The organism is Terribacillus halophilus (assembly GCF_900162685.1).
In the GTDB taxonomy this organism is placed as follows: domain Bacteria; phylum Bacillota; class Bacilli; order Bacillales; family Amphibacillaceae; genus Terribacillus; species Terribacillus halophilus_A.
The window spans coordinates 1047457-1103696 of sequence record NZ_LT727828.1 but is presented as its reverse complement, the minus strand read 5'-3'; the positions used below and the strand labels follow the sequence as shown (position 1 = coordinate 1103696).

Sequence of the window (56240 nt, the reverse complement as noted above, 5' to 3'; positions counted from 1 at the left end):
TCAAGTGCAAGGTATGCAGCACTATTATTGCGCTGAATGTACAGGTTAGGTGCATTGTCAGCATCAATTAAAGCAGCAACACTTGCCGGCAGCTTGTCCAATGCATCAATTTTGCTTCCTTCTACTTCATGCACATACGTATTAAAATCCCAGTTTTTGATCCCAGTCTTATCGGGCTTTGGCATGTCCAAAGATTCCGATTGAGAAAGAGCTTGCTGACGAAGATCCTTCATCCATTCAGGCTCATTGCGGGAACTGGAAAAACGGCTGATATATTCATCGTTATATGGTTGCTTCGTTTCAACAGTCATAAGATCCCTCCTCCAGTTTACGCGTTAATTGTTTCGTCTTCGATGTTAAGCTCTTGTTTAATCCAGTCATATCCTTCTGCTTCCAAACGTTTAGAAAGCTCAGAACCGCCGGATTTAACGACACGGCCTTGCATCATAACGTGTACGAAGTCAGGCTCGATGTAGTTTAGCAAACGCTGATAATGGGTAATAATTAGGCAGCCGAAGTTTTCGTCGCGCAATCTGTTAATACCTTTTGCAACAACTTTCAGTGCATCGATATCAAGACCGGAATCGATTTCATCTAGAATACCGATTTCTGCTTTCATCATAAGAAGCTGAAGAATTTCATTACGCTTTTTCTCACCGCCGGAGAAACCTTCGTTCAAGTAACGCTGCGCCATATTTTTATCCATTTCAAGGAAATCCATTGCTTCGTCCATTTCTTTGATAAACTTCATCAATGGGATCTCGTCGCCTTCCGCGCGGCGTGCATTAATAGAAGAACGCAAGAAGTCAGAGTTTGTTACACCGCTGATTTCACTTGGGTACTGCATAGCAAGGAATAGACCGGCACGAGCACGCTCGTCCACTTCCATTTCCAATACATCTTCGCCATCAAGCGTGATGCTTCCGCTTGTTACTTCATATTTTGGATGGCCCATGATTGCGGATGCCAATGTGGATTTACCAGTACCGTTTGGTCCCATTACCGCATGGAATTCCCCGCTTTTTATCGTAAGGTTTACACCTTTAAGTATTTCCTTATCTTCAATCGAAACATGTAGGTCTTTAATCTCTAAAACTGAACCTGCCATTATTAACCCTCCGATAGCTGCTATTTTATAGATTTTAATAATGTTTATTTAAAGACATTATTAATTTATTCTCATTATAATCTTAAAGCATTGTACAACCTTTATCAACTTTTTTACTAGATAAAAACACGCTTTTAACATGTTCCTCTTCTATTGTAACACATTTCTAATTTCGACAAAAAATAATGCCCTCGCTGAGAATACCAGCAAGGGCATGAGAATGTTATTCTTCTGTATCTACAGGCAGGATAGCCCCTTTATACTTTTCTTCAATGAATTGCTTGATTTCATCAGAATGAAGCACGTCCATCAATTTTTGCAATGCTTCATTATCTTTGTCTTCCGGGCGCGCCGCAACAATGTTGCCGTAAACAGAATCTGTACCTTCAAGAATCAGCGCATCCTCAGACGGTGTCAAATCAGCTTCTAAAGCATAGTTTGTGTTGATAACAACAAGCTGGTCTTCTTCTCTTTCATATGTTTCAGGAAGAATTGCAGGATCTACCTCCATGCTGAATTTCAAGTTTTTAGGGTTCTCATCAATATCTTCAAAAGTAGCCTGAACAGGTTCGACGCCATCTTTAATTGTGATGAGTCCTTCTTCTGCGAAAATGGATAATACGCGGCCTTGCTCCGCTGGGTTACGTCCCATTAGTACTTCTGTTCCATCTTTAATATCATCAACACTTTTAATGTTTTTAGAATAAACACCCATTGGCTCCAGATGTACAGCACCAAGACTGATTAGATCTTTGTCTTCGCCTTCTGTCTCTTTATTATAGTTATCTAGATATGGAATGTGCTGGTAGTAGTTCGCATCAAGATCACCATTTGCCAAGTCTTGGTTCGGGAAAATATAATCCTGGTATTCTTCAATTTGAAGATCAATACCTTCATCTTCCAACAGCGGTTTTGCTTCTTCAAGAATTTCTGCGTGCGGTGTACTAGAGGCACCGACTTTGATTGTTTTTTCGTCTGAGCTGCTGTCTGAAGAATCAGAAGAACCGCAGGCTGCCAGGAAAATCATAAATACAGCGGATAGAATAACTAATAATGACTTTTTCAAGTAAATCTCTCCTTTAACGTTTATCTAGTTTGTTGGAAATAAAGTCACCTATAAACTGGATGACAAATACCAATATAATAATTAAGACAGTACACAGAATAACAACATCTGTCTGACGTCGCTGGAATCCATAGAAGTAGGCAAAGTCACCTAATCCGCCTGCTCCAATCACGCCTGCTACTGCCGTAGAACCAATAAGTGCAATTGCTGTAACTGTGAGACCGGAAACCAAAGCCGGAGTCGACTCTCTCAACAATACTTTGACCATAATTGTTGAGTTCTTAGCACCCATTGCTTTCGCAGCTTCTACTACACCATGATCAACTTCTTTGAGTGCAATTTCTACTAGTCTTGCATAAAATGGTGCTGAACCAATGATTAAAGCTGGCAGTGCTGCCGAGGGACCGCGAATCGTTCCCATTAGGAAATCGGTAAAAGGCAGCAGCAGCACAATTAAAATAATAAACGGAATCGCTCGGAAAACGTTAACGACCGCTGCTACAATCCCATAAACAACTTTATTCTCCCAAAGCTTTCCTTTACTAGTCAGGTAAAGCAATAATCCAAGGATAATACCAATAATAAACGTACCAATCAAAGAAAGAATGGTCATATAGAATGTCTCATAGATGGCTGTATTCAAGTCTGCAATATCTACATTAGGAAACCATTTCTCAAACAAGCTCCTGCACCTCCGCTTTTACATTTGCACTGCGGATGAAGTTCAGCGCCTTCTCTACTTCTGTTTCACTGCCTACCAGCTGCAAGAATAAACTTCCAACTGCTCCGCTATGTGTCTGAAGCACATTTCCTTGCATAATGTTGATGTCTACGTCACATTGTTTCGCAGTTTGGCTGACAATTGTCTGATTGACATTTTCGCCAGAGAAGGAAAGTTTAATGATTGTTCCTGTTCCCTCATTCAATACTGCTGAGGACAAGGACTCGTATTTTTCACTTCCGTCCAGCTGCTGCACAAAACGCTTCGTGACTGCCTGCTGCGGATTTTGGAATACATGTACGGCGTCCCCTTCTTCTACAACTTTACCTGTATCCATAACAGCTACACGGTGACAGATCTTACTAATTACGTTCATTTCATGTGTAATAAGGATAATCGTCAATCCTAGACGTTTGTTGATGTCTACTAACAGGTCTAAGATGGAATCTGTTGTTTCTGGATCCAATGCAGATGTTGCTTCGTCACAAAGCAATACTTTCGGATCGTTTGCAAGCGCTCGGGCAATACCAACACGCTGCTTTTGACCGCCGCTCAGTTGCGATGGATAAGCACTTTCCCGACCTTTCAATCCTACTAACTCGATTAAATGGTCTACTTTTGCTTTACGTTCCTTCTTCGGTACACCAGCGATTTCCAATGGAAAGGCAATGTTCTGGTGCACGGTTCGGGACCAAAGCAAGTTAAAATGCTGGAAAACCATTCCGATTTCTTGTCTGGCAAGACGGAGTTCATTTTTACGCTGTTTAACAATGTCCTTACCATCAATAATTATTTCACCAGCAGTCGGTTCTTCGAGACGATTCAGCAGGCGTACGAATGTACTTTTCCCAGCACCGCTGTAGCCAATAACACCGAAGATCTCACCTGATTCAATCGTCATATTCAGTTGATCGACTGCTGTAATATTCTGTTTTTTCGTACGATATGTCTTGGAGAGGTTTTTGATTGTGATCAATTCCGCTCCTCCTTTCTATGGTGCTTTTTAAGCATAAAAAAAGCGTCTTTTTGTTTGAGAACAAAAAGACGCTTCCTAAGTGTCAATAATTGTTCTCTCATCTGTACAGGTTTCCCTGCAGGAATTGGCACCATACAGGATTACCTGTGGTTGCCGGGCTTCATCGGGCCAGTCCCTCCGCCACTCTGGATAAGAGTTTCGTATATGATTGCTAAATTGGATTCTAGCATTAGTCAATAATTCTGTCAACATATTTTACAGACTTTTCTCCGCTCCAAGAAGCAGCAGCGCCTCCATTAGCAGAATATGCTGATAATCACCATCGACTGCCTGCTCAGCCCGGAGGCTGCGCAGTTTTACTGCACCTGTAAGCAGTTGCTGTACCGTCTGTTCATCCGTTCGGATATGCAGAAACCCATAAGGCTTTGGTGCAGGTGTTGTGAGGCTGCTTCGATCAATATACAAATCGTAATGGTCATGACCCCAGTCAATGAAGACCTTCAGCCGTTTATCATTGCATAACGGCAGCAAATCTTCCCTCTCCTCAATTTGTCGTTTTAGCTTCGTCAAATTTTCGATGATCATCCAGCATCCCTCCTCCACCTGTATTTGGCTCTTTACGACCCATTTTCCTGCAAGAAAAAACAGCTTTCCGCAATAGAAAGCTGTTTTATTCGCTGATCGTTTTTGCCAGCATATGCTGAACAGACTGAAAGGCATATGTCTTATCTTTTACTTGACCATCTTGGAAAGTAATGAGACAAGGTACACTCTCAATTTGATGCTTCTGCATAAAGTCTGGGAACAGAGAAGCGTTCAGTTTATAATAATATTCCTTTTTCATGACCGCCTCTACTGCCTGCAGCATTCTTTCAGCCAGCTGACAAGTGCCGCAAAACGGCGTATGCACAAAAATCCTTGCCTGTCCTTCTTGGATTATGGACTGGACATCTGTTTCGATAATATTAATAATTCATCCCTTCTTTCTTCAGACGAGGAAGAATGGATGCACCATGATGCTTCTGCTAAGCAGGGCTGTGGCCAATTCAGGGGCCGGGGTAGCCGCTACCTCTCGATAGGTTCTGTCTACGTAAATATGCTGGGCATGCGGCAGCTCTCGGGCTAACTGTTTTCGCAGCTTATGACCGGCACTGTCCTCATCCACCATAATATATACTTCTTTGTGATCCAAGTCATAGTCATACAACAGCTGCTCCAGCCGCTCGATTCCCAACGTGCCATTGGTACAGATGATCGTCACTTCCTCATCGATGATCTTTCTTATCTGCTCTTTATCCGAACGTCCTTCTACGATAATGACTTTTCCCTCATCACCCATTTTGGCATCACCTATTCTGATCGATATTTGATTGCTTCTTTGCCCGTGCTCCGAATAAAGGCAGCTTAGCAATGACGCTTGCCATATTATATGAACAGAAACCGCCGCCCTTGCCAACAGATATCAACAAGGGCTCCAAAAAATTAATCTTCTTTGATTTTTGCCTCATATTCTTCAGTGGAAAGAAGGCGCTCAAAGGCTGCTTCATCGTCTGTTTCTATTACAATCATCCATGCTTTCTCATATGGGGATTCATTTACGAATTCTGGGCTGTCGTCCAAGTCCTCATTGACAGATACGACTTTACCACTGAGCGGAGCATACAGTTCAGAAACTGTTTTGACAGATTCCACGCTGCCAAATGGCTCGTCCGCTTTTAACTCGTCACCAACCGATGGAAGCTCGACGAATACGATGTCGCCTAGTTCATCTTGAGCGAAGTCAGTAATACCAATGCGGTACTGGCTGCCTTCTTCTTTTTTGATCCATTCATGTTCATCTGTATAACGAAGATCTTTCGGTAAGTTGCTCATATTAATTCCTCCACCTATTTTCTACAAGAATAGCTAACATATTTACTATAAAAGCTAATAGCTAAAATTACCACCGTTTCAGCTTAATTTGCTGCTGTCACAGACGTATATACCTCTGGCTTAAAGCCAACAGCTGCTTGATTTTTCCCGATAAGAAGCGGGCGTTTGATTAGCATGCCGTTTTCAGAGAGCCAAGCTTTTAACTGTGCATCATCCGCTTCTTTGATTTTGTCTTTGTAGCCGCCTTCGCGGTACACTTTGCCACTCGTATTAAATAATTTCGTCAATGGCAGGCCGCTTTTGTCCGCTGCTTCCTGCAGCACTTCCGGGCTTGGCGGTGTTTCTACAATATGTATTGCCTCATACGGAACTTGGTGCTCCTCAAGCCACTTTTTCGCGTTTTTGCATGTATTGCAATTTGGGTACCAATAAAATCGGAACATACAGATCTCCTTCCTTTTAATACTGCTATTTTAGCATAGTCCTCTGCAACATGGGTGCAGAATAACCAGCAGAAAATCGGGCACGATAAATAGGAAAAAGGAGGGATTCTCGTGCCATTAGACAATTCGCAAGATGTGATGCTCCAACCGCCGGAAATGATTTCAGGAAAAGATTTGCTTTATTTAAGTGATATGCTCAACTGGAACTTGAATGCAGCCAAGAAAGCCCAGCACGCTGCAGGTGAATTGCAGCTGACAGATGCGCAGGAAGCATTGCACACAGTTGGACAAATGCATCAGCGTCATTACGATATGCTGCTTGAACATTTAAAAACCAAACCGCTCAATTAAGGAGGTAACACGATGCCAGAGAGCCAAAAGATTCAAAACAGCCAAACACCAGTACCAACAACACAAGACATGAACGACCGTGATCATATTACCGATTTGCTTGCCACAGAAAAATATATGACAGCATCTTATAGTACCGCCTTAAACGAAATGAGCAATCAGTCACTATATGAAACAGTTGCCCGCATATTTAAGGAAACCCAAGATGCGCAGCGCAACTTGTATAATTTGATGTTTCAGCATGGCTGGTACAGTTTAGAAGAAGCACCTCAGCAAAAAGTAGAGCAAGCTTACCAGCAGTTTAGCCAAACGCGTCAAGAACTTCCATATACATGAAAAGCGAACGGACAATCTGTCATGGTTGTCCGTTTTTCTGCTTATACATCAAAAGTTTTTTGTTGACGGAATAACTTCCACCTAGTAATATACTTGCATGTGCAACTTTATGGAACTATCTGAAAGGAGCGGACCATGGACACGAGAAATGACGAGTTGGGTCTTCTTTTATCACGAACTTATCTGTCTTTAAAGCGGGAAACATCACGTATGCTTCAGCAATTCGAACTGACGCCCGAACAATTCTCTCTTGTTGCTGAATTGGACAAGCAAGATGATGTCACGCAGAAAGAACTTGCTGATGTCACCGAGAGAGAGCAAACGACTGTTACCAAGATAGTTGATAAATTAGTCAAGAAAGGCCTCGTCAACCGAAGACATGATCCTCACGACCGGAGAGCTATCCGCTTGCAGATTACAGACGCAGGACGGCAATTAGTTTCCGAGATCATACCAAAGGTAGACGAAATTGAAACAAACGCGTATCAAGGTTTCCAACAAGAAGATATAAAAACACTGCATACTCTGATTCGAAAACTGCATCAGAATTTGCAGTGATTTTTTCATTAAATACATGCACATGCAATTAAATTATAGATAGGAGTTTTATTTTTGCGTTTACAACCTTTACGGGAAATGATGAAAATCCCTAATACAAAAGTAGGTATAGCTTTTGCTATTATCGTTCCGTTATTATTTGCTATTATTTGGCTGACTGGCTATCACGATGCTACTAGTCACTTCGACCGCTTGGAAGTCGCTGTGGTCAACGAGGACGGCAGTCAGGCTGATTCAGTTGCAGAACAAATGATGGCGAATTTGCCGTTTGATACGGAAGTTACATCCTATAAAGATGCAAGAGAGCAGTTGGATGCGAATGACATCACAATGATGATTGTTATTCCAGAAGCTTTCACGAAGCATTTAGCTGCACAAGAGGATACTTCTCTGGAATTCCATATGAACAGTGCCAATTCACAGGTTGCTTTATCTGCAGCTGAAAGTGCAGCTCGACAGATGACTGCCTCTATCGGCGGTTCCCATGTACAAGCAGATATTATGAAAGAAAATTCCATTAGTAACTTTGCTACTTCCATGGTACCAATGATGCTAGGTTTCATCGTATTCATCGCATTCATGACAATGAACATCCAATTTAATATTGTCACACAAATCTTGAACCGCAAATTCGGAAAGTGGCAAGTCTTCTGGAATAAACAGCTGCTTCTGGCTATTATCGGTATTATTGTACCAACCATTATTGTTACCATTCACGCTGTGATGAATGATGTTGCAGCTTCTTACATGCAGCTATGGGAATTTGAGCTGCTTGTAGCGTTTGCTTGCATCAGCTTCACACAAATGAGCTTTGCTATCTTTGGCAATGCTGGTGCGTTGTTCAACGTTGCAATGATTCCGTTTATGCTAATGACTGCTGGAAATATTATTCCTGTAGACATGCTTTCTCCTGTGTTCCGTGTTATTGGTAATATTCTTCCTGCATCAAATGGTGTACAAGGATTCGCACAGCTTATCTATAATGGAGAAGGTGCCTCTGCGAATGTTCTTCACCTTGTATTAATCTTAGTTATTACATTTGCATTGAGTTGTGCAGCAGTCATGCTGAAGAAGCAGCAAATACAATATGTGGCAAAAGATAAAAAAACTGCAACAGTGTAAGCGTCATGGAAAAATCCGATCTTTATTCGATTGGATTTTTCTTTTTATTTAGCTAAAAATCCTTCACACATTACCACAACACCAATTGATAGCTATACATAACTTCAAATTCACATAAATCGAAACGATTATGATTTACAAATCGAAATGATTACGATAGAATAGTCTCTTGTGAACGAGTACGGAATTAGAAAGGTGATAGAAGATGGAATCTATCCTTCATATAAACAATATTCATTTCTCTTATGAAAATAAAGCTGCTCTGCGTGATGTTTCGCTTGATGTAAAAAGCGGAGACTTCCTTGGATTAATTGGACCAAACGGCGGCGGGAAAACAACATTGATTAAATTGGCACTTGGACTTTTGCAGCCAAACAAAGGCTCCATCGAGCTTTTCGGCGAGTCTGTATCTTCCTTTAAAGATTGGAATAAAGTAAGTTTTGTTTCCCAAAAGGCGAACTCCTTTAATAAAGCCTTCCCTGCGACAGTATTTGAAGTTGTCGCAATGGGCCTCACGCCAAAAATCGGTTATTTTAAAAGATTTACTACGAAACATCGGACTGCTGTAAAACAAGCAGTTGCGCAAGTAGACATGTCAGATTACTTGCACCAAAACATTAGCAGCTTATCTGGCGGACAGCAGCAGCGTGTATTTATCGCACGAGCACTTGTGAGCCAGCCGGAATTAATCATTCTGGATGAGCCAACGGTCGGGATCGACCATGCCAATGTTAAAGGTTTTTACGAATTGCTGCACCGCTTGAATAAAGAGACTGGGCTTACATTAGTCATGATCACACATGATCTTGCAGGCATTGCGCAGCATGCTTCCAAGCTTGTTTATTTGGATCAGCAAGTGCAATACGAGGGCAGTCCTGAGCATTTCACCCTTCCTGAAACGGAATTCCAAGTATTGCGGGGTATTCGAGCATGATTGCTGATTTTCTCCAATTTGAGTTTCTTCGCAATACGTTATACACAGGCTTGTTAATCGGCTTAATTGCTCCGCTGCTAGGATGTTTTGTCGTCGTCCGCAGGCTTTCACTTATTGCCGATGCTTTATCACATGTCACGTTGGCTGGTATTGCATTTGGTTTGCTGCTCGAAAAGAAAATGGCAACACCCCTGCTGTCACCGTTTTATGCAGGGCTCGGTTTCTCTGTTCTTGCTTCTTTACTTATTGAGAAACTGCGGAATATGTTTCGTAACTTCGAGGAAATTGCCATTCCGATTATTCTATCTGGCGGCGTCGGACTGAGTGTCATATTTATTTCTTTGGCAAATGGCTTCACGACTGATTTATTCTCTTACTTGTTTGGCTCTGTCTCTGCCGTGAGCAGTGAAGATTTGCGTGTCATCTTAGTCATCAGCGTGATTGTACTGCTTGTCATCGGCATCTTGTACAAACAGCTGCTTGTCCTCTCCTTTGACGAAGAGCATGCTCGTGTGAGCGGCTTACATGCGCGCGTGATTCACTTTATCTTCATGCTGCTGACAGCCTTAGTAATTGCTGCCAGCATTCGTATCGTCGGCGTATTACTTGTTTCAGCGATGATGACTATTCCTGTGGCCGCAGCCATTCGATTGGCAAGAGGATTCAAACAGACGATTGTCTTATCTATTCTTTTCGGTGAAACGTCGGTCATTGCCGGTTTGTTTTCTGGTTATTATTTTGAAATCCCGCCTGGAGGAACGATTGTTGTTGTGTCCATCTTAATTCTTCTGTTTAGTTTTCTTGCACAAAAGATAATGTTAGCCACTAAACGGAATCGTGCATTTGAGAAAGGGGTATCTTGATGCTACTGGATGAAGGCATTGCTATTCTAAAGGAAAACGGTCATAAGTACACAGACAAACGTGCAGATATCCTTTCTTACTTTGTCCATGCTAAAGGATATCGAAGTGCAAAAGCGCTGCTTGCATTTATGGAGACAAGCTATCAAGGCATCAGCCTGGATACAATCTACCGAAACCTCCGGTTGTTTGAGCAGCTGGAATTACTGGAGTCACGTGAGAAGAACGGCGAAAAACTGTTTAAAATTGCATGTAAAAGCGGCACCCATCATCATCATTTTGTGTGTGAAAGCTGCGGGCTGACGAAACCGCTCGAAAAATGCCCGCTGCCAGTTTACACAGAAGAACTCGCAGATTATCATATTCATACACACGCTTTCGAGCTATATGGACTATGCCCGACGTGTCACCACTCGTAAGGAGCCGATCAAAATGCCAATTATTACAGTAAAAATGCTGGAAGGCCGTACAGATGAACAAAAGGAACAAATGATTAAGAAAATGACAGAGGTTATGGTTGAAACAACTGGTGCTCGCACAGAAGCAGTAACCGTTGTAATCGAAGAAATGAATAAAGCGAATTATGGTCATGCCGGGAAACGGTTAACTTAAAAAGCAGTATGCCCGGGCATACTGCTTTTTTTAGCTATAAGCATCTATAATACACTTCGCCTCTCTCCATCTTGCTGATTTCCTATAGTTTTTGAATCCAGTATCTCTAATTTCCTCTACATAATGTATAGCTTGAATGGTTCGATTAACCTTTTCCCTTTTATGCTTCCTTAATTACTCCCTATTATGTTCATGAAATAATCCAAAAGTTGGTAGTTATTTGGTAATTTTAAGATTATAATCGATTCATCAACTAAAAGGAGGTCATTATGAAGCGTCTTACAACTTTATTACTAGCAATGTTTTTGACTATCTTCGCTTTGCCAGTATCAACTTCTGCTGCAGTATTATTTCCTAACACTTCTACAAATGGAATAATGGGTTTTGCAGGGAATGCCAAATATGATAATGGTCAATGGAAAGAAAGTACGACTGGGGGTAAAGGTGGAAGAATTGTCTATATTAACGACTTACAAGAATTGAGATCTGAAGTAAAAGGTTTGACCCCAAAAATTTTAGTGATCGAGGATAACATTAAAGGAGATGGGAAACAAAAAGTACAATTAGGAGCCAATAAAACAATTGTCGGTTCGTACAAAAATCGAGTTTTAAAGAATATCTATTTAGAGACAACACCAGAATCAAAGAACATCATTTTTCAAAATATAAACTTTCGTCATAGTAAGTCAATTAATGGCAATAATGATATTCAGCTATATATAACACACGGCTATAATTATTGGATAGATCATGTTTCATTCGACGGTCATGACTACGATCCGAACGGACATGATTTAGATAAATTGCTATACGTTGGCGCGAAAGCAGATTATATAACAGTAAGTAACTCCAAATTTCAAAATCATCGATATGGACTCATCTTAGGTCATCCTGACGACCATTCAAATTCTTACAAAGGCTATCCTCATATGACCATAGCAAATAACTACTTTGAAAACTTATATGTACGAGGACCCGGATTGATGCGGTATGGTTATTTCCATGTTAAAAATAATTATGCGAATAACTTCCACCTAGCATTTACGATTGCAAACCAAGCTACAATCTATTCTGAAAATAACTACTTTGGTGCCGGTTATCAAGGTGGCGGTATTCTTGATGACAAAGGAAACGGATATTTCATAGACGTAGGCAGTTATCCTTCCTATAGTTCAAAATACTATAGACAAATATCACCGTCTACGAATTGGAAACCATCTAAGTACTATAATTACCAAGTAGATAGCCCTATTTATACGAAAGAATTCGTCCAAAAGTATGCCGGATCATCAAACCAAAGATTAGTATTTGGTCATTAACATGAAATGAGACTGGGACAGAACCTAGTTAACGAAAGAAATGAAATCGAAGACCTTTTCCGAGGCATGGAAGAAGGTCTTCGATTTCTCACAGCTAGTTTTTCGTATTAAAAGCTAAGAACGGCGCCGAGGATCTTTTGTTCATAAATTAGCTAGTTATGACCCACCTCTTTTATTACAAAACAACCTCCTCGAGTACTTTTCGTTCTTCCTGTTCAAATAGATTTTTTCCTTCCTTATGCTGGACTTGCTTCTGCATGTAGCTTTCTATCATTCTCGCTTCTTCTTTATTCCCAACAAGGTGAATACTCTTCCATTCTTTTTCTTTCGCTAATTTATCCAGACTTGGTGCCAAGGATTTGTACCAGCGCTTTTGATTTGCTTCGATGCGGTTCTCGATTGTATCCTTCTTTGATCCTTTACCGCCCTTTCCTTTAACCGACAAGGCCCGCTGCGGGCTTGCTTGCACCTTCCATTGCTCTGTGTCGAGATCGATTTCATACAGCTTTGTTTCCTTCACCTTTCCAAGCACAGCATCTATGACTTTCACTTGATTCTTCTGCACGAGAATAACGCCGGATTCCGGGAATTTGTTGTACAGTTGGCGGAACTGATCTAGCTTGGGCTCTGCTTCCCAGAAGAATTCGGTTGTCACTGGCATTTGCAAGCATTCAGCAAACCAAATATCATCTGATGATGCAAAAACAACACAACTCTTTTTCATATTTTGACTATTATCCTCCAAGAAGGTCTTCACTTTATCTTTTACTTCCAGAAACTGCTTCCGTTCATCTTCATCATTTTCTAGATAGGCTTCGAAGTTTTTTAAGCCGTTTTTCACGTGTATCTTCCACTCGCCTCCCGTCTGATCACGATTGGCTGGATCTGTATTGATGTACATACTTAGAACTTTCTGAGGGTGGCGGCTGGCTTTTTGTGCGAGTTGCTCCATTTCCATTGCGTAACACAAACTGCAATCACTCCTCTTCCAAATTTGCTTATGCAAAGCTTATAGCTCTACTTACCACCTGCAAATAAGTTAAAACGTTAAAAAAGAAGCAGATGAGGGAAGAATGATAAAATACAATCACGTTACAATAAGGCTGTGAAAAAATATGTTAAAGCGTACCCGGACACAGATTCTGCAGTTTACGTCAATTGGCGTGCTGAATGCGGCAGTTGATTTAGTTGTACTCAATATTCTGCTACTTATCTGGCCTACCAAAAATAATTTACTTCTTTTACTTTTTAATACGATTAGCTACCTGGCTTGTATCTGGAATAGTTATTACTGGAATTCAAGATTTACTTTCCGACATCAAAAACAATCCAGTACCATGGAGAAAGGGATGTTCCTCGCTCAAGGTCTGGTAGCGTTGGTTATTAGCAATCTTGTCTTCCTAGCTGCTCTCTCTATCCTGCGCAGTCTGACTTTTGTAACGCTTCCCGCTTACGTGGATAATAATATAGCAAAAGTCTTGGCAATGTTTCTCTCTTCCGCAAGCAGCTTTTTGTTTATGAAATATATCGTTTTCAAGCGTAAAAAATAAGAAGGCGCACACCATTTTTGGTATGGGCCTTCTTATTATGTGTTTATATAAGCTGCACGACGATCAACCAATATCTGACTGGCATGGTCCAGATGTTGAATTTCAACTTGGATACCGTATTCCCGGTACTTGAGAACTACCTTATCCCAATGCCCCGACAGCCGTATCATCCCACAATCATTCATATCTCCTATTATAAGCAGGATGTTATACCATATTTCATATATTTGATGCACTTGTGTATACCACTTCTGGAAAGTGGACATATTGTATAAAAAAAGCAGCAGGTGAATTTGGGATGAAACATGTCAAAGCCATACTTCTTAAAGGGATATTTGCGTGCGCGGTTCTTTACCTTTTCGCAGGTTTATTCTATCAATTACCGCTCTCAAAAGTAGCACAGCTCACAGCTATTTTAACAGTGATTGGCTACTTGATTGACATGGCATTGCTGCCAGGCAAGACAAATAAAGTGACCGGATGGCTGGACAGCATTTTTTACAGCTTTGTCTGCTGGATGCTGATTTTTCTCGCAGCTGACAGCACTGTGCATCCTTTGGTCGGTGCCATTCCGGCAGGCTTGTCATTAGCCTGCATGGATGGGATGTTTCTGCATGCCTACGTGCGGAAATATGTGATTAGAAATGGCCGTGATCAGTACTATAATGTTGTTTTTCTAGATCAGTTCCGGACAGGAATCGCTGGCGATCTGCCCATAAGAGGGCCGCAAAAGGACTAAAAATAAGAAGTACTGGTCATAAAGAAAGCCCGTGGAAGAAATTCCACGGGCTCTCTTTTATGCTTCTGGATCCCATTTAATGATAATGCCGCACTCTGTAAGTCCGCCGCCGAATCCATATAATAAGATGGTGTCACCATTTTTCACCTTGTTTTCCTGCAAAGCAAAATCAAATGCCAGCGGAATCGTCGCAGATGAGGTGTTACCTGCATATGCCATACTTGTTAACGTTTTTTCAATTGGGTAATCCAAACGATCACATATGGATTCCACCATCCGCATATTCGCACTATGCGGAATAAACCAATCGATATCATCCATTGTCATGTTTGCTGATTCAACCAACTTTTTAACACCTTTTGGCACTCCGGAAACGGCCCACTTGTAAACTTCGCGTCCATTTTGAACCAACTTACCAGGATTAGCGAGCTCTTCGCCATTCATTGTCGTTGAGATACCGCTTTGATAAAGATGGCGGCCGCCTTTTCCTTTTGTTCCCATATGGTAAGAGAAGAATCCAGGGTTTTCAGCATCGTATTCCACTAATGCCGCACCAGCGCCATCACCAAATAGAATGCAGCTTGTGCGATCCGTATAATCAGTAATCTTAGAAAGCGTTTCAGCACCTAAGACAAGAATCTTCTTATGCAATCCAGCTGTTATCAAGCCGTTAGCCATGTGCAGTCCGTAAACAAATCCAGCACACGCTCCACCTAAGTCGAGAGCTCCAGTATTCTTAAGACCAAGTCTAGCTTGCAGCTGACTGGATACACTCGGAAATTTATATTCACCTGTTACTGTTGCTACGAGAATCAAATCAACATCTTCTAAAGATTTGTTGAAGTTCTTTGCTAAGTTAAGCGCAGCCTGTTCACATAGATCAGTAACGAATTCATCTTCTCTTGCGATTCTTCTTTCTTTAATACCTGTACGCTGAACAATCCATTCATCGGAAGTTTCAACCATTCTTTCGAAATCAGCATTTGTCAAAACCTTTTCTGGGATATATGTTCCAATCGCAGTTACGCGAGCTTTAGATTCCATTATATCTGCCTCCTTCACATCTGCCTACATTATACCATCTAGTTTTAATACCTGGTACTAAAATGATGTATTTTCTTTACTTTTTTCGAAATCTGCAGCTTGCGAAGCGAGCAGTTCTATTACCGCATCATCCATGGGCGGGTTATGCAAACCTGCCCGAACATCACGATAATGCTGCTCAAATGGCTGGTTCTTCGCCAAACCTCTTCCGCCGGCAACCCGCATCGCCAGATCGACCACTTTAACAGCTGCCTTTGTTGCATTTACTTTTACCGCAGCTAGTTCTCCTGCCATTAGATGCCGTTTTTCAGGATAGCTATCCCACAAGCTTGCAACATGATACATAAAATGTCTTGCCTGCATTAATTCTAAATCCATTTCTCCGATTTTTTCTCTAATATGCGGCACATGAATTATCGGCTTATCCAGTGTGTTTGGCTGAAATTCCCTAGCAAACTGAAGCGCTTCGTCACGAGCACTTTTTGCGATGCCAAGATAACAAGCAGGAATGTGCAAAAGTGACCCTTTTGGACCAGATTTTGTCTTTGTTTTTTCCACAAAATATTCTGCTGGAACATGCACGTTTTCCAAGATTAGATCATCACTGCCTGTTGCCCGCATTCCCAATGGATTCCATGTTTTTTCGACAGAAAGGCCATTTATTTCCCTGGCAATTAAAAAGCTTCCAACAACATCCTCTTCTTCTGCATAAGCAGTCACAAGGTAATAATCTAAATCTGCTGCCATCGATGTAAATGTTTTACGTCCATTCAAGACATATTCATCTCCGACTCTTTTCGCTCGCGTCTCCGGAATGCCTCCACGAGTAGGACTTCCTGTTGCTGGTTCGGATGCTGCTCGGTTAACAATTTTCCTCTCCTGCACTACTTCTTGTAGAAATTGCGCAAACATATCTGCAGGCCAGTTTGCTTTTTCGCATAAGTCCTGCATTGTACTTAGATGCCAGCCGATAGACAGAGCAGCAGCGCCATCACCAGCTGCTAGCGTTTCCTGAGCCAGCAGAAAATCGTGGAGATTCGCACCGTCCCCTCCTTGTTCTCTAGGAACTGTCAGCAATGTATACGCTGTAGAACGGAAAGTATCAATCACTTTTTCTGCTAATCTCGCTTGTTCATCACCAATACTTTTATACGTCTTAGCTACGTCAGCTACTTTGCTCGCTTTTTCTATAATATGTACATCACTTGGAAAAATCATACCGCAACCTCCTCTTCTATCTGTTTCTATTTTAGATAAAGACGCGAGAAAACACAAAAAAACCCGCTCAAAGAGCGGGTTTGATTCACATGCTCATATGCATGTGGCCAGAAGTCATCAGCCAGTAAGTACCAACAATGATAACTACTGCAATAAAGAATCCGAATAGGGTGTTACCGGAAATCAGTCCACCGTCTTCTCCTTCTGTCATGTGCATGAACATAACTAACTGCAAAGCAGCCTGGATCACAGCGAAAATCAAGATGATGATGAAAATCGTTGATGATGACCAGTCAGTCCATAGCGCTGTTGCGAAGGCGACGAGTGTCAACGCGATTGAGATCAAAAAGCCGATGATATGCTTCCAAGGGAAATGTCCCTTTTTCGTTTGTTGACTCATATTAATTCACCATCCCCATCAAGTAAACGCATGTGAAGATAAAGATCCACACAACATCTAAGAAGTGCCAATAGAGACTAGAAATGAAGACTTTTGAAGCTGTCTTTGGCGTAAGTCCTCTTCTTGCAAGTTGGATCAACAGCAAGATGATCCAGCCAATACCGATTGAAACGTGCAGTCCATGTGTTCCGAGCAAAATAAAGAACATAGACCAATGTGCACTAGTGCTAAGTGTAACACCTTCGTGTACATAATGTACAAACTCATAAAGCTCATAGCCTATGAAGCCTGCACCTAGGATGAGTGTAATAATCATCCAGATTATGACGCCTTTTTTGTTGTTCGCACGCATTTCGTGGATGGCAATACCGCACGTGAAACTACTTGTGAGCAGCAGCATTGTCATAATCATAACAAGTCCTGCTTCGAACATCTCGTTTGAGGTTGGTCCGTCACCTACACGTGCTTGCAACGCGAAATAGGATGCGAATAATGTCGAGAACAAGGCGATCTCTGCACCAAGGAAAGTCCAGAAACCGGTAATGTTCAACCGGCCGGTTTCTGACTGATATTCCAATGGAGCGTTGGGGTTCACATTGTGATCATGTGCCATTTCTTCACAACCTCCTTATTTATTCGCTTTCGCTTCTGTTTCTTTTATTTCTTCAACACTAACATAGTAACCGTCATTGTAATCAAATGAACGAGCAATCATCGTGATGAAGATACCGATTCCGCCTACAATACCGATCCAGTACCAGTGGAATACAAGGCCAAAGGCTGCAGCTCCCATGATGACGGACATAATAATTGGTGTAGCTGCGTTGTTCGGCATATGAATAGGTTTGTAATCCACATTCTTCTGCTGATCAAGGCCTTTTTCTTTCATATCCCAGTAAGGATCAAGTCCTGTTACTTCTGGAAGTACAGCAAAGTTGTAGTGCGGCGGGATAGAAGAGCTTGTTGCCCATTCCAGGTTACGTCCAAGACCCCAAGCATCGCCTGTTTTCTCTCTTGGAGAAAATCTCCAGCTGTATACGATGTTTACAACGAAGATTAGGAATGCAAGACCCATCATGAAAGCACCAATAGTTGAGATAAAGTTCAAACCTGTCCAGCCATCTGCCTCCGTATACGTAGAAATACGTCTTGGCATACCGTCCAACCCTAAGAAGTACTGCGGGAAGAAACATACGTTAAAGCCGATAATGAAGATCCAGAATGCCCATTTACCAATTTTTTCGTTCAGTTTATGGCCAAACATTTTCGGATACCAGTAAATCAAACCTGCGAAGCAAGCAAATACAGTACCTGAGATCAACACATAGTGGAAGTGAGATACCAAGAAGTACGTATTATGATATTGATAATCGGCTGCTGCCATCGCAAGCATAACCCCTGTTACCCCACCGATAACGAAGTTCGGGATAAATGCAAGTGCCCAAAGCATCGGTGTCGTAAAGCTTATACGCCCTCGATACATCGTAAATAGCCAGTTAAAGATCTTAACCCCGGTCGGGATTGAGATAGCCATCGTTGTAATAGAGAAGAAACTATTTGCTTCTGCACTGTTACCCATTGTGAAGAAGTGGTGAACCCATACAAGGAAGCTCAATACAGAAATTGTCACAATGGACACAACCATCGCTTTGTAAGCGAAAAGCTGTTTTCTTGCGAATGTCGAGATAATTTCAGAGAAGATCCCGAACGCAGGAAGAATAACGATATATACCTCAGGGTGACCCCATACCCAGAACAAGTTAACCCAAAGCATCGGGTTACCATCACCTTGCAAGGTAAAGATTACAGAACCGAATAGTCGGTCAAATGTTTGCAATGCAAGTGCTACTGTAAGCACTGGGAAAGCAAAGATAATGATAAGCATTGTGATCAATGTTGTCCAAGTGAACATGGACATTTTCATCAATGTCATACCTTTCGTACGCATCTTAAGGATGGTTACGAAGAAGTTGATACCTGTCATCAATGTACCGATACCAGCAATCTGGATAGCTAGCAGGTAGTAGTTCTGACCTGGGCCAGGACTGAATTCATTCGTCGCAAGCGGCGTGTATGCTGTCCAGCCTGCATCCGGTGAACCACCGATGATGAAAGAAATGTTAAATAGAGCCATACCGACAAAGAATGTCCAGAAGCTCAAGTTATTCAAATAAGGAAACGCTACGTCACGTGCACCAATTTGAAGCGGTACAATATAGTTAATTAAACCAATCAAGAATGGCATCGCCATGAATAGAATCATGATTACACCATGTGTTGAGAATACCTCGTTATAGTGCTGTGGATCTAGGAATTCCATACCTGGTTTTGCTAACTGAGTACGGATCATTAAACCATCGATTCCACCGCGGAAAAGCATTAAAAGGGCACTAAGGATATACATGATACCCAATTTCTTATGGTCAACAGAAGTCAGCCATTCTTTCCATAGCCATGTCCATTTCTTAAAATAAGTAAGGGCAGCTACAACGGCGATTGATCCGAGCAAGATACTAATCTGTGCGCCAAGGATCAACGGGTCGCCGGTAATGATAAACTCATTCCATTTTAAGTCCAAAACATTTCCCCCTCTCTCTGTTACTCGTGACTCGCATGTTCTTCATTTCCCATGTTTTCATGGTCCATGTTTTCATCCGAGTAATCTACAGTATTGTCTTGCTGATAATATGGAATCTCATCTTCTGGCAAGATGTTTTGAGATTTGTCTTTCGCATGCGGGTTCTTCGGCTCATAGCCTAGACGCTCCCATGCTTCCAATGTGTATTCAGCATCTTTAGAATGGTCAATCCATTGTAAATGCGTACCATTGAATTCAGCTGTTCCTTCTTCATAAACTCCAGGAATCAGAAGTTCGTCATACTCATATTGTGTCAGTTCTGGAGCAGAATCTTGAACTTCCTCTACCCACTGGCCGTAGTCTTCTTCTTCTTCTGCATAAACGACAAAGCGCTGTTCATTAAAGCCTTCACCAGTGAAGTTTGCGTTCCGGCCGTTATACTCACCAGCTTCATCTGCTTGAAGGAAAAGTGTTGTCTGCATGCCGGACATTGCATATTTCTGTCCGCCAAGGCTTGGAATCCACAAAGCAGCCATATTATCGGCAGATGTTAGTTTGAATTCCACTGGACGATGAATCGGGATGTGCAGATAATTCACTGTTTCAATATCCTCTTCAGGATAAGTGAATACCCATTTCCAGTTGATGGATGTTGCTTCAATAACCAATGGATCTTCATTTGCCGCTTCAGCTGTTTTAGCTTCAGGCGCTTCCTCCAGGTTATAGATCGTTCTGACAGTAGGAATAGCCAAGATAACAACGATGATGATCGGGATGATCGTCCAAATCGTTTCCAGCAGCATGCTGCCATGAAGTTCTGGGCTGTACTTGTCATGATCCTTTCTTTCTCTGTACTTGACAAGGATAATCGTCAAAAGTACGAATACAACCGCTACGATTGTAAGCATGAAAATGATTGATAGAATAATAAGGTCACTCTGCTGACTTGCCACTGGTCCTTTCGGATCGAGTACTTCCGGTGTAGAACAACCGGCTAGCATTAGCGGCAGGGCAAGGAACAGTAGAAGACTTAAGGGTTTCAATTTTTTAAGCATGCGCCTGCTTCCCTTCCTTTCTTTACCTGAATCTGCGAAAACACGCTGCTTCCTCTCTGCATAAGAAAACAACCCGTTCGCTGTAATAGGGTTTTGATAAGTATTTCACATTAGAACTTCTGCGTCCGGCAGGAGTAACAGAAATTCAACCTGAAACATACAAGCATACTGCCATTTAGGCAGCCTCTGACAACAATCCAGAAACTAGTGTAATACAAAGCAGCAAAAAACACCAGACTTGCCTAGTAAGTAAACAGTTCAATTATCATTCTAACACCAGTCAAATGAGAGAATAAGAACAAGTAGTGAACAAAATTTGAACGTTTAAATTAAAAATGCATCCAGTTATTGGATAACGAACCGCTATCTGGTCTTGCTGTAGTACACCGTATTACGTACCATCTTACGATCGGCACTTAAACTGTCGCAGTAATGGATTCCTTCCAACTGATAACCAACACGTTCGGGCACTGCCCTGCTTGCTTTATTATCTTCATCACAAAGTATTTGCACACGCTTCACACCAAGCTCCTTAAAAGCGTAAGCCGTGAGCGCATCAACAACTTCTGTCATATAGCCTTGACCGGTATAGCGAGTGTCCATCCAATAGCCAATCTCAACTTTTGGTATGTCCCAGTTGATTGCATGAAAGCCGCTGGAGGCAATAAACTCCCCTGTATCTTTGTGAAAGACAAGCATACGCAGGTTTGTCCGGTTGATCCAATTGGCAACAGATTCCCGAATATTTTCTTCGGTATCCTCTGGTGTAGGTACCTCTTGCACCCATGGCATCCAGGCTTTGAGTTCTGGCAATGATGCTTTAATTGCATCGTTGACTGCTTTTCCGTCGCCTACTTCCGGCTTCCGAATAAGCAGCCGATCTGTTTCAATAGTTGGTTTAAAATCTCGTAAGATTGGATTCAACCTCTTCTTACCTCCTCTAGTAATTTATACTAGTATGAAGGAAGAATTTAGGGTGCGCAATACACTTCAAGCCAACTTCTGTTCCTTTTTCTCTTCTCGGTAAGAAAGTGCAGATAGCAGTATACCAATGACTGAGATGGCTGCACCGCATATAGCCAGCCACGAGTATCCTAGATTTGCATCTAGTATGATACCGCCTAAATAGGCTCCAGCCGCATTCGCTAGATTAAATGCTGATACACTTGCTGCTGCTGCAATTGTCGGCCCTTCCTTGGCAGCCATTACAATCTTTGACTGTAAAAGTGGCGTTGTACCGAACGCTCCAGCGCCAAAAAGACCGATGATGAACACAGCTGTAACAGCATAAGGTGTAGCCAGCGGAAACAGTAATAAAATCACTGTCAATATGGAGAATACATAGATGAGCGTTCGTGTCACATTGCCGCCAGCAAGACGTGGTGTAGAGAAATTACCAATTACACTTCCCATTCCGAAGAAGAAAAGACTGATCATGATACCTACACCGCCAAATCCTGTAACAGATCGGAGCAATGGCTCAATGAATGTATAAGCGGTAAATACACCTGAATAACCAAATATGATGATTGCGATCGTTAAAAGTACCTGCTTATGCTTAAAGACGCTGAGTTCCTGCTTAATGCGAGGTGTTTCTGCTGGTTTCGTGTTCGGTGCACAGATTAACAGTCCTATTAGCCCTAGCAGACCTAGAAGTGCAATCAGCCAAAATACGAGACGCCATTCGATTAAGGATCCAAGGTAAGCTCCAAACGGCACTCCGATCATGATAGCAATCGTAAGTCCGCCATTTACAGCAGCAATTGCTTGGACGCGCTTACGCGGCTCCACCAATTCACTTGCCATAACAAAAGCGAGCGCAAAAAATGGGCCATGCATAAAAGCAGAAGCAACACGTGAAACGAGCAGCACGGAAAAGTTAGGGGCTGTTGCACTAATAATGTTACTAACAATAAACAGCACCATAAACACCAGCAGCATCGGCTTACGAGGTAATTTTACAGACAGGGTCGTCATAAGCGGCCCAAAAACTGCTACTCCAAGAGCATACATGCTGACAACCAAACCTGCTGATGCAATTGTCACATTTAAGTCGTTGGCAATATGGGTTAACACACCAGTTACAACATATTCTGTCGTTCCTATCGAAAAGGCACAAATCATCAAGACTGCAATGACCGTCCGCGATGAGAATTGCCTGCTTGTCAAAGACATGTTGATTTCCTCCTTCTTTTTCTGACTTAACATTGGCAACAATACAATAGAAAAACAGACGGTTCAAACCATATCTGGAATTATTAACAGAAAATAAAGGAATTGTAACTAAATAAATTAATAGGTTTTGAGGTTAATAGCCTGGGGTATTTCCTTAGAAGATATGGCAGCGATTAGTCGCTGTGTGAGTACTTAAGGAGGAAAATTGTATGCTTTATACTTTTATTGTCATTTCATTTATACTCGTTACAGTCGGGATTGCCTATTATTCCTGGCGAAAGACGCGAGGAATTGACCTTGCTACATCAGATGGTTATTTCTTAGGAGGACGCAGCCTTACTGGCGTCGCAATCGGGAGCTCTATGCTTCTGACAAATTTATCTACGGAACAGCTTGTCGGACAGAATGGCCAGACATTCGCCGGCAACTTTACAGCTATGGGTTGGGAAGTGACGTCACCACTCGCTTTGTTCGTCCTCGCATTCCTGTTCCTGCCTCGATACTTACGAGCAGGAATCACCACCATACCTGATTTTCTCGAACAGCGCTTCGACATGCGTACGCGCCAATTCGTTTCTATTTTATTCATTATCGGTTATATGACTTCCTTCTTGCCGACGGTTCTTTACTCCGGGGCACTTGTGCTTGATTCCATTTTCAATATTACTGGCGGACTAAATATAAGCACTTTTTGGGCGGTAGCAATTATTGCAGGTATCATTGGATTAGTTAGTATGGGGTATATTGTTTTCGGCGGACTGCGCGCCATTACAGCAGCCGATACATTGTATGGTATCGCCCTAATTATTAGTGGTATCGGTATTGTGCTGCTTGGTTTGTGGACTTTAGGAGACAGCAGTATCACTGGCGGAGTTGATAAACTCATTAATAATCATCCAGAAAAATTAAATGCTATTGACAGCAGCAATGATGCCAATGTACCTTGGCCGACAATCTTTACCGGTTTGCTCGTAAATAACTTGTTCTATTGGGCTGCTAACCAAGCCATTGTTCAGAAATCACTTGGTGCAAAGAATTTGGCCGAGGGTCAGAAAGGTGTCTTACTGACAGGATTCTTCAAGCTGTTTGGGGTATTGTATCTATTAATACCAGGAACAATCGCTTTCCATTTATACGGAGACAGCTTAAAAACAGCAGATGACGCCTATCCGACATTAATCGTTAATTTGCTTCCGACGGCAATTACTGGTGTATTTGCTGCCATCTTGTTCGGAGCCATTCTCAGCTCGTTCAACGGTGCATTAAGCAGTACGATGACATTGTTTACATTAGATTTGTATAAACCTATTTTCCGAAAAAATGCAACCGACTCTGAGCTTGTAAAAGCAGGGCGAACATTTGCAATTGTAGTTGGCGTTATCTCTATCGTCATTGCTCCGTTCATCATCATGTTCCCAAGCGGACTGTATAATTATCTGCAAGAAATGTTCGGATTCATCAACGTTCCGATAGTAGCAGCGATTTTTATCGGATTCTTTACAAAGCGTGTTCCTGCATTTGCAGTGAAAACAGCAATCGTGACACACTTGATTCTTTATGGGCTGTCTAAGGTCTTCTTCGGTGAGGTACACTTCCTTTATGTACTAGCCGTTCTCTTCCCGTTCAGTCTGTTGTTCATGATAGCACTTGGAAAATGGAAACCGCGGAACGAGCCGTATGTACTTGGAGATGCAGAAGTTGTTGATATGACACCTTGGAAATACGCAAAACCATTCGCCATTTTCATTACCATTTGCATGATTGGCTTGTATATTCTCTTCTCTCCATGGGGAATTGCAGCATAAAGAAAGAGAGCGGGACAAAACAGTTTAAGCTATATAAAAATCCAAACAATACTGCAATTAACTGCAGAATTGTTTGGATTTTTTGCATTGGAAACGAAGATGAGAGCATCGCTTCGGAAATACCCTCCGCTTTCCTGCGGGCGGCTGGTGAGCCTTCTCATGCTGTAGCACTCGGGGTCTCACCGAGGTCTTTTTCCCGCGGGAGTCTCCGTGTATTTCCTACGCTGATTTGTGTGATGGGAAACCTTCACTCGTGTAGGCAGAATACGTAGACTCCTCGAAAAAGATAGCGATTTTCTTGTCGGTGTCTACTTCAAAAGCCATTCTTGTCCGACTATAACAGCTAATGTTGGAGAGGCAGCAGCCGTTAGAGAAATTAAGTAAAAGTATGATGTATTAAACGTTCGCTTTTATTCTAAATTAATCTCGTTTTGTCCCAGTCTCTTATATTACTTATAAAACTTCTGCTGTATATCTTGAGTTATTGCAGTAACTTCTTGCATACTGGCAGCATTCTGTTCAGCGACAGATACGATACTGTTAATGCTGTCTGTTATACCACGCGTATTATCAAGTACGTCGTACATTGCCGCAGCTATCTCCTCAACCTGCTCACTTGTGATAAGAATCTCTTTTTGCAGCTCCGCAAATGTTCGTTGTGTTGTTACTATTTTTTCAGATCCAGCTGCTGCTGCGTTATTACCTTCCCCCAGCGCATCGACTGCAGCTTTGGATTCTGTCTGAATGGCTTGAAACACACTAGTAATATCAGCCACAGCAACCCGAACTTGATCAGATAACTTACGCACTTCATCCGCCACTACAGCGAATCCGCGTCCTTGGTCCCCTGCACGCGCTGCTTCGATAGCGGCATTCAAAGCTAATAAATTCGTCTGTTCTGCAATTTCCTTAATTGATTTTAGTAACGTGCTAATTTGATCTGTTTTGCCATTCAATCCTCTCACCCTTTCAAAAGAAAAGGTAATCTTATCAGCTATCGTATTCATATGAAGAACAGAGTCTTCCATATGGGAAGCTCCTTCTTTTGTTAATACATGCATTTCAGCAGCAACTCGTTTTGCATCTTCCCCTTTTAACGCTACCATCATAATATTCTCAGCAAACTTCTGCATCGCTGCTGCCAGTTCAGCAGAGGAATGAGACTGGTTCTCTGATCCGATTGTAACCTCCTCTAAAGCAGTTACAATTTGATGCAATGAATCTTTCGTTTTCTCTAATAGAGAAGCTTCCGTATTGTCTGCCGTTTCGATAACAGGTTCGAGTGCCGATGCTATCTCATCCTGTATTGGCTCATCAGCAATAACTGTTGGTAGTTCTTCTGGCGAGTTCCTTCTATGTAAAAGTAAAATTGCAGCACTTCCCCCTGCTAAGAGAAGACCAATAATCAGATTCACCCACAAACCCAACAAGAAAACCCTTTCATTTTGTAAAAACAAAAAAACAGCATATAGATATCCTGCACTTAACATACTTACTAAAAGTCGTTTATTCATAATCGCTCCCCTTTCCCCTCTTATATACTATCGGCTGAAAACATCAATCTATGAACCTTTTTCTACAATTTTCTCCAAAAAGCATCTATTTACCAGTCTCATGCTATACTACTTGCTGAATAAGGAGGCAGCAGCCTATGCAGACATTATTTGAAGAAGCAGCAGCTTTTATCCAAGAGAGCTACGAAGAACTCGGCAAATCAAGTCAGGCAATACACATGCGTTTGTCAGAAATTAAACAAGAGATACAAGCAACCTCTACCTATTCCCATACAATAGAAGAACTGGAACATGGAGCGAGAATGGCTTGGCGAAATTCAAATCGTTGTATCGGCCGGTTGTTCTGGAATGGTCTTCATGTTCAAGATGCTCGTCATATAACGGATACAAACCAAATCATAGAACAGCTGTTTCAGCACATTGAACAAGCAACGAATAATGGAAAAGTTCAGCCGATGATCACCATATTCTCTCCAAATGCAAACATTCGGATATGGAATCATCAATTACTCCGCTATGCCGGATATGAAACAGAAAATGGAATTGTCGGAGATCCAGCTTCTATACGATTTACCTCTATATGCAGAAATCTCGGCTGGGAAGGAAAAGGAACGGCTTTTGACATGCTCCCGCTCGTTGTACAAGTTGGTGATCAAAAGCCTGTATTAAAGGAAATACCAGTTTCGATTGTAAAAGAAGTTAAAATCGAACATGAAGCTTATCCAGCTTTTAAAGAGCTTGATATGCGTTGGTATGCAGTTCCGATTGTGTCAGATATGAAACTGGAAATTGGAGGCATCACCTATAACGCAGCACCTTTCAACGGCTGGTATATGGGAACAGAGATTGGGGCACGAAATTTAGCAGATGAAGACCGGTATAATATGCTTCCAAAAGTAGCGGAACTTCTCCATCTTGATCAAGCACGAGCTTCTTCGCTATGGAAAGACCGTGCTTTAGTTGAATTGAATATTGCTGTTCTGCAATCCTTTCAATATGCAGGTGTCACGATTGTTGATCACCATACAGCTGCAAAGCAATTTGCCCACTTTGAGAAACAAGAACAAAAAGCCGGACGTGATGTGACAGGAATGTGGAGTTGGCTTATTCCGCCAATGTCGCCAGCCGCGACTCATATTTTCCACAAACCTTATTCAAATAAAATTGTTAAACCAAATTATTTCTATCAAGACGATGCTTATTGAAAAAAGAGCGCAAATGCGATTGCATTTGCGCTCTTTTGCTTGTCTTATTTCAAAGCATCGGAGATTTCTTTTACTTTTTCCATTTCAGATTCCAAACCACCGCCTGATAGATACCAGTATCCTGGATCTAAGTACGTAATTTGGTTTTCTTTCGCTGCTGTTGTACCATTAACCAACTCATTATCCAATACTTTTTCAGCAGATGATGCACCTTTACCTACAACTGCTCCGCGGTCTACAACAAATAGGTAATCTGGATTCTTCTCAGAAATATACTCAAAACCTACAGACTGACCATGCGTAGAAGATTCAATTGTTTCGTCTACTGTCGGCACACCATAAACATCGTGAATCACACCGAAACGAGATTCCTTGCCGTACGCACTGACACTACCGTCATTAACAAGCGTAATTAACGCTTTACCATCTGTGCTTTCCGCTTTCGCCTTTAGGTCCGCAATCGCATCATCCACTTCAGTTAGTGCAGTTTCAGCTTCTTCTTCTTTCCCGACAATTTGTGCAATCGTTTCTGTATTCTTCTTAAATGAATTCATGTAATCTGTTGTATCAATTCCGATAAATATTGTCGGAGCCAGCTCACTAAGCTGCTCGTAGTAATCACTTTGACGACCAGAGATGAAGATAACATCTGGGTTAATTTCTGCTATTTTTTCTAAGTCTGGTTCTTTTAAGCCACCAACATTCTCATAGTCACTGCCGCTGTATTTAGATAGATAATCCGGCAGATTTTGCTGTGGAACACCCGTTACATCCACACCTAGCTGATCCAATGTATCCAATGCTCCCATATCGAATGTTACAATCTTTTCTGGATTTTTCGCAACTTCTGTTGTACCGAGTTCATGCTCGATTGTCAGCTTTTCTTCTTTATTATCTGCACCGCTTGCAGTATCCGAGTTACTTCCGCATGCTGCAAGCAGCAAGACAAACAATAGACCAGTCATTAACAATGTTAGTTTCTTCATTATATATCTTCTCCTTTTTGTATGTAGTGGATGCATTTCTGGTTAAGTAAGACTGCTAGCTTCATAACGGCATCACCCCTTTACCTATCAATTGATTAGAAATAAACACAAATTCGATTACAGCTTATATTGTGCACGTCTATATCCAAATCATAGATAGACTTCAAAACATCTGACTGAATAATGTCGTCGGTTGGACCCTCCGCTACAATACTGCCATCTTTCATCGCCACGATCCGATCTGAATAAACAGAAGCAAAATTGATGTCATGAATAACAAGCAGGATTGTCTTACCGAAATCTTCGACTAATTTCCGGAGCAGTTTCATCATTTGGACTGCATGCTTCATATCCAAATTATTAAGTGGTTCATCCAGCAGAATATAATCTGTATCCTGCGCCAGGACCATCGCGATGAATGCGCGCTGCCTCTGACCGCCACTCAGCTCATTTAGATACTTATCTTCCAATTCTTCAAGATTCACATAAGCGATTGCTTCACTAATCTTCTGTTCATCTTCCTCTGTCAACTTTCCGCTTGAATAAGGAAATCGGCCGAAGCTGACTAACTCCCGGACGGACAGTTTCATTTGTACTACATTTGATTGTCGGAGAATAGCAATCGTCTTGGCTAAATCCTTGCTCTTTTGTTTATGTACGTTCTTACCATCTAGGTAGACAATACCATCATCTTGCTTCAACAGACGACTGACCATAGAAAGCAACGTACTTTTCCCCGCTCCATTCGGTCCAATAAAAGAAGTGATTGCACCACGCTGCACCTCTACAGATACATCTTGTATTACTTTTTTAGAACCAAAATATTTGGAAAGCTTTTCTGCTACGATCATATCTTTTTACTCTCCTTTATTAGTAGATAAATGAAGTATACTCCGCCGACAAAATTGATAATGACGCTAATCGGTGTTGAAAAGGAGAACACCCTTTCCACAATCAGCTGTCCGCCGAGTAAAGCAATGATACTGAGTAAACTTGCTGCTGCCAGCAGATACGTGTGCCGGAATGTCTGCAGAAACTCACGGGCTAAGTTCGCCGTCAGCAGACCGAGGAATGTAATCGGCCCCACTAAAGCTGTCGAAACAGCTACCAGCACAGCAATAACAAGAAACATTCGTTTGACAATCTTTTCATACGGTACACCTAAGTTCACTGCATGATCTCTGCCGATTGACATGACATCAAAATAGTGACGATAACGGAATATGTATACACATAACACTGCAATGATAACGGTTGAAAGAAGCAGTAAATCGGTATTCACGTTCGTAAAGCTGGCAAACATCTTATCTTGTATTAATAGAAATTCATTCGGGTCGATAATCATCTGCATGAATGAGGATAAACTGCCGAAAAATGTACCTAGCACAAGACCGACGAGCAAGAGCAAGAATAAATTATTGTGCCCTTTGCGGAACAACAGCTGATAAAGCCCAAAAGCAAACCCGACCATAAGCAGAATAGTAAGGAAGAAATACGCATCACTCTGCATAATGACAAATGTTCCTGTTCCAAATAGGAACACTACGATTGTCTGGATAAACATATAAACACTATCAAGTCCCATAATACTAGGTGTTAAAATCCGATTATGCGTTAACGTCTGGAAGACAACGGTTGAAAGACCGATAGAGACTGCGCATAAAACCATAGCCAAAATTTTCTCAAGTCGTGTTCGCAGCAGATATTCCATTGCTTGGAAGTTCATATGGATAAATAAGTACAGACCGGCCAATAACAAAGCGACAAGGGTTAGAATAATAATCTTACGCTTAAGCATAGGTGTTCCTCCTCAGCAGCATATAAAGGAAGATACCTGTTCCGATAACCCCTACCATTAACCCAACAGAGATTTCGTATGGATAGATAATGATGCGCCCTGCGATATCACATACGAGCAAGAATAAAGCCCCGAGAACCCCGGTATGCCAAATGCTCTTTTTCAAATGATCACCGCGGTACATGCTGACGATATTCGGTACAATCAATCCGAGAAACGGAATCGTGCCCACAGTCAGGATGACTACTGATGTAATGATTGCCACGATAATTAATCCTACATTCACCACATACTTGTAAGGCAGCCCTAAATTGGTAGCAAAGTCTTCTCCCATACCAGCGACAGTGAACATATTGGCGAACAAGAACGCAAGAAAGAGAAGCGGAACACTTATGTATAATAGTTCGTAGCGCCCTTCCATAATCAAAGAGAAATCTCCTTGCAGCCAAGATGACATGTTCTGTACTAGGTCGAACTTAAGTGCAAAGAACGTGGCGATGGAACTGACTACATTCCCCAGCATAATACCGACCAAAGGTATAAAAATGGTATCCTTCTGCTTCAGTCTTTGAAGAATCCCCATAAACAGCAGCGTGCCGAACAGTGCGAAAGCGGCAGCGATGCACATCTTCAAAATTGGACTTGCATCCGTAAAGAAAAGCAAGGATACGAGAATACCCAATCTTGCCCAGTCCATCGTTCCAGCTGTTGTGGGAGATACAAATTTATTTTGAGTTAGCTGCTGCATAATCAGACCGCAAATCCCTAAACTTATCCCTGCCATTATAATACTGAGCATTCGGGGCAGCCGGCTGATCATAACGATATTCCAGGCTTCTGCTTCCATATTCCAAAGTGCAGTGAATGTTACGTTTTCTACACCAACAAAAAGGGAACAAGCAGCTAATAGAACGGTAGCAATTACTAAATATATTAACTTCATACGCGACAACCTCTTCAGCAGTATTGATGATACTGATATTCATTATCAATTAGATTCTCATTACAGTATAGTGAATGAGAATATCCACGTCAATAGGTGATTGGGAATAGTTTCAATTTTTCAATATCGCCGCCAATTTTTTTAACAAACAAAGGAGCGTTCATATGTTACCCCTGTTTGAGAAACATGATATTCAAGCTGACAATAAAAAGCTTCCAGACTGGGCACTAGACGCCTATCAGCCCTTTGCTGAAACAGTTAGTAAAAAGGACTTTCCTTGCTATTTTGGTATTGCCGCTCAAAAAAAAGGTGATCTGCGCTATGGATTCATCCCTCATAATGATTGGGAAGGCGCACTTGGCGTTATCAATGATTTCACTCATTTAATGCACACACAGGAGAAGAAGGTACGGCGGGGATTGTTTTTATTCTTTGAGCCTGAGAATCAAGAACAAGACCTAGCTTATTATCAAGATTATTTCTGGCGTTTCCTTCAGCAGCTGCATGAGGTCGATGATGTTCCTTGGCCAGCTGAGCGCCCGCGTGACCCTGATCATTTTTTGTTTGATTATCACATTGGCGGAGAAGCTTACTTTCTGTTTGGTAATACCCCAGCTTATAAACAGCGAATTACACGTGACTTAGGTCCCTCTCTTGTCATTGGTCTGCAGCCGCGCAGCATCTTCGATGGTCTTGAAGGTGATAAGCCAGCAGGCGTAAAATCCAGAGGATCGGTTCGGGAGCGGGTTGAACATTGGGACCAGTTACCAAAACATCCTGATATCGGACATTTCGGCGATCGTGATCATCGGGAGTGGAAGCAATATTTTATTGGCGACAACGCTGAACCAGATTTCGGTAAATGTCCATTTCATCACAAGGAGTTAAAAGATACATAACTTTTTTTAGATAGCGGATACTAGTTTGTATCTGCTTGAAAAGGAGGTTTATCTCTATGCCAAAACCAGACAACCGTGCAGACAACGCAGAACGTATTGAAGATACAATCCAGCATACGCTGCAAAATGTGCATCAAACGGAAGATTTTGTCAAAGCAAATAGCGAGCATTTGACAGATGAAGAAGTTTCCTTCTTGAAGGAAAAAAATGAACGCCGCGCTGCATCTGTAGATAGCTTGCGAAGTGAACTGAAAGAAGAAGCAAATTATCAGCAGCGAAGAGAACATTAAGCAAAAGGTCCGCCAAATGGCGGACCTTTCTTCTTATTAATGCGTTTGATTCATTGGTACTGTATCAAAACCTTGCAGTAAGGCTGCCATATCACTCGGCTGCAATTGTGCTACCTGGTAATAATGATGTTTATTTTGATACAGGAATATCTCATAGCTCATCTCAATTAAGTTTGGTACGGAATCCGCTACGACCCTTCTTAATACAGGGTTGGTGATTTCACAAGCACTTTGCGCACTCATGGCTGCAAGACTTTTTGCCTGACAAAGCAAATACGTCGAAACACACTGATCGGTTACTTCATTAGAGGATGTGATCGGCTTTTTCGGCTGAGAAGGCGTCAATCCGTATACAACATCATTGCTTTGCTGCATTTTATATGAAGTAGTCGGAACGGTCGGGTCCTGTCCTGTTTTAAAGGACTCAACCATCGTGTTATACGTTTGTTTTAAGAAGTTACTCTGGTTTGTCGCAATGGTTTTTAACTCGGGATCCTGTATAAATTGATCATAAATCGTATATTGATCGATAAGGCCAATCATCCCAGTAAGGATTTCATGTGTATCATAAACTTCATGACCTCCATGATTCTGTCTGCCATGCAACGTAGTCGGCTGGTTCGTTTGTGCTGTCTGCATGTTATTTTCCAAAGTAAATACCCCCTTGAGAATGTCGTGCTCTGTTAGTATGGCTGAGATGCAAGCTGTTATTACCGGTTATTTATGCCTTTTTGCAACACGTGCATCGGCAGCATCTGAACGCGCTTGCGCTTCCAAGTCATCTATATCTGCTTCCTCCTGTGAAAAGGAAATATCTTTCCCATCCCCATCTAAGTCGGTATACCGCATATAATAATTTTCCAATGATTTATCATTTTCGTTCATGCGTTTTTCCTCCTTATCGGTGCTTTAGATTCTCTTCCGCCATTCGAACCATCTCACGGACCATGCTTCCGCCAATACTTCCGCCTGTTTTACCATTTTCTCTGCTTGTTTTATTGCCTAAATCCTCCGCCTGTTCCGCTCGGTATGGCATGTTTGCCTCTCGAATGATTTTGTGCTTTAACTCATCCAATCCTTTGCGGGCTCCTGGTACGAGTATTCGGTTACGCCTCGTCATCGATAATGGCCTAACGTATTTTTATCTCCAGTATCGCCTTCATAATCAGCTTGTACATGCTTCTTTGGATTCTGTTCGTCACGGTTTGCTGTAAGCCCTTCTTCCATGCCTGGCTGATACGTATCGTCAATCCATAAACCGCCATCTACGCGATGCTTCTGTTTTTTCATGATTGCTCCTCCTCCTTTCTGCATTAGTTTCCGCTTTACGTCTCATAATATGAAAGCCACTTCTAGCCAAAAAAAAAGACCCCTGATTAGAGGGATCCCTTAACGATCAAAAAGATTAAGATCACGATTGCTAAACCGATACGGTAAAAAGCAAACGGAACAAGTTTGTATTTCGAGATAATTTTCAAGAAAGTGCGGATGGCAATCCATGCGAACAGAAATGCACTGATGAATCCAACAATAAAGAACGGAATTACATCAGGTGTAAAAGCGTGCAAGTGGTTACGTAAGGACACAAGACTAGCGCCCGCCATAATCGGTACAGCCATAATGAAAGTAAAGTCTGAAGCCACGCGATGGTTCAAACCAAGAATAACACCGCCTGAAATCGTTGCACCTGAACGAGAGAAACCAGGCCACAAAGCGATACATTGGAATAACCCAATCAAGAATGCTTTCTTGTATGTTAAGTTATCCAGAGAATTAATTGTTTCTGTTTTCTTCGATGATACACGATCTGCATATATCATTAAGAAAGCACCAACAACCAATGCAATGATGACATACCAGACAGAAAACAAATACTTGTCAATTAAGTCATCAAACAAAAGACCAAGAACACCAGCTGGCAGCAATCCTACAATGACCATGCCCAAATTGAACTTATTCTTTTGACCTGGCAGCTTTTCTTCTTTTCCTTGCAGCTTCCGGATTCCTAAAATCTGCATGAACTTGTCCCAAAAGACGATAACAGATGCCAATATAGAACCAAGCTGAATGACAATAATGAAGGTATTGGCAACCTCATCATTAAACAATTCGTGAATCTTCAGCCACATATCATCAACAATGATTAAATGACCTGTGGATGAAACTGGAGCAAATTCCGTCAATCCTTCAACCAGCCCCATGATAAGGGCTGAAATAAACTCAATAAAACTCATGCTACTTCTCCTCTAGCTACTTTTTTTCTTTTTATTACGTCTGATAAACCAAATGACAAATAGAACGAACAATATTGCCAGCACAACAAGTACTACATCTTGGTAGTAGCCTAAATAGGTTTCCACTGTTGACCAAGACTCTCCAAGCCACATACCGAGCAATACTAATACTGTATTCCAAATGAGCGTACCTAATGTCGTGAATATTAAAAACAGTCCAAAATTCATGTTGGACATGCCGGCCGGAATGGAAATTAAACTCCGAATTACCGGAACGAAACGGCAAAGAAAAATTGTCCATACCCCATATTTATCGAACCAAGCATCCGCTTTATGTATGTCTTCTTTCTTAATTCGCAAAATATGTCCCCAGCGATCAACGATTTTCTCCAGACGTTCCACATCTAAGAGAAGCCCGATACCGTACAGGATGACAGCTCCAATTACCGCACCGATTGTCGCTGCAATAATGACACCAACTACTGTGGCACTAGTTGAAGTGGTTGTCAGGAAGCCGCCGAACAGCAGGATGATCTCAGACGGAATCGGCGGAAAAACGTTTTCGCCTGCCATCAGCAACACGATTGCCAAGTAACCGAATTGCTCCATAAACTGCGTTATCCAATTATCCATTTCACAACTCCAAACGTAAATTATTTTCCAAATCATTATAGCATTCTATGCACAAAGAAGTGGAATTATTTACGTATTATTAACATTCTAGCAGACTGTTGTTCACAGCTTAATAGAAACAAAGACTTAATTTCTATCCGCCTCTAGTCCTAATGCTGTATTGTCGCACCTTCTGCTGTGTCTGTGATATAGTCAATAAGAAGAAAATGATCACTTATAAGGGGGAATAAAATGAAAATCGTGACCATCGAGCCTACCCCGAGTCCTTACTCGATGAAGATTGTCGTAGACGAGATGCTGCCAATGAGCAAAAGTATGGATTACAAACATAATACCGTCTCAATTGATGATCCTGCCTATATACAAGCGCTGTTTCAAATTGATGGCGTGACAGGCATATATCGCGTAGCAGACTTTCTGGCTTTGGAGAGAAATCCAAAAACAGCTTGGGAAACGATACTTCCTTCTGTTAGGGAAGTATTTGGAGAGGAAAGTCAGGAGCTGGAATCAATAACAAGTGAGCCCGATTTGCATTATGGTCAGGTAGATGTGCATATACAGACAATTTACGGTGTACCAATGCAAATCAAGCTGCTTTTCGATGGGCAAGAAAAGCGAATCGGCCTTCCTGCACATTTCACCGAAGCTGCTATGAAAGCTGCTGGAGATGACAATATTGTTTTTGCCCGTAAATGGGAAGAGCAATATCCACGTTACGGCGAGCCTGACCAAGTTGGACAGGATATCTATGAGGAATTGCAGGCAAGCTATAGCTCGGAAAGACTGCAGGAGCTTGTGACACGTGCCCGTAACCCCCAAGCTCCGCCTCTCTCACGGCCTCAGCCGACAATGGCAATCTGGGAAGAGGATGATTGGCGTGTACGATACCGCGCACTGGATGCTCTTGTACCAGATATGAAACACCTAGCTTTTTTGGATAGAGCCTTACAAGATCCGAAAGCGTCTATCCGCAGACTTGCCACCGCATATCTTGGCATGATCGAGGATAAAGCTGTGCTTCCATTGCTTTACCGCGCTCTCCGCGATAAAGTTGTCACAGTTAGACGAACAGCAGGTGATTGTTTATCTGATTTGGGCTTTAAAGAAGCCATTCCAGCTATGGAAGCAACACTTGCTGATGCAAATCGAATTGTTCGTTGGCGCGGAGCCATGTTCCTTTATGAACTTGGCAATGCAGACAGTTTACCGATGCTTGAAAAAGCAGCCCGACAAGAAACGGAATTCGAAGTGAAACTGCAGCTCAACATGGCAATTGAACGAATTGCCGGCGGCGAGGAAGCAAAAGGCTCTGTCTGGAAACAGATGACAGAGGCCGCGAAACTAAAGGAGGAATAACGAATGAATGCATACGAAGAATACATGCGCGGAATTGTCCAGCCAATGCGGGATGAACTCACCCAAGCAGGCTTTCAGGAACTGACTACCGCGGGACAAGTCGAGGAATACACAGCTCAAGCGAAAGGCAGCACGCTCGTTGTCATCAACTCTGTCTGCGGATGTGCAGCAGGACTTGCTCGCCCGGCTGTTCGTGAATCATTGCAAAATGAGAAAAGACCAGACCATTTGGTCACTGTTTTTGCTGGACAAGATAAAGAAGCAACTGAGAAAATGCGTGAATACTTTACTGATCAGCCCCCTTCTTCTCCATCTGTTGCCTTGATGCAGGACGGCAAATTAGTTCATTTCGTTCCGCGTGAACAAATTGAAGGCTATGACGTAGAAGAGATCGTTGAGAATCTGACAACTGCCTATAATAAAAATTTGTAAAAAGAGCAGCTACAACAGTATAGCAGCCATTGAAAAGGCCGAACCATTCTGTGTTTTAATCCATAGAAATGTTCGGCCTTTTTTATATAAAAAAATAAGTGCGTTAGTCTGCTGCTTCATAAATACGGGCAGAGCCTCTTCTACTGAACAAATAATCTTCCTCTTAAACTAAATCATTCCTGTTTTATCATAATATCTTATTAGATATATTTGTTAAAAACGAGCCTCCCCCTGCCTTTTTTAATTAATTTTGTTATTTTAATATTGAAAGCCTTTTCAACCTTTGTTAAAATAAATATATCAAAGGAGGGGTACCAATGTGGAAAACAAACTTGATGATTAGCGGCAGCATAATAGGGTGCGCTCTGCTTACTTGGGTAGCTTCTTTATAAACTAATATGCAAACGATATCATATAGAAATACGGGCAAGGTGGCGAAAAGCTGCCTTGCCTTTTTTCAATCTATGATTCTACCGAGTTTATAATTATTATAATTAAGTATTGATTTCTAATAAAAAGATGTTATTATATAAATAGATTCACAAACTACTTAATTTCTGAGGTGATTTTTCTTGGCAGATAAAAGATTAACTACTAGCTGGGGAGCTCCAGTTGGAGATAACCAGAATTCATTAACCGCTGGATCTCGTGGACCGACACTGATTCAAGACGTACACCTACTTGAAAAACTAGCACACTTTAACCGGGAACGTGTTCCTGAACGTGTTGTACACGCGAAAGGTGCTGGCGCACACGGTTACTTCGAAGTCACTAATGATGTTTCTAAATATACAAAAGCAGCTTTTCTTTCTGAAGTTGGGAAGAAAACAGATATGTTTATTCGCTTCTCTACAGTAGCTGGTGAACTAGGTTCTGCTGATACAGTTCGTGACCCCCGTGGTTTCGCTGTTAAATTCTACACAGAAGAAGGAAACTATGATCTAGTTGGTAACAATACACCTGTATTCTTTATCCGCGACGCAATCAAGTTCCCTGATTTCATTCATACACAAAAAAGACATCCGCAAACACATTTGAAAAATCCAGATGCAGTATGGGATTTCTGGTCTCTTTCTCCTGAGAGCTTGCACCAAGTATCAATTCTTATGTCTGACCGCGGTATTCCGGCAACATTGCGTAATATGCATGGTTTCGGCTCTCATACATTCAAATGGGTTAACGAAAAAGGCGAAGGTTACTGGGTGAAGTATCACTTCAAAACACAGCAAGGCGTGAAAAACATGGATCCTGCTGTTGCGGCGAAGATTGCCGGTGAGCATCCTGACTACCATACAGAAGATCTTTTCAACGCAATTGAGAATGGCGATTTCCCAGAGTGGAAACTATACGTGCAAATCATGCCGTTGGAAGATGCGAACACATATCGCTTCGATCCATTCGACGTAACAAAAGTATGGTCACAAAAAGATTACCCGCTAATTGAAGTTGGCCGTATGGTATTGAACCGCAACCCAGAGAACTACTTTGCAGAAGTAGAACAAGCTACATTCTCCCCGGGAACACTTGTACCTGGTATTGATGTATCACCAGATAAAATGCTGCAAGGACGTTTGTTCGCTTACCATGACGCTCATCGTTATCGTGTAGGTGCTAACCACCAAGCACTTCCGATCAACCGTGCGCGTAATGAAGTAAACAACTACCAGCGCGATGGCCAAATGCGTTTTGACAACAATGGCGGCAGCGGCGTTTATTACGAGCCAAATAGCTTGAACGGGCCGAAAGAAGATCCAGCAAGCAAAATTGCACCATTTGAAGTTTCCGGCGAAGCAGATAGCGTTGGTTATGATGAAAACGACCATTACACGCAGCCAGGAGATTTGTACCGTCTTATGACAGATGATGAAAAAACACGTCTTGTACAAAACTTCGTTGATGCAATGAAACCTGTAACAAGAAAAGAAATACTTGAACGCGAAGTAGGTCATATCTACAAAGCGGACAAAGAATGGGGACAGCGCGTTGCTGATGGACTTGGTATCAGCATTCCGACTGTAACTGCCTAATTGAAAGAAGGTCAGGACATATTGTCCTGACCTTCTTTTTATGAAGAAACTAAAAGATTTGTTAATAGTTCTCCTATAAAGGGTAATAGAAGTGGAATGCTTTTTTAGCAGAAAGGAAGATGACCTATTTCACCTCTATTGCTAGCTGCCATATTCATTATAACTGCAGCGCTATCTGTATATGCTGCAATCCACCTTTCCACCCACGCCGATACAATCAGCCGAAAATCCAAAATGAATGGTTTTCTGACTGGTACTGTTCTGCTCGCTGTAGGTACTTCCTTACCAGAACTAACTGCAACTTTAAGCGCAGGTCTTATTGATAATCCGGATATAGCTGTCGGCAACGGACTTGGCAGTTTATTATTTAACTTATTTGTTTTGTTTCTATTCGATCTGCATTTTCGCAGCAAACGATTATTTTTGCAAGTAAGCAAACAGCATCTTTATACAGGTACGATTGCCTTAACGCTTTGTGTCGCTGCCATTGCTGCATTAGCCGTTACCCACAGCTATACCTTATTTAATGTCAGTATACCTAGCTTTATCATTGTTATTATTTACGTTGTTGGTATGTATATTACATCAAAGAAAAATATTGATACGGAACCAAACGAAGCACATGAAAAAAAAGAATCACTTTCTCAAGCAAAGTTCCGTTTCTTTTTATTCGCTGTTATGATTCTCATTGTCGGCAGTGTCTTAACTATCTCTGGTGATGCACTAGCCGCTTCTACTGGAATAAGCGCTACTATTGTCGGAAGTATCTTAATTGCAGCTGCGACTTCTCTGCCAGATGCAGTAAGCGTTTATACTGCACTGAAGCTGGGAAATAGCAATCTGGCCGTGGGAACAATCTTTGGAAGCAACTTATTCAATATTGCGGTTATCGCAATAGCCGATATCGTATATACAGAAGGAAGCATTTGGCAGGATACGGGCAACAATGTCATGGTTATCGCAATCATTGGCTTTGTTCTGACTGTTATTGCCATGTTAATTCTTACGCGTAAACGATCTCGCTCAACCCTTACCTATTCCTTGCCCAGCTTGCTGGTGGTTATCTGCTACGTTGGAACAATGGGATATTTAATCTTTGCAGGTTAATAAAAAGAGAAGCTCACAGAAGGAATGAAATCCATGAGCTTCTCTTTTTTATTTTTGTCCTGGTGTATCGCCAATAATCCGCACTTCACGCTGTAAACTAACACCAAACTTTTCTTTTACTGTTTTTTGTACATGACCAATCAAATTAATATAATCTGTCGCCGTACCATTATCCACATTCACCATAAAACCAGCATGCTTACCTGATACTTCTACTCCGCCAATACGCGTCAATTGCAGGTCGGCATCCATGATCAGTTTTCCAGCAAAATGACCAGGAGGTCGCTGGAAGACACTGCCGCAGGAAGGATATTCGAGCGGCTGCTTGGATTCACGTAAATACGTAAGCTCCTCCATTTTAGCTTTAATTGCAGTTTGCTCACCTTCAGTTAATAAGAAGGTTGCTTCGACAGCGATAAAGTTATTTTTTTGCAAAATACTTGTGCGATAGCTGAGCTCCAATTCGTCTCGCGTCATCACTTTTCGTTCACCTGCGTCCGTAATAACCACCACTTGCTCCAGCACATCTTTCACTTCCCCGCCGTAAGCACCTGCATTCATGTACAATGCACCGCCTACGGAACCTGGAATACCACAAGCAAATTCTAAACCAGTCAAACTGGCATCATGAGCAAATCTGCTGACGTTAATAATAGCTGCGCCAGACTGGGCTATTATTCGGTTCCCCTCCACTTTCACTTCATCTAGTCCTGTTAAAATCATGACCACTCCGCGTAATCCGCCATCTTGAATAATCACATTTGAGGCGTTTCCCAGAATCGTTAACGGTATGTTGTTTTCTTTTGTATAAGCAACAACTTTTTCTATTTCGGTATAGCTTTTTGGAAATACTAGTACATCTGCCTTACCGCCCACCTTGGTGTACGTGTAATCAGCAAGCGGGGCTTCAATCAAAACATCTTTCGCGTCTACAAGTTGCTTTATGTCTTTTTCCAATGTCATTACATTCATCGTTTAATCCCTCATAACTGTATTAAGCCGCTTCTATATGAGCGTGCCCTAACTTTTATTGTATACCACATTTCACATACGTGACAATGCTCTTATTTACCCGTTAGGCCAGACACCTATAGTTTATGCACTGCTTGCAGCAATGGATATGATTTAAAGCTTTGTACAATGACCAGTGATGACTTGATAATCTTCACCAATAAGCTGCCACACACGTGTATAAACGAAATCACCTTCGATTTTCGCTTCCCTCTCTTGCCCCTCTAAACGAATCTTAGAAATGGTTACCGCCCCGTCCTTCGTTGGTTTAACTTGCAGATCTGAACAAGAAACTTTCGTAAAACGTACAGCAAGTGTCCGATGTGCTTCTAAATCCATCTCTTTTGTTATATAGCTTCCTTCATGATTAACAAATACAAGGTCATCATGCAAAAGCGTATCCAATGCAAAGATATCACGTGTTTGCATCGCTTCTCGCAGCTCTTGCTCCAGCAATTCAATTTGGTTTTGATTATTCTCTTCTTCTGTTTGCACTGTCTCGTTTATCTCTTCAGCTTGCTCTATCTTTTCCGGAAGACGGAACGGTTCTTCCTGTCTCTGTTCAGGACCTTCTATTTTTACTATATGTGCTGTTGCAATATGTACATCCCCTATCACAACAAAAGCTTTGTTCATCATCCCTTGGTTGTTGGTGATTTGCTGTAAAATCTGCTCTTCCGATGCAACCGTATAAATCTTTTCTCCTGTTGTTAAAGTTATAACTGTTTGACTCATTATTTTGCACTCCATTCTTCGTTCCCTCACATAGAGGTCTAAACTGAAACTAAACGATTATCTAATTGTATCTTGATGTCTCTTGTTTAGAAAGCAAGACAGCTTGCTTTTGCAGATATGTGACAGCACATCAAAAATATTTTAGACAACGAAACAAACTTATAAGCAGATAAAGTATGAATTGCTGTTTTTCTTCATACTTTCATATGTGAGGAGGCAGAAAGATGTCTATTGGAGTTGTCTTACCCGTATACAATCAACAAGCTGCGTATGTCTATGAATGTATAGAAGCAGTGGAAAAGCAGGTTTATCGTGATTTTAAATTAATTATTGTTATTGATGGGGCCAATCAAGAAACTGTTGAAGCTGTTTACAAAGCTTCCAGTAGCTTAACGATACCTTACCGGATTATTCATCGAAAGAAAAATTTGGGTATCTCTTATTCCTTAAACGAAGGTTTCTCTTATTTAACAGATTGCCCATATCTTACATGGATCTCAATCGATAATCGGCAAAACCCTCTATTTCTGCTCACACTCAATAATCATATGAAACGCGCACCTGAAGATACTGTCCTGCTTTATTCTTACTACTGGCTAATCAACGAAGAAGGCCAGCGCTTTGCAGATGCAGAACAATGGTTACGGACCATGGAAACGCTGATGAATCGCAATAAAGAAGAAATAATGTCTATCTGTTTTATAGGCGCTTCTTTTCTATTTCGGCAATCAGCTTATAAAAAAGCGGGCGGATATGATTTGGATTATGGTGTCGTGTCCGATTACGAGTTTTGGATTCGACTGCTTGAACTAGGTGAAATTAAATTAATACGCGACCCTTTGATGGAATACAGAGTAAATGGTGCTTTGTCACTCACAACCATTACAGGTCCGCAAGGGTTATATTTGCAAAGTATGAACGCCAGCCTCGATCACCGCAAAAAAAGACAGGATATTCCTGATGTTACCATATTAATTACAGCACGAAATCAGGGTGCTTATATTAAAAAATGCTTAAACAGTGTACTGGCACAAACCCACTCCAATTTTCATATCGTCGCCGTTGATATTGGTTCCACAGATGACACGCTGCAGAAAATAACAAGTGTGAATGATCCGCGCATTATACCGCTTCATATAAAAAACGGTACGAAAGCAGAGGCTTTGAATGTCGGTTTACGATACGCGCTTGGAAAATATGTACTCGAACTAGATGGAGATGACTGGCTGGATGAAAAAGCAGTTGAAATGCTGCTGGACACGTTCGGAAAGTTGGATAAATCCTATGGCTTACTATATGCCAACAGAAGAACCTGGTACGATAATCCGTCATCAGGGTTACAGGAAGGGGAGGTTTTAAGCGGACCAGATTATACGGATAAGTATCACGTGCTAAGCGAAGTACAATGCCCTAGTCCGCGTATGTACCGTAAGTCTGCTCTAGATAAACTAGGAGGATGGCAGGAAGAAATAAATGGTGAAAACTTACTAAAGGCAGCAGATTATATGATGTTCTGCCGCATGGCCGATTCATTTAAAATCCATTGGCTCAATTCCACACTATATCATGAAAGATTATACGATGATGATACTGATAAGATCTTACTCAGTAGTCAGATTCGAGCTGTCGTTCAGTATATGCTTCAATCATGGGACAATGTAAGCATTCCGGAGTTTAAAACAGAAGGAGATACTATTACCAGAATCTATCTTCGCTAAGTGAGGAGCAGCATATGAAAGTAGCATTTATATTAGGAACTCGTCCAGAAGGAATTAAGCTTGCCCCTATTATTAGCAAACTTAAAGAAGAACAAGATGTCACTTCACTTGTTATTCACACAGGACAACATACCGAGCTGCTGGATGACGTTTTAAGAATCTTTTCCATCCAGCCAGATTATCAACTGTCACTCATGAAATCAAATCAATCAGCTGAACAAGTAATAGCTGCCGCAATCCCTGTCCTCTCTGACACATTAAAAGCAGAAAAACCAGATCTAATAGCTGTCGTAGGTGATACAGCCACTACATTTGCCGCTGCCTTTGCTGCGTTTCATCTTCAGATACCTGTCATGCATATAGAAGCTGGATTACGTACGTATAATCCGTACACACCATTTCCCGAAGAGATGTATCGGCAACTTGTAACCCGAATTGCTGCAGTCCATTTCGCTCCAACCGAACAAAACAAACAAAACCTGCTTCAGGAAAGAATAGAAGCAAGCAACATACACGTAGTCGGCAATCCAGTTATTGATGCACTTTTCTACATACAAAAGCACACCTCCTCCTCTTTAAAGGATCTGGAGCATGTGATTAACGCAGAGCGGAAGCTCATACTTTTGACTACACATCGAAGAGAGAACATGAAAAGCATGCGGTATATTTACGAAGCAATAAATGAGATGATCAACCGTTATGAAGACGTAGAAGTGATTTTCCCCGTACACCCTAACCCAAATGTAAGAAATCAAGTGCACTCCTTTTTACACGCTCACAGCCGCTTACACATCATTGACCCAGTAGATTACGCTTCCTTCATCCATCTGTATAAACACGCCTACTTGGTCATTACCGACTCAGGCGGCATACAGGAAGAAGCACCCGCTTTCGATGTGCCAGTTATCGTAATACGTTCTTCTACGGAAAGAACGGAAGGTGTAGAAGCCGGAACACTACTCCTGGCAGGTACAGAAAAACAAACAATCATGAAAGCGATAGATACGTTACTAATGGATGAATCCTACTACCAACGCACGGCCGCGGCTGCAAATCCATATGGCGATGGCAGAACTAGTGAACGCATTGTAAAGTGGCTGAAGAGATACAAAATATGAATTAAGAGGAAGCCTTGTTACACTATGCAAGGCTCTTTATTACTTACACAAGGATTCAGAGTAAGCAGCAAAGGGAACGGTTAGAATAAGTGCTATAACACGGGAGGTGTACAAGGTGAGTAATGAAACAAGAGAATACCGAACCGGACAAGGCGTACCGCAAACAGGCGTTTATACTTGCCAGTCAGGCGAAAGAGTTGAAATAAAAGCAAATGAAGTATTCCCAGTTTGCCCAACAAAAGGCGAAGAGACAACGTGGAAACAGGAAGAAGCATAAAAATAAACCTGGGATAAAACAAGATTAAATCATCCTAAAAGCGAACGATTCATACATGCCTACTTTTTTAATACAGTCCTCCGACGGCTGCTGACTCTCTAACTCTTGCTGTTAACGTTGGACAAGAATAGCTCTTGAAGTAAGACACCGACAAGAAAATCGCTATCTTTTTCGAGGAGTCTACGTATTCGAGTGAAGGTTTCCTATCACACAAATCAGCGTAGGAAATACACGGAGACTCCCGCGGGAGGAAGGCTAGGGGAGACCCCCGCAGTGCGTTTTTTTGCACAAGGAGGCTCCCCAGCCGCCCGCAGGAAAGCGGAGTGTATTTCCGAAGCGATGCTCTCACTTTCGTTTCAGATGCAAAAAAATCCAAACAACGCTGTTGTTAATTGCAGTATTGTTTGGATTCTTTGTTTTTATCTCTATTACAGCGTAACAATAATCGGACCATCTTTAGTAAGGATAAGCGTATGTTCTATTTGCGCTACATAGCTTTTTTCTGTCGCATACGTCCAGTCGTCATCTTTTTGGTAAACTTCTTCTTCCAATGTCGAAATAAACGGTTCGAACGCGATAACCATGCCATCCTTTAATAACTCATCATCAAATGTTTCTTTAAAATTATAAATATGATCAGGGGCTTCATGGATTGTACGACCAATGCCGTGACCTGTAAGGTTTTTTATAACAGTTAAATCATGCTGTCTTGCTGTTTGGAATACTGCTCTTCCGATTCCGCTTTTTTTGGACCCTGGTTTAGCTTTCTGAAGGCCTGCTTCAAATGCTTTTTTTGCAACGTCGCATACTTTCGTTTTCATTTCGTCTCCTTCGCCTACTACAAAAGAGATCCCTGTATCTGCAAAATAGCCATTTTTAGACCCAGAAACATCTACATTAACTAAATCTCCTTCAGCGATAACGCGCTTCCCAGGAATACCATGCGCTACTTCATCATTCACACTAATACAAGTATAACCTGGGAAATCATATTCACTTTTTGGAGCTGAAACTGCTCCTTCTTTCTCAAAAAGCTCTCCAGCTATATCATCAAGTTCTTCCGTCGTTATACCAGGAACGGTTCTTTGTACCAATTCATCTCTAATAGAAGCAACAATTTTACCAATTTCCTTCAAACCATTAAAATCTTCTTCTGTTTTTGCAATCATTTGCTCTACCTCACTATTCTTTAACCTGTTTTACATTACACCTTAATCAAAGTCTTTCTGCATTAGCAGAACTTAAATCGACTTCAAAAGAAACAAAAAAGCTTTGAAACACTATAATCAGCATTTCAAAGCCTTGTTTTCCATCCAATATGTAAGGATGGAGACGGTGGGAGTCGAACCCACGTCCAGAGATATCGGCACTCAGGCATCTACGTGTGTAGTCGATATATTATATTTCGCGCACGCTTCGGCCTAACGACAGGCTTTCAGCGAGGCTAGCTTGATTGTCTTCTTCCGATTACCCGCAAGCCGAGGATAATGGCGTAGCCCACTTTAAGTTGAGACCCTCAAATCTGCCACATGGGCGATAGCAGCAAGGATCCTCTAGTACTACTTACGCAGCTGCTAGAGAGTAGTTGTTGTTTGTTTTGCCAGTTATATTTAGGCGTAACGTTTTACGAGCCGTAACCTCGACACGCAGCCTGAGCTCGACCTACCCCTGTCGAATCCGTAACGTCCCCATGATAATGGGGGCTACAGGAAGTAACCCGTTCACTTAGGATTTAATCAAATCCCAGACAACTTCCATTATAGCATCTTTGCAGGAAATTGCAAGCTTATTAATCGCGTTCCCGCATTGCGCGGTCAACATCACGTTTCATCTGCTTCTTCTTCAAGTCTTCCCGCTTATCGTATTTCTTCTTCCCTTTTCCGACACCAAGTAAAATCTTCGCAAAACCATCTTTAATGTACATTTTTATTGGTACGAGCGAATAGCCTTGCTGCTGTGTTTGTCCAATCAATTTATCAATCTGCTTACGATGCAGCAGCAGTTTCCGAGTACGAGTCGGATCATGATTGAAACGGTTGCCTTGTTCATAAGGCGAAATATGCATGTTAATGATTTTCACTTCACCGCGGTCAATTCGCGCGAAGCTATCTTTTAGGTTCACCCGGCCAGCCCGGATTGATTTAATTTCAGTTCCTTGTAAGACAATGCCTGCTTCGAGTGTTTCTTCAATAGCATAATCGAAATTGGCTTTCTTATTCTGTGCAAGTACTTTACCATGTCCTTTAGCCATAGACGCTTCCTCCTAACTACGTGCTTTATTTTATCAGAAACTGTATGATAATCCTAACGATTCCTATACTAAAACGGGTATACATATAGTGCGATTCGATTGATAGGAGTGTACATAAATGACTGCAATTAGACAATTAACAATGAATGACTACCAGGAAGTGCTCGATATGCAGACCGGTATCGATGACGATTATGTTATTCGTCTCTTCCCGCAACTGCTAGAGAATCCGGCGCAAACTTTATACGGCTTGGAGACAGAAGGAAAACTGGCTGCTGTAGCGGGCGTCGTTCGAATGCCAAACGGCAATGGTATTCTTGGCAGATTGCGCAGTGATATACGTTACCAATCCAAAGGAAACGCTACTGCGCTACTGCAGAGAATAATAGCTGATTGTGAGCAAGATCCTAACATGCATTGGGTTGGCGCGATTACCCAAAAATCCAATAAGCCCGCACAGCGTGTGCTGGATAAGCTCGGTTTGCAGCTGGCTGATCAGTTTATCAGTTTAATAATGGAATCGCCTGACATGACGCTTGCAGCGGGAACACAGCCATGGCAGCAAATCATGGAGAACGACGCTAAACGTGATGCAATTGAACAAGCTGTTATGGAAACACAACGTTCTTTTTATCCATATGAAGCGTACTTTCCGATTCCATTCGCTTCTGCGGTTTTAGAGGATGATTATCTGGAACAGCTCGCTGTATTCCAAGATCCAAATTCCAGTAAAATGATGGCGTTACAAGAAGATTATAAAGGCAGAGATCTTGCGCAAATTCAGTATTTTTGGCCCGATTTATTTGAACAGGACGGCCTATGGGCTGCAGTATTCGATTATATAGACATGTCAGACAAGCCATTCACACCTCAAGTAGATGTGTCCCCTGAAACGGTTTCCAGCATGCCTGATGCTTTTAAATCTAGCTTTATCGCTAATGATGACCCTTGGCTGATTTACGGCATATCCATTTGATAACAAACGCCCCGGCAGTCTTTGCCGGGGCGTTCTTGTTATGGTCGTTTTCTTGTGTTGCGTTTCTTGCTTTTCTTACCTTTTGCAGGCGGCTTCCGTTTGCCTTTATTTTTCGGCGGACGATGGTCACCTGGTTTATTTTTCTTTTCAGCTTTAATAATGGTAGGGCGATCTCGATTTTCTCGCGGCTTACGAGGTTTCATGCCAACTACTTCGAAATCAATTACGCGCTCTTCGATGTTGACCTTCACTACTCGTACGGTTATTTCATCCCCAATACGGAACTGGTTGCCTGTCCGCTCGCCGACCATGGCATAACGGCGGTCATCGAAGTGATAAAAGTCATCCGTCAGATAGCTAACGTGTACAAGGCCTTCAATTGTGTTTGGCAGCTCAACGAATAGACCGAAACCTGTTACAGAGCTGATTACACCGTCGAACTCTTCCCCAATCTTGTCTTGCATATATTCTGCTTTCTTCAGATCATCTGTTTCCCGCTCGGCATCTACAGCCGCGCGTTCTCGTTCGGAAGACTGTCGAGCAATTTCCGGCATCCGGTCTTTCCAATGATCTTGTGTCTTTTTATCCAGTTGTTCCTTCACAGCATATGTGCGAATTAAACGATGCACAATCAAATCCGGATAACGACGGATTGGCGATGTAAAGTGCGTATAGAATTTTGTTGCTAACCCAAAATGCCCCAAGCCTTGCGGGTCATACTTCGCTTGCTGCATCGAGCGCAACATCAGACGATTGATAATCATTTCTTCTTGCGTACCTCTGACACGCTCCACAATCTTCTGTAATGTTTGCGGATGAATATCTGCAGAAGATCCTCTCACTGTATAGCCAAGGCTTGTAATGAATTCGAAGAAATGCTGCAATTTATCCGGGTCCGGATCTTGGTGCACCCGATGGATAAACGGCACGTCCAGCCAATGGAAATGCTCTGCTACCGTTTCATTGGCAGCAAGCATGAACTCTTCAATAAGCTTCTCAGCGACAGAACGCTCGCGAAGCACAACATCCATTGCTTTGCCTTCCTCATCTACAGCTACACGCGCTTCTGGGAAATCAAAGTCGATTGCGCCCCGGTCCATTCGTTTGTTACGAAGGATTGCAGCTAAATCTTCCATATGGTGGAACATTGGAACGAGTGTTTCATAACGGGATTTCAATTCCTGGTCATCTTCAAGCAAGATTCTGTTCACATCACCGTATGTCATTCGCTCATTTGTTTTGATCACACTTTGGTAAATCTCATGCTCCACGACTTCCCCTTGCGGTGTAATCTGCATATCACAAGTAAGTGTCAGACGATCAACTTGTGGGTTTAAGGAACAAATGCCGTTAGAGAGCCTATGCGGAATCATTGGAATTACCCGGTCAACAAGATAAACACTCGTCGCACGTTCCAATGCTTCCTCATCAATTGGCGAACCTTCTTCTACATAATAAGATACATCAGCAATAGATACGACTAAACGATAATTGCCGTTCTCCAGCTTACTAACCGCAACCGCATCATCCAAGTCTTTCGCGTCCGCACCATCAATCGTTACGGTCATCATATCCCGCAAATCCCGACGGTTTTCTATTTCACTAGGATCAATTGTTTCTGGTGTATTTGCTGCTTGTTCTAAAACTTCTGGCGGAAACTCAGTTGTGATGCCATGTTTATGAATGATAGAGAGAATATCAATACCCGGATCATTTTTATGACCAAGTATTTGAATAACTTCTCCTTCTGCACTCATACGGCCTTCTGGATACTTCGTGATACGGACAATAACTTTGTGGCCATCTGTCGCACCGCCTGAGGAACCGCGCGGAATGAAGATATCATTTGGGATTCGTTTGTCATCCGCGATGAGAAAGCCAAATCGGCCATTATCTTCATATGTACCGACAACTTCCGCAACTGCACGCTCCAGAATACGAACGACTTTACCCTCACGGCGCTGTCCGCCTTCCGCTTGGTTCTCTACTCGTACAAGTACAACATCTTTGTTCATAGCAGATTGTAAATCAGAATAGTGGATATAAACATCGTCCACTCCCTCTTCATCTGGGATGAGGAAAGCAAAACCTTTTGCATGCATCTGAATCTTACCTCGTACTAAGTTCAGCTTTTCCGGAAGACCGAAGCGATTGCTTCTCGTGCGGACAAGCTGTCCCTCTGCTTCCAATTCATTCAATCCTTTAACAAGCACAGTGAATTCACTTGCTTCATCAAGCGCCAACTGCTGCTCGATTTCTTCTACAGTCATTGGTTTTTCTGCGTTATCTTTCAAATAAGCTAATATCTTCTGTTTTAGTTCGTCCATTTCTGCTTCACCTTCTTTTCGGCTTTTTCTATCTAGTATGGACTATTCCCAGTCAAGCGATTCGAGAAACTGATACACATCTTCGTGCAGCTGTTCCTTTTCTTTCCCCATCGTAATAACGTGAGCGGAGTTCTCATACCATTTAATTTCTTTTTGATCGGACTCAGCTTGGTCATAAATATAAGTCGCACTGTCTGTATTAATCATCTCATCTTCGGTTGCCTGGACAACGAAGAGCGGTGCATAAATTTCATCTACATGCTTGCTCACGTCTGTGATGAATGCTCCGAGGCGCTGGAACATATCAGCAGTGGCTGGCGCCTCCATTAATTCTGCTAATTCTTGTTCAATTGCTTGGTTATCTTTTCCTTGGAATTGTTTGTATTGCCGCGCATACAGCTTGAAGCCTTTGTTAAGCTGTGTTTCATTATCGAAGAACATTGGCGAACACATCGTGACAACACCTCTTACAGGGTAAGAATACGCAAGCTTCAAACTGAGCACACCACCGAGTGACAACCCGGCAACAGCTATCTTCTCATATCCCTTATCTTTTAGAGATTGAAAAGCAGCCTGTACATCTTCCCACCATTCATCTGAATTGGAAGCGACTATGTCATCAGGCGACTTGCCGTGTCCGCGATAGATTGGCGCATGAGCTGTATAGCCTTTGCTGGAAAGAAAACGCCCCATCATTCGCACGTCTGCCGAATGGCCTGTGAAGCCATGCAGCAATAAGACGGCACGATCTCCTTTTCCTTCAAAAGTAAACGGTTCTGGCTGTTTCATTGTTACCATATGTATCTCCCCTGTTTCTTAAGCTTTTTCTATAGTAGATTCCTACATTAGTTTTCCCTTTTGCAATAATAAATAATCCCTCACCACAGGAGTTGTGACGAGGGATGTAGTTGGCTATTCGATTATTGCAAGACGTACGCCAATAAGAACGTCAATACAAATAGAATGACTCCAGTAATGATTGTTGCACGGTGAAGGAATAAATCCAGGCCGCGTGCTTTCTGTTTTCCGAACAATTGCTCAGCTCCGCCGGAAATCGCTCCGGACAAGCCTGCACTCTTACCAGATTGTAAAAGAACTAGCGCGACTAGCGCAATCGCATCGATTATTAATAGAACTACTAAAGCTGTCTGCATCCCAACACCTCCTAAACGGCAAATACCTACGTCAACTTTAGCATATGCGTCAGATAATTGGCAAGATGTTCTTGTTTATACGACAAGTTCTTACAATATATTGAACGATTTTTGCGAAATATGAATTTTTATGATGTTTTTTGAACTTTTCTGGTTGCAAGTTGAAACCGTTTCCTTTATATTAGAAATTAGTTCAGGAGGAGGTTGTGAAAATGCTTACACCTGAGCGGCAGGAATTAATCCTGCAGATGTTGCAAGAACAGCGAAATGTGTCCATACCGGAGTTTTCAGAAGCAGCAAATGCCTCTGTTTCAACCATACGCCGGGACTTGATTGAGCTGGAAAAGAAACAGCTCCTGACTCGAGTCCACGGCGGCGCGACAATTACTTCCTCTCTAAGCTATGAAATGAGCTATACAGAGAAAGAAACGCACAACAAAACAGGCAAACAAGAAATTGCTGCCTTCGCTGCCAGCCTCGTTGGCGAGAACGATTGCATCTTTCTTGATGCTGGAACGACAGCAAATGCCATGATTCCTTACTTAACCGGCAAAAATGTAACCGTCGTCACAAATGGCCTCACGCATTTAGAGGCACTATACGAAAAAGATCTCACGGTGTATGTAACCGGTGGTTTAGTAAAGGATAAGACGAGAACTCTGATCGGAAGAGGCGCTCTAGCAGCACTTTCGCAATATCGGTTCGATAAATGCTTTCTAGGTACAAATGGCGTGCATATGCATAATGGGTACACGACACCAGATCCAGAAGAAGCATCCATTAAGCGACAAGCTATGCTCCGCTCAAATGAAACATTTATATTGGCCGACAGCAGCAAACTTGGTCAGACAACTTTTGCCCATATAGCAGATTTGTCTGAAGCCACGCTTATCGTTGACTCTATTAACGCAAAGCTGCAGGCAGCATACGAGAAACTTACTTCATTAAAGGTTGTGGACTCATGAATTACACATGTACGCTGAATCCATCCATCGATTACATTATGCATGTCGATGCATTTCGGGCAGGAGATTTAAACCGGGCCACGAATACAGCTTATTTCGCAGGCGGAAAAGGCATTAATGTCTCTCGTTTGCTAAATCAATTGGATGTAGAAACGACAGCTTTAGGATATCTTGGCGGCTTTACCGGTACCTTTATTCGAGAAACACTGGAAAGTGCCGGTATCAACCATCAGTTTATTGAAATAAATGAACCAACACGAGTAAATGTAAAACTCAAATCAGGAGAAGAATCTGAAATAAACGGACCAGGCCCTTCAATTACGACTGAACAGCTTGCTTTGCTGCTTGAACAGATCAGGAGTCTCGGAACAGATGATGTGCTTGTAGCCGCAGGAAATGCACCAAGTTCTGTCCCAGCAGATATATATGCTCGAATGGCCGACATTTGCGAAAAGAACGGCACAAGATTTATTGCCGATACTTCAAGTGCAGCACTCCAAGACTTGATTGGTAAACGTATGTTTCTAGTTAAGCCGAATCACCATGAGTTAGGTGAACTGTTCGATACAACCATTTCTTCTATTGAAGATATTGTCAGCTATGCAAGAAAGCTTCACGAAACAGGCATTGAAAACGTCATCGTCTCGATGGGCGGTGAAGGTGCAATCTTTGTGAACAAGTATCATGCTTGGAAAGCAGAGACGCCAAAAGGCACTGTAAAGAACTCTGTCGGTGCCGGTGATAGTATGGTGGCAGGATTCTTAGCTGCTTATGAAAAGACAAATGATTACGAGCAAGCCTTCACGTATGCAGTTGCTGCAGGAAGTGCTACAGCATTCAGTGATGACCTTGGCGAACAGCAAGATATAGAGAAACTAGTCAGCCAAGTCAGACTTACATCTATCTAAGAGGATAAGAGGGGGTTTCAACCATGCGTATTACTGAACTATTAACAAAAGACACAATTATCTTGCAGCTTCAGTCACAAACGAAAGCAGACGTTATTGAAGAGCTTGTTTCCAAGCTTGACGAAGCAGGCAAATTGAACGATAAAACAGGATTTAAAGAGGCTATCCTTGCTCGAGAAGCACAATCGACAACTGGCATCGGTGAAGGAATCGCCATTCCGCACGGTAAATCAGCAGCAGTTACAACTCCTGCTATCGCATTTGGCCGTTCGAAAGAAGGATTGGATTACGAAGCACTTGACGGACAGCCATCTCACCTATTCTTCATGATCGCAGCATCTGAAGGAGCAAATCAGACTCATCTAGAGACACTATCCCGTCTTTCTTCCTTCTTAATGGATAGTACTTTCCGTTCCAATATTGAAAACGCGGAAACAGAAGAAGAAATTATGACCATTATTGACGCGAAGGAAAAAGAAGAACTTGGTGAAGAAGAAGAACAAGAAAACCAAGCAGTAGAATTGGCACAGGATGCTCCAGGCACGCAAGGCAAAGTGCTTGCCATTACAGCCTGCCCTACAGGTATCGCTCATACATTCATGGCTGCTGATAAACTGAAGCAAACAGCTGCTGAAATGAATGTTCCAATCAAAGTACAAACAAACGGCGCTGGCGGTATTAAAAACCGGTTAACAGATGAAGATATCAAGGAAGCGTCTGCTATCATCGTCGCAGCGGATGTCAATGTTGATCTTAGTCCATTTGAGGGTAAACATGTTTTGCAGGTTCCTGTAGGCCGCGCATTAAAAATACCTCAGGAACTAATTGAAAAAGCAGTTGCACAAGATGCTCCAGTTCATCACAATAACGGACGCAGCTCAGAAGCTGCCGCAGAAGGCGGACAAAAGCAAGAACAACGTTCCGGATTCTATAAGCACATTATGAATGGTGTTTCCAACATGCTGCCATTCGTTGTCGGCGGTGGTATCCTGATTGCCCTTGGTATTCTATTCGGTGAATTGTTCCCTGGCAGCGCCTTCGCAGAAATGCTGAGCGAAATTGGCAGCAGCCAAGCGTTCTTCCTGATTGTTCCTGTCCTATCTGGTTTCATTGCAAGCAGTATTGCCGATAAACCTGGTTTCGCACCTGGTGCTATTGGCGGTTTAATCGCTGTAACATATGGATCTGGCGATGCAACAAGTTCCGGTTTCCTTGGCGGTTTAATTGCCGGCTTCCTGGCTGGTTATGTAACACTTGGTATTAAAAAAGCTCTTTCTGGTCTTCCAGCAGTGTTGGAAGGTTTGAAAACTATTCTTTTCTTCCCTGTATTAAGTATTTTCATTACAGGTATGATCATGCTGTTGATCAACCCGTCTCTAACGCAAGTATATGTTGGACTTTCTACCTTCTTGGAGAATCTTGGCGGTGCAAACTTAGTACTTGTAGGTATTGTGCTTGGTGCGATGATGGCAATTGATATGGGTGGACCAATTAATAAAGCGGCCTACACTTTCGGTATCGCAATGCTGGATGCCGGCAACTTGGAATTCATGGCAGCGGTAATGGCCGGCGGTATGGTTCCGCCAATCGGTTTGGCTATTGCAACAAGTATTTTCCGTAACAAATTTACAAAACAAGAACGCGAAACTGGTAAGACAGCTTATGTTCTTGGGGCTTTCTTCATCTCTGAAGGCGTTATCCCATTCGCTGCAGCAGATCCTTTACGTGTTATTCCTGCAACTGCTATCGGTGCTGCCGTAGCCGGCGGACTGTCTGCATTCTTTGAAATCGGATTGAACGCACCGCATGGCGGTATTATTTCTGCAAGTTTGGTTGATGGAAATCCATTGCTTTACTTCCTTTCCATCATAATCGGTGCTTTTGTCACAGCTATTATTGTAGGACTGTTGAAAAAAGACCTAAGAAAAGTATAAAATAAGATAGAATGAAAGCATTCACAAAAATTAGAATGAAAGCATTCACATAACACACTACTTTGGAGGTAATTAACATGGCAGAAAAAACAATGACTATTACAGATGAGACTGGCGTACACGCTCGTCCAGCAACAATCTTGGTAAATAAAGCAGGTGGCTTCAAATCTGATATCCAGCTTGCATATAACGGTAAAAGCGTTAACCTTAAATCTATTATGGGTGTTATGAGCCTTGGAATTCCACAAGGTGCTGAAATCACAATCACTGCTGAAGGTGACGATGCTGATGAAGCAGTAAACACAATTGCGGAAACAATTAAAAGCGAAGGCTTAGGAGAATAACTCCAATGAGCATGATAAACGGAATCGCAGCTTCAAATGGTATTGCAATTGCAAAAGCATACCATTTGGCTGTACCAGACCTCTCTTTCGAAAAGACGACAGTTGCGAATGCAGAAGAAGAGATCAGCCGTTTGGATGCTGCCCTAGATATCAGCAAGCAAGAGCTGGAGAAAATCCGTGAGAATGCTCGTGTGTCACTTGGCGACGAGCATGCCGAGATTTTCTCGGCTCATTTGCTTGTCCTGGCAGATCCAGA

At 42.1% G+C, this 56240-nt stretch carries 66 protein-coding genes, 1 other RNA gene and 1 riboswitch (2 of these 68 only partly in view); of the genes, 28 read left to right on the top strand and 39 right to left on the bottom strand.

The window, feature by feature from the left end:
* From sufD to B1K52_RS10015, 10 genes are all read right to left on the bottom strand, one after another.
* A protein-coding gene (gene sufD / locus B1K52_RS10060) for a Fe-S cluster assembly protein SufD (RefSeq protein WP_077307821.1) crosses the window boundary here: on the bottom strand, window positions 1-311 show its 5' portion. It extends 994 nt beyond the left edge of the window; 311 of the gene's 1305 nt are visible here — the first part of the coding sequence; it begins with the start codon at window positions 309-311; the stop codon falls past the left edge of the window.
* A 17-nt stretch (window positions 312-328) separates the two neighbouring features.
* The gene (gene sufC, locus B1K52_RS10055) at window positions 329-1108 is read right to left on the bottom strand and encodes a Fe-S cluster assembly ATPase SufC (RefSeq protein WP_077307819.1); all 780 of its coding nucleotides are present in this window, start codon (window positions 1106-1108) and stop codon (window positions 329-331) included.
* Between the two features lie 223 nt (window positions 1109-1331).
* The gene (locus B1K52_RS10050) at window positions 1332-2174 is read right to left on the bottom strand and encodes a MetQ/NlpA family ABC transporter substrate-binding protein (RefSeq protein ID WP_256855894.1); all 843 of its coding nucleotides are present in this window, start codon (window positions 2172-2174) and stop codon (window positions 1332-1334) included.
* 13 nt (window positions 2175-2187) lie between these two features.
* The gene (locus B1K52_RS10045) at window positions 2188-2856 is read right to left on the bottom strand and encodes a methionine ABC transporter permease (RefSeq protein WP_143588869.1); all 669 of its coding nucleotides are present in this window, start codon (window positions 2854-2856) and stop codon (window positions 2188-2190) included.
* Complete coding sequence (locus B1K52_RS10040) at window positions 2849-3871, bottom strand: methionine ABC transporter ATP-binding protein (protein WP_077307817.1); 1023 nt, start codon at window positions 3869-3871, stop codon at window positions 2849-2851. Before B1K52_RS10040 ends, B1K52_RS10045 begins: the two co-directional genes overlap by 8 nt.
* Window positions 3872-3965: 94 nt before the next feature.
* A riboswitch (SAM riboswitch) is annotated at window positions 3966-4067 on the bottom strand.
* A gap of 59 nt (window positions 4068-4126) precedes the next feature.
* On the bottom strand, window positions 4127-4456 hold the full coding sequence (locus tag B1K52_RS10035; RefSeq protein ID WP_077307815.1) for a hypothetical protein: 330 nt from the start codon (window positions 4454-4456) through the stop codon (window positions 4127-4129).
* 85 nt (window positions 4457-4541) lie between these two features.
* On the bottom strand, window positions 4542-4781 hold the full coding sequence (locus B1K52_RS10030) for a thioredoxin family protein (RefSeq protein ID WP_143588868.1): 240 nt from the start codon (window positions 4779-4781) through the stop codon (window positions 4542-4544).
* A gap of 78 nt (window positions 4782-4859) precedes the next feature.
* Window positions 4860-5210, bottom strand: a complete 351-nt coding sequence (locus B1K52_RS10025; RefSeq protein ID WP_077307811.1) for a ribonuclease M5 — start codon at window positions 5208-5210, stop codon at window positions 4860-4862.
* A 143-nt stretch (window positions 5211-5353) separates the two neighbouring features.
* Window positions 5354-5743, bottom strand: coding sequence for a glycine cleavage system protein GcvH (gene gcvH / locus B1K52_RS10020; RefSeq protein ID WP_077307809.1), 390 nt, complete (start codon window positions 5741-5743; stop codon window positions 5354-5356).
* 83 nt (window positions 5744-5826) lie between these two features.
* Entirely contained in the window at window positions 5827-6186 is a 360-nt protein-coding gene (locus B1K52_RS10015; protein ID WP_077307807.1) for an arsenate reductase family protein, read from the bottom strand.
* A 111-nt stretch (window positions 6187-6297) separates the two neighbouring features.
* Here B1K52_RS10015 and B1K52_RS10010 point away from each other — a divergent pair, with 111 nt between their 5' ends.
* The 9 genes from B1K52_RS10010 (at window position 6298) to B1K52_RS09970 (ending at window position 12278) form a co-directional block, all read left to right on the top strand.
* Window positions 6298-6537 carry a hypothetical protein gene (locus B1K52_RS10010; RefSeq protein ID WP_306278121.1) on the top strand — a complete coding sequence of 80 codons (240 nt, stop codon included), beginning with the start codon at window positions 6298-6300 and terminating at the stop codon, window positions 6535-6537.
* 12 nt (window positions 6538-6549) lie between these two features.
* Window positions 6550-6873 (top strand): spore coat protein, encoded by a 324-nt coding sequence (locus tag B1K52_RS10005; RefSeq protein WP_077307805.1) that lies wholly within the window; start codon window positions 6550-6552, stop codon window positions 6871-6873.
* A 135-nt stretch (window positions 6874-7008) separates the two neighbouring features.
* A complete protein-coding gene (locus B1K52_RS10000; RefSeq protein WP_077307803.1) occupies window positions 7009-7431 on the top strand; it encodes a MarR family winged helix-turn-helix transcriptional regulator in 423 nt (140 codons plus the stop codon).
* 54 nt (window positions 7432-7485) lie between these two features.
* Window positions 7486-8553, top strand: a complete 1068-nt coding sequence (locus B1K52_RS09995; RefSeq protein ID WP_077307801.1) for a YhgE/Pip domain-containing protein — start codon at window positions 7486-7488, stop codon at window positions 8551-8553.
* Window positions 8554-8758: 205 nt separating this feature from the next.
* The gene (locus tag B1K52_RS09990; RefSeq protein WP_077307799.1) at window positions 8759-9487 is read left to right on the top strand and encodes a metal ABC transporter ATP-binding protein; all 729 of its coding nucleotides are present in this window, start codon (window positions 8759-8761) and stop codon (window positions 9485-9487) included.
* The gene (locus B1K52_RS09985; RefSeq protein WP_077307797.1) at window positions 9484-10350 is read left to right on the top strand and encodes a metal ABC transporter permease; all 867 of its coding nucleotides are present in this window, start codon (window positions 9484-9486) and stop codon (window positions 10348-10350) included. Before B1K52_RS09990 ends, B1K52_RS09985 begins: the two co-directional genes overlap by 4 nt.
* Entirely contained in the window at window positions 10350-10766 is a 417-nt protein-coding gene (locus B1K52_RS09980; RefSeq protein ID WP_077307795.1) for a Fur family transcriptional regulator, read from the top strand. The genes B1K52_RS09985 and B1K52_RS09980 overlap by 1 nt, the downstream gene beginning before the upstream one ends.
* Before the next feature lie 13 nt (window positions 10767-10779).
* The gene (locus B1K52_RS09975) at window positions 10780-10959 is read left to right on the top strand and encodes a 2-hydroxymuconate tautomerase (protein WP_256855893.1); all 180 of its coding nucleotides are present in this window, start codon (window positions 10780-10782) and stop codon (window positions 10957-10959) included.
* Window positions 10960-11228: 269 nt separating this feature from the next.
* Window positions 11229-12278, top strand: a complete 1050-nt coding sequence (locus tag B1K52_RS09970; RefSeq protein ID WP_077307791.1) for a polysaccharide lyase family 1 protein — start codon at window positions 11229-11231, stop codon at window positions 12276-12278.
* A gap of 175 nt (window positions 12279-12453) precedes the next feature.
* Here the strand turns inward: B1K52_RS09970 and B1K52_RS09965 are convergent, their stop codons facing one another.
* Window positions 12454-13248 (bottom strand): VLRF1 family aeRF1-type release factor, encoded by a 795-nt coding sequence (locus tag B1K52_RS09965; protein ID WP_256855892.1) that lies wholly within the window; start codon window positions 13246-13248, stop codon window positions 12454-12456.
* Between the two features lie 145 nt (window positions 13249-13393).
* On the opposite strand from B1K52_RS09965, the gene B1K52_RS09960 reads away from it, so the two are divergent.
* Window positions 13394-13828 carry a GtrA family protein gene (locus B1K52_RS09960; RefSeq protein ID WP_077307789.1) on the top strand — a complete coding sequence of 145 codons (435 nt, stop codon included), beginning with the start codon at window positions 13394-13396 and terminating at the stop codon, window positions 13826-13828.
* A gap of 35 nt (window positions 13829-13863) precedes the next feature.
* Here B1K52_RS09960 and B1K52_RS17960 read toward each other — a convergent pair whose 3' ends face one another.
* Window positions 13864-14064 (bottom strand): hypothetical protein, encoded by a 201-nt coding sequence (locus B1K52_RS17960; RefSeq protein ID WP_077307787.1) that lies wholly within the window; start codon window positions 14062-14064, stop codon window positions 13864-13866.
* Between the two features lie 62 nt (window positions 14065-14126).
* Here B1K52_RS17960 and B1K52_RS09950 point away from each other — a divergent pair, with 62 nt between their 5' ends.
* Window positions 14127-14567, top strand: a complete 441-nt coding sequence (locus tag B1K52_RS09950; protein ID WP_077307785.1) for a DUF2512 family protein — start codon at window positions 14127-14129, stop codon at window positions 14565-14567.
* A 57-nt stretch (window positions 14568-14624) separates the two neighbouring features.
* Here the strand turns inward: B1K52_RS09950 and B1K52_RS09945 are convergent, their stop codons facing one another.
* From B1K52_RS09945 to B1K52_RS09910, 8 genes are all read right to left on the bottom strand, one after another.
* Window positions 14625-15611, bottom strand: coding sequence for a ketoacyl-ACP synthase III (locus B1K52_RS09945; RefSeq protein WP_077307783.1), 987 nt, complete (start codon window positions 15609-15611; stop codon window positions 14625-14627).
* Window positions 15612-15668: 57 nt separating this feature from the next.
* Window positions 15669-16829 carry an acyl-CoA dehydrogenase family protein gene (locus tag B1K52_RS09940; RefSeq protein ID WP_077307781.1) on the bottom strand — a complete coding sequence of 387 codons (1161 nt, stop codon included), beginning with the start codon at window positions 16827-16829 and terminating at the stop codon, window positions 15669-15671.
* Between the two features lie 85 nt (window positions 16830-16914).
* Window positions 16915-17229, bottom strand: a complete 315-nt coding sequence (gene qoxD, locus B1K52_RS09935) for a cytochrome aa3 quinol oxidase subunit IV (RefSeq protein WP_077307779.1) — start codon at window positions 17227-17229, stop codon at window positions 16915-16917.
* A 1-nt stretch (window position 17230) separates the two neighbouring features.
* Window positions 17231-17842 carry a cytochrome aa3 quinol oxidase subunit III gene (gene qoxC / locus B1K52_RS09930; protein WP_077307777.1) on the bottom strand — a complete coding sequence of 204 codons (612 nt, stop codon included), beginning with the start codon at window positions 17840-17842 and terminating at the stop codon, window positions 17231-17233.
* A 15-nt stretch (window positions 17843-17857) separates the two neighbouring features.
* Window positions 17858-19807: a cytochrome aa3 quinol oxidase subunit I gene (gene qoxB / locus B1K52_RS09925; RefSeq protein WP_077307775.1), complete on the bottom strand. Its 1950-nt coding sequence runs from the start codon at window positions 19805-19807 to the stop codon at window positions 17858-17860.
* A 20-nt stretch (window positions 19808-19827) separates the two neighbouring features.
* Window positions 19828-20862: a cytochrome aa3 quinol oxidase subunit II gene (gene qoxA / locus B1K52_RS09920; protein ID WP_077307773.1), complete on the bottom strand. Its 1035-nt coding sequence runs from the start codon at window positions 20860-20862 to the stop codon at window positions 19828-19830.
* A 363-nt stretch (window positions 20863-21225) separates the two neighbouring features.
* A complete protein-coding gene (locus B1K52_RS09915) occupies window positions 21226-21786 on the bottom strand; it encodes a GNAT family N-acetyltransferase (protein WP_077307771.1) in 561 nt (186 codons plus the stop codon).
* A gap of 66 nt (window positions 21787-21852) precedes the next feature.
* On the bottom strand, window positions 21853-23031 hold the full coding sequence (locus tag B1K52_RS09910; RefSeq protein ID WP_256855965.1) for an MFS transporter: 1179 nt from the start codon (window positions 23029-23031) through the stop codon (window positions 21853-21855).
* Window positions 23032-23246: 215 nt separating this feature from the next.
* Between B1K52_RS09910 and B1K52_RS09905 the strand changes: the two genes are divergently transcribed.
* Entirely contained in the window at window positions 23247-24842 is a 1596-nt protein-coding gene (locus B1K52_RS09905; RefSeq protein ID WP_077307767.1) for a solute:sodium symporter family transporter, read from the top strand.
* A gap of 449 nt (window positions 24843-25291) precedes the next feature.
* On the opposite strand, the gene B1K52_RS09900 is transcribed toward B1K52_RS09905, so the two are convergent.
* A complete protein-coding gene (locus tag B1K52_RS09900) occupies window positions 25292-26356 on the bottom strand; it encodes a methyl-accepting chemotaxis protein (protein ID WP_077307765.1) in 1065 nt (354 codons plus the stop codon).
* Between the two features lie 137 nt (window positions 26357-26493).
* On the opposite strand from B1K52_RS09900, the gene B1K52_RS09895 reads away from it, so the two are divergent.
* On the top strand, window positions 26494-27561 hold the full coding sequence (locus B1K52_RS09895) for a nitric oxide synthase oxygenase (protein ID WP_077307763.1): 1068 nt from the start codon (window positions 26494-26496) through the stop codon (window positions 27559-27561).
* Window positions 27562-27605: 44 nt separating this feature from the next.
* Here the strand turns inward: B1K52_RS09895 and B1K52_RS09890 are convergent, their stop codons facing one another.
* From B1K52_RS09890 to B1K52_RS09875, 4 genes are all read right to left on the bottom strand, one after another.
* Window positions 27606-28547, bottom strand: coding sequence for a siderophore ABC transporter substrate-binding protein (locus tag B1K52_RS09890; RefSeq protein ID WP_077307761.1), 942 nt, complete (start codon window positions 28545-28547; stop codon window positions 27606-27608).
* A gap of 95 nt (window positions 28548-28642) precedes the next feature.
* Window positions 28643-29398 carry an iron ABC transporter ATP-binding protein gene (locus B1K52_RS09885; protein WP_077307759.1) on the bottom strand — a complete coding sequence of 252 codons (756 nt, stop codon included), beginning with the start codon at window positions 29396-29398 and terminating at the stop codon, window positions 28643-28645.
* Window positions 29395-30345, bottom strand: coding sequence for an iron chelate uptake ABC transporter family permease subunit (locus tag B1K52_RS09880; RefSeq protein ID WP_077307757.1), 951 nt, complete (start codon window positions 30343-30345; stop codon window positions 29395-29397). The genes B1K52_RS09885 and B1K52_RS09880 overlap by 4 nt, the downstream gene beginning before the upstream one ends.
* Window positions 30338-31288, bottom strand: coding sequence for an ABC transporter permease (locus B1K52_RS09875; RefSeq protein WP_077307755.1), 951 nt, complete (start codon window positions 31286-31288; stop codon window positions 30338-30340). Before B1K52_RS09875 ends, B1K52_RS09880 begins: the two co-directional genes overlap by 8 nt.
* Window positions 31289-31452: 164 nt before the next feature.
* On the opposite strand from B1K52_RS09875, the gene B1K52_RS09870 reads away from it, so the two are divergent.
* Both B1K52_RS09870 and tlp read left to right on the top strand, forming a co-directional pair.
* Window positions 31453-32187, top strand: a complete 735-nt coding sequence (locus B1K52_RS09870) for a YqcI/YcgG family protein (RefSeq protein WP_077307753.1) — start codon at window positions 31453-31455, stop codon at window positions 32185-32187.
* Between the two features lie 56 nt (window positions 32188-32243).
* A complete protein-coding gene (gene tlp, locus B1K52_RS09865; protein WP_256855891.1) occupies window positions 32244-32477 on the top strand; it encodes a small acid-soluble spore protein Tlp in 234 nt (77 codons plus the stop codon).
* Between the two features lie 36 nt (window positions 32478-32513).
* On the opposite strand, the gene B1K52_RS09860 is transcribed toward tlp, so the two are convergent.
* From B1K52_RS09860 to B1K52_RS09840, 6 genes are all read right to left on the bottom strand, one after another.
* Window positions 32514-33128: a spore coat protein gene (locus tag B1K52_RS09860; protein ID WP_306278120.1), complete on the bottom strand. Its 615-nt coding sequence runs from the start codon at window positions 33126-33128 to the stop codon at window positions 32514-32516.
* Between the two features lie 66 nt (window positions 33129-33194).
* Window positions 33195-33326 (bottom strand): YfhD family protein, encoded by a 132-nt coding sequence (locus B1K52_RS09855; RefSeq protein ID WP_256855964.1) that lies wholly within the window; start codon window positions 33324-33326, stop codon window positions 33195-33197.
* A gap of 49 nt (window positions 33327-33375) precedes the next feature.
* Window positions 33376-33597, bottom strand: a complete 222-nt coding sequence (locus B1K52_RS09850; RefSeq protein ID WP_077307749.1) for an alpha/beta-type small acid-soluble spore protein — start codon at window positions 33595-33597, stop codon at window positions 33376-33378.
* Window positions 33594-33767 carry a hypothetical protein gene (locus B1K52_RS17955; RefSeq protein ID WP_179106522.1) on the bottom strand — a complete coding sequence of 58 codons (174 nt, stop codon included), beginning with the start codon at window positions 33765-33767 and terminating at the stop codon, window positions 33594-33596. Before B1K52_RS17955 ends, B1K52_RS09850 begins: the two co-directional genes overlap by 4 nt.
* Window positions 33768-33853: 86 nt before the next feature.
* Window positions 33854-34711, bottom strand: a complete 858-nt coding sequence (locus B1K52_RS09845) for an undecaprenyl-diphosphate phosphatase (protein WP_077307747.1) — start codon at window positions 34709-34711, stop codon at window positions 33854-33856.
* A gap of 12 nt (window positions 34712-34723) precedes the next feature.
* A complete protein-coding gene (locus B1K52_RS09840; RefSeq protein WP_077307745.1) occupies window positions 34724-35344 on the bottom strand; it encodes a DedA family protein in 621 nt (206 codons plus the stop codon).
* 231 nt (window positions 35345-35575) lie between these two features.
* Here B1K52_RS09840 and B1K52_RS09835 point away from each other — a divergent pair, with 231 nt between their 5' ends.
* The 4 genes from B1K52_RS09835 to B1K52_RS09820 all read left to right on the top strand — a co-directional run bounded on the left by B1K52_RS09835 (window position 35576) and on the right by B1K52_RS09820 (window position 40266).
* The gene (locus tag B1K52_RS09835; protein ID WP_077307743.1) at window positions 35576-36700 is read left to right on the top strand and encodes a conserved virulence factor C family protein; all 1125 of its coding nucleotides are present in this window, start codon (window positions 35576-35578) and stop codon (window positions 36698-36700) included.
* 3 nt (window positions 36701-36703) lie between these two features.
* Window positions 36704-37132, top strand: coding sequence for a BrxA/BrxB family bacilliredoxin (locus B1K52_RS09830; RefSeq protein WP_077307741.1), 429 nt, complete (start codon window positions 36704-36706; stop codon window positions 37130-37132).
* A gap of 572 nt (window positions 37133-37704) precedes the next feature.
* Complete coding sequence (gene katA / locus B1K52_RS09825) at window positions 37705-39159, top strand: catalase KatA (RefSeq protein ID WP_077307739.1); 1455 nt, start codon at window positions 37705-37707, stop codon at window positions 39157-39159.
* Between the two features lie 138 nt (window positions 39160-39297).
* Window positions 39298-40266, top strand: coding sequence for a sodium:calcium antiporter (locus B1K52_RS09820; protein ID WP_077307737.1), 969 nt, complete (start codon window positions 39298-39300; stop codon window positions 40264-40266).
* Between the two features lie 48 nt (window positions 40267-40314).
* On the opposite strand, the gene murB is transcribed toward B1K52_RS09820, so the two are convergent.
* Together murB and B1K52_RS09810 are read right to left on the bottom strand one after the other, a co-directional pair.
* Complete coding sequence (gene murB, locus B1K52_RS09815; RefSeq protein ID WP_077307735.1) at window positions 40315-41238, bottom strand: UDP-N-acetylmuramate dehydrogenase; 924 nt, start codon at window positions 41236-41238, stop codon at window positions 40315-40317.
* Between the two features lie 153 nt (window positions 41239-41391).
* Complete coding sequence (locus tag B1K52_RS09810; RefSeq protein WP_179106521.1) at window positions 41392-42012, bottom strand: nuclear transport factor 2 family protein; 621 nt, start codon at window positions 42010-42012, stop codon at window positions 41392-41394.
* 224 nt (window positions 42013-42236) lie between these two features.
* Between B1K52_RS09810 and B1K52_RS09805 the strand changes: the two genes are divergently transcribed.
* From B1K52_RS09805 to B1K52_RS17950, 3 genes are all read left to right on the top strand, one after another.
* Window positions 42237-43730: a glycosyltransferase family 2 protein gene (locus B1K52_RS09805; protein ID WP_077307731.1), complete on the top strand. Its 1494-nt coding sequence runs from the start codon at window positions 42237-42239 to the stop codon at window positions 43728-43730.
* Between the two features lie 14 nt (window positions 43731-43744).
* Window positions 43745-44848: a non-hydrolyzing UDP-N-acetylglucosamine 2-epimerase gene (gene wecB / locus B1K52_RS09800; RefSeq protein WP_077307729.1), complete on the top strand. Its 1104-nt coding sequence runs from the start codon at window positions 43745-43747 to the stop codon at window positions 44846-44848.
* 115 nt (window positions 44849-44963) lie between these two features.
* Window positions 44964-45125: a hypothetical protein gene (locus B1K52_RS17950; RefSeq protein WP_179106520.1), complete on the top strand. Its 162-nt coding sequence runs from the start codon at window positions 44964-44966 to the stop codon at window positions 45123-45125.
* A 428-nt stretch (window positions 45126-45553) separates the two neighbouring features.
* Here B1K52_RS17950 and map read toward each other — a convergent pair whose 3' ends face one another.
* The 3 genes from map to smpB all read right to left on the bottom strand — a co-directional run bounded on the left by map (window position 45554) and on the right by smpB (window position 47376).
* On the bottom strand, window positions 45554-46294 hold the full coding sequence (gene map, locus B1K52_RS09795; protein ID WP_077307727.1) for a type I methionyl aminopeptidase: 741 nt from the start codon (window positions 46292-46294) through the stop codon (window positions 45554-45556).
* A 155-nt stretch (window positions 46295-46449) separates the two neighbouring features.
* Window positions 46450-46815: a transfer-messenger RNA gene (ssrA, locus tag B1K52_RS09790) on the bottom strand.
* Window positions 46816-46914: 99 nt separating this feature from the next.
* Entirely contained in the window at window positions 46915-47376 is a 462-nt protein-coding gene (smpB, locus tag B1K52_RS09785) for an SsrA-binding protein SmpB (RefSeq protein WP_077307725.1), read from the bottom strand.
* 118 nt (window positions 47377-47494) lie between these two features.
* Here smpB and B1K52_RS09780 point away from each other — a divergent pair, with 118 nt between their 5' ends.
* The gene (locus B1K52_RS09780) at window positions 47495-48352 is read left to right on the top strand and encodes a GNAT family N-acetyltransferase (protein WP_077307723.1); all 858 of its coding nucleotides are present in this window, start codon (window positions 47495-47497) and stop codon (window positions 48350-48352) included.
* A gap of 38 nt (window positions 48353-48390) precedes the next feature.
* On the opposite strand, the gene rnr is transcribed toward B1K52_RS09780, so the two are convergent.
* The 3 genes from rnr to secG form a co-directional block, all read right to left on the bottom strand.
* Window positions 48391-50679 carry a ribonuclease R gene (rnr, locus tag B1K52_RS09775; protein ID WP_077307721.1) on the bottom strand — a complete coding sequence of 763 codons (2289 nt, stop codon included), beginning with the start codon at window positions 50677-50679 and terminating at the stop codon, window positions 48391-48393.
* Window positions 50680-50721: 42 nt separating this feature from the next.
* Complete coding sequence (locus tag B1K52_RS09770) at window positions 50722-51477, bottom strand: alpha/beta hydrolase (RefSeq protein WP_077307719.1); 756 nt, start codon at window positions 51475-51477, stop codon at window positions 50722-50724.
* A gap of 122 nt (window positions 51478-51599) precedes the next feature.
* A complete protein-coding gene (gene secG, locus B1K52_RS09765) occupies window positions 51600-51833 on the bottom strand; it encodes a preprotein translocase subunit SecG (protein WP_077307717.1) in 234 nt (77 codons plus the stop codon).
* Window positions 51834-52045: 212 nt separating this feature from the next.
* Here secG and B1K52_RS09760 point away from each other — a divergent pair, with 212 nt between their 5' ends.
* The 5 genes from B1K52_RS09760 to ptsP form a co-directional block, all read left to right on the top strand.
* Window positions 52046-52798, top strand: coding sequence for a DeoR/GlpR family DNA-binding transcription regulator (locus B1K52_RS09760; protein ID WP_077307715.1), 753 nt, complete (start codon window positions 52046-52048; stop codon window positions 52796-52798).
* On the top strand, window positions 52795-53706 hold the full coding sequence (gene pfkB, locus B1K52_RS09755; protein WP_077307713.1) for a 1-phosphofructokinase: 912 nt from the start codon (window positions 52795-52797) through the stop codon (window positions 53704-53706). Before B1K52_RS09760 ends, pfkB begins: the two co-directional genes overlap by 4 nt.
* 23 nt (window positions 53707-53729) lie before the next feature.
* On the top strand, window positions 53730-55640 hold the full coding sequence (locus B1K52_RS09750) for a PTS fructose transporter subunit IIABC (protein WP_077307711.1): 1911 nt from the start codon (window positions 53730-53732) through the stop codon (window positions 55638-55640).
* A 77-nt stretch (window positions 55641-55717) separates the two neighbouring features.
* Complete coding sequence (locus tag B1K52_RS09745; protein ID WP_077307709.1) at window positions 55718-55984, top strand: phosphocarrier protein HPr; 267 nt, start codon at window positions 55718-55720, stop codon at window positions 55982-55984.
* Window positions 55985-55989: 5 nt separating this feature from the next.
* Window positions 55990-56240 carry the beginning of a phosphoenolpyruvate--protein phosphotransferase gene (gene ptsP, locus B1K52_RS09740; RefSeq protein WP_077307707.1) on the top strand. The gene runs 1465 nt beyond the window's last position, so 251 of the gene's 1716 nt are visible here — the first part of the coding sequence; the start codon lies at window positions 55990-55992; its stop codon lies off the right edge, out of view.

Excerpts from the sequence above, each read along its gene's own strand:
- sufC (WP_077307819.1), bottom strand. The coding sequence starts at position 1,108 with ATGGCAGGTTCAGTTTTAGAGATTAAAGACCTACATGTTTCGATTGAA.
- B1K52_RS10035 (WP_077307815.1), bottom strand. The coding sequence starts at position 4,456 with ATGATCATCGAAAATTTGACGAAGCTAAAACGACAAATTGAGGAGAGG.
- B1K52_RS10025 (WP_077307811.1), bottom strand. The coding sequence starts at position 5,210 with ATGGGTGATGAGGGAAAAGTCATTATCGTAGAAGGACGTTCGGATAAA.
- gcvH (WP_077307809.1), bottom strand. The coding sequence starts at position 5,743 with ATGAGCAACTTACCGAAAGATCTTCGTTATACAGATGAACATGAATGG.
- B1K52_RS10015 (WP_077307807.1), bottom strand. The coding sequence starts at position 6,186 with ATGTTCCGATTTTATTGGTACCCAAATTGCAATACATGCAAAAACGCG.
- B1K52_RS10005 (WP_077307805.1), top strand. The coding sequence starts at position 6,550 with ATGCCAGAGAGCCAAAAGATTCAAAACAGCCAAACACCAGTACCAACA.
- B1K52_RS10000 (WP_077307803.1), top strand. The coding sequence starts at position 7,009 with ATGGACACGAGAAATGACGAGTTGGGTCTTCTTTTATCACGAACTTAT.
- B1K52_RS09990 (WP_077307799.1), top strand. The coding sequence starts at position 8,759 with ATGGAATCTATCCTTCATATAAACAATATTCATTTCTCTTATGAAAAT.
- B1K52_RS09985 (WP_077307797.1), top strand. The coding sequence starts at position 9,484 with ATGATTGCTGATTTTCTCCAATTTGAGTTTCTTCGCAATACGTTATAC.
- B1K52_RS09980 (WP_077307795.1), top strand. The coding sequence starts at position 10,350 with ATGCTACTGGATGAAGGCATTGCTATTCTAAAGGAAAACGGTCATAAG.
- B1K52_RS09975 (WP_256855893.1), top strand. The coding sequence starts at position 10,780 with ATGCCAATTATTACAGTAAAAATGCTGGAAGGCCGTACAGATGAACAA.
- B1K52_RS09970 (WP_077307791.1), top strand. The coding sequence starts at position 11,229 with ATGAAGCGTCTTACAACTTTATTACTAGCAATGTTTTTGACTATCTTC.
- B1K52_RS09960 (WP_077307789.1), top strand. The coding sequence starts at position 13,394 with ATGTTAAAGCGTACCCGGACACAGATTCTGCAGTTTACGTCAATTGGC.
- B1K52_RS09950 (WP_077307785.1), top strand. The coding sequence starts at position 14,127 with ATGAAACATGTCAAAGCCATACTTCTTAAAGGGATATTTGCGTGCGCG.
- B1K52_RS09945 (WP_077307783.1), bottom strand. The coding sequence starts at position 15,611 with ATGGAATCTAAAGCTCGCGTAACTGCGATTGGAACATATATCCCAGAA.
- B1K52_RS09940 (WP_077307781.1), bottom strand. The coding sequence starts at position 16,829 with ATGATTTTTCCAAGTGATGTACATATTATAGAAAAAGCGAGCAAAGTA.
- qoxD (WP_077307779.1), bottom strand. The coding sequence starts at position 17,229 with ATGAGTCAACAAACGAAAAAGGGACATTTCCCTTGGAAGCATATCATC.
- qoxC (WP_077307777.1), bottom strand. The coding sequence starts at position 17,842 with ATGGCACATGATCACAATGTGAACCCCAACGCTCCATTGGAATATCAG.
- qoxA (WP_077307773.1), bottom strand. The coding sequence starts at position 20,862 with ATGCTTAAAAAATTGAAACCCTTAAGTCTTCTACTGTTCCTTGCCCTG.
- B1K52_RS09905 (WP_077307767.1), top strand. The coding sequence starts at position 23,247 with ATGCTTTATACTTTTATTGTCATTTCATTTATACTCGTTACAGTCGGG.
- B1K52_RS09900 (WP_077307765.1), bottom strand. The coding sequence starts at position 26,356 with ATGAATAAACGACTTTTAGTAAGTATGTTAAGTGCAGGATATCTATAT.
- B1K52_RS09895 (WP_077307763.1), top strand. The coding sequence starts at position 26,494 with ATGCAGACATTATTTGAAGAAGCAGCAGCTTTTATCCAAGAGAGCTAC.
- B1K52_RS09890 (WP_077307761.1), bottom strand. The coding sequence starts at position 28,547 with ATGAAGAAACTAACATTGTTAATGACTGGTCTATTGTTTGTCTTGCTG.
- B1K52_RS09885 (WP_077307759.1), bottom strand. The coding sequence starts at position 29,398 with ATGATCGTAGCAGAAAAGCTTTCCAAATATTTTGGTTCTAAAAAAGTA.
- B1K52_RS09880 (WP_077307757.1), bottom strand. The coding sequence starts at position 30,345 with ATGCTTAAGCGTAAGATTATTATTCTAACCCTTGTCGCTTTGTTATTG.
- B1K52_RS09875 (WP_077307755.1), bottom strand. The coding sequence starts at position 31,288 with ATGAAGTTAATATATTTAGTAATTGCTACCGTTCTATTAGCTGCTTGT.
- B1K52_RS09870 (WP_077307753.1), top strand. The coding sequence starts at position 31,453 with ATGTTACCCCTGTTTGAGAAACATGATATTCAAGCTGACAATAAAAAG.
- tlp (WP_256855891.1), top strand. The coding sequence starts at position 32,244 with ATGCCAAAACCAGACAACCGTGCAGACAACGCAGAACGTATTGAAGAT.
- B1K52_RS09855 (WP_256855964.1), bottom strand. The coding sequence starts at position 33,326 with ATGCGGTATACCGACTTAGATGGGGATGGGAAAGATATTTCCTTTTCA.
- B1K52_RS09850 (WP_077307749.1), bottom strand. The coding sequence starts at position 33,597 with ATGACGAGGCGTAACCGAATACTCGTACCAGGAGCCCGCAAAGGATTG.
- B1K52_RS17955 (WP_179106522.1), bottom strand. The coding sequence starts at position 33,767 with ATGAAAAAACAGAAGCATCGCGTAGATGGCGGTTTATGGATTGACGAT.
- B1K52_RS09845 (WP_077307747.1), bottom strand. The coding sequence starts at position 34,711 with ATGAGTTTTATTGAGTTTATTTCAGCCCTTATCATGGGGCTGGTTGAA.
- B1K52_RS09840 (WP_077307745.1), bottom strand. The coding sequence starts at position 35,344 with ATGGATAATTGGATAACGCAGTTTATGGAGCAATTCGGTTACTTGGCA.
- B1K52_RS09835 (WP_077307743.1), top strand. The coding sequence starts at position 35,576 with ATGAAAATCGTGACCATCGAGCCTACCCCGAGTCCTTACTCGATGAAG.
- B1K52_RS09830 (WP_077307741.1), top strand. The coding sequence starts at position 36,704 with ATGAATGCATACGAAGAATACATGCGCGGAATTGTCCAGCCAATGCGG.
- murB (WP_077307735.1), bottom strand. The coding sequence starts at position 41,238 with ATGAATGTAATGACATTGGAAAAAGACATAAAGCAACTTGTAGACGCG.
- B1K52_RS09810 (WP_179106521.1), bottom strand. The coding sequence starts at position 42,012 with ATGAGTCAAACAGTTATAACTTTAACAACAGGAGAAAAGATTTATACG.
- B1K52_RS09805 (WP_077307731.1), top strand. The coding sequence starts at position 42,237 with ATGTCTATTGGAGTTGTCTTACCCGTATACAATCAACAAGCTGCGTAT.
- wecB (WP_077307729.1), top strand. The coding sequence starts at position 43,745 with ATGAAAGTAGCATTTATATTAGGAACTCGTCCAGAAGGAATTAAGCTT.
- map (WP_077307727.1), bottom strand. The coding sequence starts at position 46,294 with ATGATTGCAAAAACAGAAGAAGATTTTAATGGTTTGAAGGAAATTGGT.
- smpB (WP_077307725.1), bottom strand. The coding sequence starts at position 47,376 with ATGGCTAAAGGACATGGTAAAGTACTTGCACAGAATAAGAAAGCCAAT.
- B1K52_RS09780 (WP_077307723.1), top strand. The coding sequence starts at position 47,495 with ATGACTGCAATTAGACAATTAACAATGAATGACTACCAGGAAGTGCTC.
- rnr (WP_077307721.1), bottom strand. The coding sequence starts at position 50,679 with ATGGACGAACTAAAACAGAAGATATTAGCTTATTTGAAAGATAACGCA.
- B1K52_RS09770 (WP_077307719.1), bottom strand. The coding sequence starts at position 51,477 with ATGGTAACAATGAAACAGCCAGAACCGTTTACTTTTGAAGGAAAAGGA.
- secG (WP_077307717.1), bottom strand. The coding sequence starts at position 51,833 with ATGCAGACAGCTTTAGTAGTTCTATTAATAATCGATGCGATTGCGCTA.
- B1K52_RS09760 (WP_077307715.1), top strand. The coding sequence starts at position 52,046 with ATGCTTACACCTGAGCGGCAGGAATTAATCCTGCAGATGTTGCAAGAA.
- pfkB (WP_077307713.1), top strand. The coding sequence starts at position 52,795 with ATGAATTACACATGTACGCTGAATCCATCCATCGATTACATTATGCAT.
- B1K52_RS09750 (WP_077307711.1), top strand. The coding sequence starts at position 53,730 with ATGCGTATTACTGAACTATTAACAAAAGACACAATTATCTTGCAGCTT.
- B1K52_RS09745 (WP_077307709.1), top strand. The coding sequence starts at position 55,718 with ATGGCAGAAAAAACAATGACTATTACAGATGAGACTGGCGTACACGCT.